This window comes from Brachyspira murdochii DSM 12563 (assembly GCF_000092845.1).
In the GTDB taxonomy this organism is placed as follows: domain Bacteria; phylum Spirochaetota; class Brachyspiria; order Brachyspirales; family Brachyspiraceae; genus Brachyspira; species Brachyspira murdochii.
The window spans coordinates 1,903,157-1,960,827 of the sequence record NC_014150.1; the positions used below are offsets into that span (position 1 = coordinate 1,903,157).

The window sequence follows — 57,671 nt, forward strand, 5'->3', positions numbered from 1 at the left end:
AAAAAAATAATAATGCTTATAAGGCGTATAATTTTATAGGTATATGTTATTCATCTAATGAAGAGTATGATAAGGCAATAGAGTATTTCAATAAGTCTATAGAGATTAATGACAGATATTATAAGGCATATAATAATTTGGCTTTGGCTTATTATAATTTGAAAAATTATGAAAAGGCAATAGAGAATTTTAATAAGTCTATCGATATTTATTCAAATAATGCTGATGCATATAATTGTATAGGTTTATCATATTATCATCTTGGAGAGAAAGAAAAGGCATTAGTTTATTTAAATAAGGCACTTGAGATTAACCCTCTTTACAGCAATGCTTATGAAACATTATTCAGTATATATTTTGATTTTGAAGAATATGATAATGCTATGTATTTTGCAGATAAAATACTAGAATTAAAGCCTGATTCATTTAAATATTATGGCAAATTAATTACTATATGCTTTAATAATAAAAGATATGATAAAGTTATAGAATACTCTGAAAAAATAAATAAGTATAATAATAATGTATATAATATGCTTGCCGAGTCGTATTATCATTTAAAAGATTATGATAATTCAGTTTTTTATTATAATAAATTAATAGAAAGAGAAAAATCATCTTTTTATATTTATAATAATTTGGCTATTCTTTATTATTTGAAAAAAGATTATGATAAACTTGTAAATACATATTTCAGATATATAGATAATTATGATATTAATTGCAAATTAGGTTTTGCAGGATATAATATATTTCTTCTCTCATATACACTTCTTAAAAATAATATTATAAGATACAATGATTTTTTAGATTTGTTTGATAAAATATTTAATAAAAGTATAGAGTTTTACAAAGCTCATAATACTCAAGCTACATTATCATTATATAAAAGTATGGAATATAATACAGACTTATTAAAACTTTTATTTGAAAATAGGGCAGAGTATAAAAATGCTTATGAGGCTTTAGAAAATATTTTAGATGATAATAAATTAAAAGCGATAAAACCATCAATAGAAAAAATAAAATTATACTCATTTGAAAAATCTATTAATAATTTAAACAGAAAAACTATATGCATAGAGTATGAAGCAGAAGATACTGTTATTATTGATAATGTTCATTATGATAAAGTTTATGGAAAGAATGCTAAGTTTATCACAAGAGATGATGATATAAAATACGAGTCTCTGCTTTATATGTTTGCATCAGAAGAAAATAATATTTTGAAAGCTATATTATTAAAATCTCCAAGTATAAAGTCTATATATTTTTCTAATGATTTTGACGATGAAGATATAGAAATAATAAAACGTATAATTAATAATGATAATATAAAGCTATATAAATCAGACAATTAAAAAATTACAGTAAGTCTATTATTGTTGTTTACAAACTTAAAAACTTTTATTGTATTTTTAAAAAGTCATATTTAATATAGTATATAACATCTTCTAATGCTTTATATCATCTAATTCTTTTTACTTAATATTATGGATTTTCATTATCAAAATCTATTTTGGCATATATACCCCCAATTTTATTAAAATTGTTTTATATTATTTTGGCACATTTAGTATAAGTCATTGTGTCTATTTTTTATTCTTATCTTTTATTTTTATCTTTTTTATAATTTCTGAGTCTTCACTAAAGATTTCATTTTTTTAATGTAGTTTGTCAATTACAGCAATAACTGCTATTACTGATAATATTATAATACTTTCCATTAAGATGGTCTTTTAAAGTTTTATTATATTTGTTAAATGTTATGTTAGCCTAACAAGAATGAATGTTATTGTCAATTGTTTTTATAAAAAAAATGCTTACTATTATTTAATTTTAAGGTTAATATTTCCGTATCTTATTAGTAGTATAAAATAATTTTTGTATAGGGAATGATAAAATGAATAAATATATATTACTCTTTTCATTTTTTATTTTAAATATTTTGTATTCTCAGGAAACTAATATATTAAACAGCAGACTTTTTTTTACAGAGAAAGATAAATTAACATCAAAAATGAATATATACACATCTTGGAAAGAAACCTATAAATATTTAAGAGATAACAGATTTAGATTTTATAAAAGAGCTGGAAGGAGTATAACATTAGAGTTCAGATATAAGTATCCAAGTCAGATATTTGTTAATAGCGGCACACCTATAATATTTACTTTTAATGACGGAAGCAGCGTACAATTAACAAATGTGCAGAAAGTTGTTTATAGTCCTTATTTAATGGGGGATAAACAGTATTATGATGTAGAGGTGAGATACAAATTTAATAATGATGATGAGTTTAACAGTTTTGCAAATGCTGCTATAACAAATATACGTTTTAATTTTATTAATCAGTTTTCAGAAGAAGTTTATGATGATATAGGCATTTCATCACTAACTACAAGTAATTGGCAGGTAGTGTTTGAAGCATACAGAGACGGCATAGCAAAGTTAGAAGAGTTAAACAATAATAATGTTACTAATGATTAAAAAAAGCCAACCTAGCTCAGTTGGCAGAGCAGTGCATTCGTAATGCATTGGTCGTGGGTTCGATTCCCATGGTTGGCTCATAGTTTTTTATAACTGTTTAGTAGTAATCTTATCTGTATTATACTTATTTCAAAACTAAATTTCTTAATATTTATACTTTTTTAATTTAATATTTTTTAATTATAGTTGGGCTTTGCCCCAAACCACGCTTCTTTTGCGGCTGTAGGAAGTCCTGTGGGTTGACACAAAGAACCTTATATCCTCGATAAACTTGGATACGCTTCGCAAAAGACGGCATGTTTATATACCAAAATGATAGTTTATACAACATGTAAAACATTTTGTTTGTAATTTTTAAATTAAATAATTTCATACTCAATTTGTCAAGTAGTTTTAAAACAAGTCTATTATTTGATAATTGCCATTTTTTAGAAAAATAATATTATAATTTACTTACGGCTCATACATTATAAAAATTTTTGCTTTTAAGATAAATTCCAATTATAAATTAAATACTATCATATCATTAAAAAATAATTTAGAAATAATTATACTGTTTAATAATTTACAGCAATTTGCACGCCATCAAATCCTGCTCTATAGAATTACTTAAAAACTCTACAAATACATCATATAGTATAGGGTCTAATTTGACATGCTTTTCTACAAAATCTTCTCTCATAATATTAAGAGCTTCCTCTGGAGTAAAAGTTTTACCGCCTCTATATTTACGTGCCGGGTCTATTAGAGCATCATATACATCTATAATTTCAAGCATTTTGGCAGGGAAATATGCAAAAGCCTCGCATTCATCTATAGCTTTAGCATCATATGTCATTATTCTTTTTATTTGGAAATGAGGATCTTTTGCCAATTTTAATTTATATAAATGATCATAAGGTCCGTATCCTAATCCGTAATATTCATGGTGCAAAGCTACAGTTAATATAACTTCAAGAGGATATTCAGAAGTCTGGCTTACAAGAGCATAACTATTAAATAAGTGTTTTTTTATTCTCTCATAATCTCTGCCGTTAGCTCCTTCAAAATAGTCCAAATCTTTAACTTTACCTATATCATGAAGCAAAGCCCCTACAGAATAAAGATTCATCTCTCTCTCTTCTATGATTTTTATTCCTTTATCAATACAGTCTTCAACAGTAGCTAAGTTTTTGCGTATACTGTCTTTACTAAACATAGTTTCAACTTGCTCATAGAATTTTTTATATTTATTAGTGTATGAAGTTCTTATTTTATGTACTAAATGTCTTCTGTTGATAAGGTTGTTATAAAAAGCCATAAAATTCACATATGAGATAAATACCCTGTTGGAGTGCGACATTACTCCTCCGTCAGAATAGTTTCTAAGTTCATCAAAGACTTTTTGTGTTTCTGTATTTTTGGAAAGCATATCTACTATAGTTGTAACTAGATTAGTTGTAGTTTCTGTAATTTCCTGATTTTCTATTTTAGCCTGTTCCTGAGTAATCTCTTCGCCTTTAATTTTTTGTATACTCTCAAACATGGTAACTTTTGCTATTAATCCTACATCATTACCTACATTAACTATTTGCTGTGCTGTATTTTTATTTATTCCGACTTCTTCATTTACTACTATTTTTTTTAGTTCTGTGTTATAGCTTTCTATTGTACTTACTTTTTCCTTGTAAGTCATTTTAGAGATTTCAGATATTCTTTTTCCCATCTCTTTTTCAGATTCTTTAGGAGTCCTAAATATGTAAGGCTGATTTGTTTCAGATTCATTTGAAGAGTTATCAGCCTGAGTTATAGATTTGAACTCTTCTATAAATACTGAAAAGTTTTTTGGGATATATAGTTTTAGGTTATTATATTTTTCATTATCTATGATAAGGCTTAATTGTTCGGTTGGAAATGGAATAATTTTTTTTTCTTTATCTACTCTAAATAGGGGGATATTATGTGATACTAGCTGATCTTTGATTGTTTTTAATTCTTTAACGGTTAAAATATCGTATTTGGTAGTTAAGTCATTACTCATTCTTTAGATTTCCTAAAACAAAAATATACGCGTATCATTATATAATATTTTTGTAAAAAAGGAAATAATAAAAATCTACTTTTTTATTTTAACACCTTTGCATGGTCGATTAAATTTTCCAGCTATTAAATTACCATTTTTATCGATGTATTCTTTCCAGTATGGAAAAGTTTTGCATTGTTTTGGTTTGGCGTCATTTATTGTGCATTTATTATTTTCGTCTAAGAAACAGCAGGATTTTCCTTCATCGACTTTTATATAATATCCGTAATATTCTTCATATTCTAAATATTTGTTTATAAATACAGGAGGAGATATTTTTAAGAAGTCTGAAGCTTGTATTATATCATCATCATTAAAAAATACATATCCTTTTTCTTTGCAGCATATTCCGCAGCCTGTACATGAGAATTCTAATACTGCATTTTTATTTTTAGCGAATCTTTTCATAATAGTTGTTAAATATTTTTATTATTTGTTTTATTTATTATATTTTGATTTTTATTTACTGATAATAGAATTTGCCTGAGATTTTATAGAATTTGCGAGATTTTGCTTTCCGATTTTTGTGTACATTTCAGATACCTTTATATAATCATCATACAGCAATTTCTTTTCATTATCATTCATATCCTCAACTTTTTTTTTTCCCCCTTTGGGGATTTTTATATCTCTATTAAAAACTATATTATCAGGATTATTTATTATATCTTCATTAAGTACAAATATTGAAGGCCATCTTCTTTCATCTCCAAGCTCGGAGGCTGCAATAGATGAAAGAGTATCAGTCCATTTAGTTTTATAAGTGTCAGTATTATATGATAATCTTGTATTCTGATTGTTATTATTAGCCGCGGCATTAGTATTAGCTGCAGGAGGGTTAGGAGGAGGAGTCGGCGGTGTAGGCGGAGTTATTTCCGGTTCTTTAGGAGGAGTTGGTGCTGTATTAGTTTGAGCAGCTGTATTATTAGTCTGCGGTCTTGCTGTATTAGTTTGAGCAGCTGTATTATTAGTCTGCGGTCTTACTGTATTAGTTTGAGCAGCTGTATTATTAGTCTGCGGTATTACTGTGTTAGTTTGAGCAGCTGTATTATTAGTCTGCGGTCTTACTGTATTAGTTTGAGCAGCTGTATTATTAGTCTGCGGTCTTACTGTGTTAGTTTGAGCAGCTGTATTATTAGTCTGCGGTCTTACTGTGTTAGTTTGAGCAGCTGTATTATTAGTCTGCGGTCTTGCTGTATTAGTTTGAGCAGCTGCATTGTTAGTCTGCGGTCTTGCTGTATTAGTTAAAGTATTAACTGCATTATTTGTTTGAGTAATATCATTAGTTGGCGATATAGTTTCATTAGTAACTATTTCATAGAAATCATCATCAAGCTCATTATTTTTTCCAGAGAAGAACTGTACGCCTAAGAACGATAATCCTAATATTATGATTATAATTCCTACTATAGCCGCAATTTTATTTGATTTTTTATTTTCATCTATAGAATGTGCTGGAGCAACATAAGGCTCTGCAGGTTTTTTCTCTATTTCAGGCAATGCAGAAGTTTTTAATTCATCTTCAGTTTCTATTATTTTTATATCTTTTTCTTTTAATTCCTGTAATTTTTTAGATTCATCTTCATTGTTTTCAGTTTCATTTGAATTATAATTTTGATAATTTTCAACAGCATCATTTTCATCAATAGTAGGTGCTGTTTGTATTGCCTTATCTATTTCATGCTGTTCATATACTGATTTTTTTATTTCTTCATCATTATTTGAAGGTATAATTACAGGTCTTTTGAATATATCGCTTTTACTGTATGTAGGTTTGTCATTTATTTTAACTTCTTCAGTTTTATTTTCTAATTCTTTCTCTTCAGTTGTTTCTTCAACTGCTTTCTCTTCAGATTTAGTTAAATTATTTTCTTCTGCATGTTCATCTATTTTTTCCGGTTCTTCTTCTTTCTCAAATCTTGTAAAAGAGTATGAAGAGCTGTAGTTATGCATTATAGCTGATGAATTAGTTTCTGTAATCTCTTCTTTTTCCTCTAACTCTTTTACTTCATCTTTATTTTCTGTTTCTGAAACTTCTTTTTCTTCTTCAGCGGGCTCTTCTTTATTTATTTCATCATCTGATGTTTTTTCAGTATTTATATTTACCTCTTCTTCGCTTTTTTCTTTTTCATCTTCTTTTTTATCAAGAAAGTCAATACTATCTTGATTATATTTTATTTCGTTTATATCATTTTCTTTTGTTTCATTATCTTTTATGCTGCTTATACTTTGAGCTGCCAATACGCTTGTTATTATAGGCTTTGAAACGTTTAATTCAGAAGATGAATTATTTTTTAATTCTGCATTGATTTCAGCATCATCATCAACAACAGCTAAACGTTTTTTCACAGCAACAGGTCTTGATACATTTTTTGATTTTGCTTTTATAGCCTCTTTTAATAGAGTTATTGATTCTCTTTCTGTCTTAGTTTCACTGTTTTCAGTTTTTATAGTTTCTAATTTTCTTACTGGACTTGATGTTTTAAATGCTGTTTTTCTATCCGCTTTAGCTTCTTTTATAAGTTCTTTTAAATCTTTTCTCTCTTCTTTTTTTTCTTCGTCTTTTTTTATTAGAGACTCTCTTGAAGATATTTTATTTTCAGATGCATCAGAAACTTTATCATCTTTTTTATCAAAAATACTATCTATTTTTTTATTTGTTATTTCTTCTTTGTTTTTTTGTAAATCTATGGCTTTACTTTCTTCTTTTAGAGTTGTTTCAGCTGCAATTTTTTTAGAAGCAGTTTTTTTAACAGCTGTAGTATCTTTAACTTCTTCATCAGCTGTTTTTTTAGCTGCAGTAGTCTTTCTAGCAGTAGTTTTTTTAGCAGCTGTAGTATCTTTAACTTCTTCATCAGCTGTTTTTTTGGCTGCAGTAGTCTTTCTAGCAGTAGTTTTTTTAACAGCTGTAGTATCTTTAACTTCTTCATCAGCTGTTTTTTTAGCTGCGGCAGTTTTTCTAGACGTAGTTTTCTTTACTGTTGCCGCTGTATCTTTAACTTCTTCATCAGCTGTCTTTTTGGTTGCAGCAGTCTTTTTAGTTTTCTTTACTGTTTCTTTGCTTTCTTCTTTTTTGTTTGTAGTAGTTTTTTTTGTTGCCATATTTTTACTCTGTAATATTTTGTTTATTTTTAATTAATAGATTTCTTATAGTATTCATTGTTTTATCATCAAAAATGTTTTCTGTTATATTTCCTGTTTTTAAGGAGTCTATAAGATAATTATTTAAGTTAATGTCTTTGTTTAGATTATATTTTTTTGCTATATATACGCTATTGCACATAGAAAGTATTATTCTTAATTGATTTCCGTTAGAAGAATACTTGTCTATAAGTTTCTGCGGGTCATCTATACCTAAACAACTTAAATTATAACAAACTTTGAAAAAAAGTTTATCTACAGCCTGCTTAACCTGAGCTTCTTTTTTATTTTTTTTGTTTACAGTGTAAAGTATTGAAAAATCCCTTACTTCAAAATTGCATACAGTGGCAAAAAACTTTTCCTGATGCGGCATAAGGTAATGATGGCTTTTCATTTTGGATTCTACTCTTGTAATAAAACCTTTTTCTTCTAAAGTATCCAAAGATTTTACTATAGTAGCATTTCCGCCTATACCAGCTTCATTTAATATTTGAGAATGAGTAGTTTTAGCGATGCCTAACTCATAATCATAATTTGCTACCAATGTTCTGTATACTTCTTTAGCAGACAGAGGCAGTTTTTTCCAAGTGTTGTTTTCTGTTATAGATTTTGGAATAAATGAACACATTGAGGCTATAGATAAGAATGTTTCTTTATCTATATTTTTTAGCTGAGCTTTATTAATAATATCTAATATGTTTTCCAAAATCGTACTCCAATCTTACAGACTTATATAATATATCTAATTTAATATAAAATCAAGTTATTAAAAATATATTTTACTACTACATTATCTTTATCGGATTTTAGAGATGTAAATTTATTTTTAAGTATTTTTATAAATTATTATGGGGAATTATTTACGGAAGTTTTTATTTTTTATATATATTATTTTTTAGTTTTGTATTTTTTTATATTTTCAATTATTTTTTATTTTTATTATCTTTTTTAGCTCTCTTAATAATTATTTTCTTATGAGTTTTTGTGTTTTAGGTGATTTTTCAGCTTTGATTTTTGTTTTTTAAGCGAAATTTTCTTTTTGAATTAGATCTTTTTATGATTTTTTTATTAAAATTTTTGTCTATTTGCTGATTTTAATTGAATTTTTATTGTTTTTTATTGAATTATGGAGAAAAAAATTCCGGATTTTAAGCAGAAAGTTCAAAAAATTTCCGTTTTTTTTGATTTTTTCAGCTGAATTTTTGGTTTTTTTGATGTTTTTTAGGTCTTAAATTATTAAAAAACGCCCTGTTTTGATTTGGCAGCTGTTAAAAATGTATTATATGTATAATAAAACTGGTTTTTGGTTAAAAAATATAGATTTTTTGTTAAAAACACGCTTTTAACCTATTGTGTTTTTTGGGTCCTATGCTATAATAATAAAACAGTTGATGAGAAACAAAAAACAAAACATCGGCTGACACAAACAAAAACAAAAGTTCTTTGAAATATGGATAGCAGAAGCAATTTAAGAAAAACAAAACACAACTGGTGTAAACGAACTTAAGTTAAGTTCTATGACCCAACGGTTACAATTTGTAACATTTCTTTAAGTAAGTAAATCACTATTCAGTAGAATAGTAAAATAAAGAATCATTTCAGATTCACAAAAAGTGAGTATGGAGAGTTTGATTCTGGCTCAGAGCGAACGTTGGCGATGCGTCTTAAGCATGCAAGTCGAGCGGGCTTATTCGGGCAACTGGATAAGTTAGCGGCGAACTGGTGAGTAACACGTAGGTAATCTGCCGTAGAGTGGGGGATAACCCATGGAAACATGGACTAATACCGCATATACTCTTGCTACACAAGTAGAGTAGAGGAAAGGAGCGATCCGCTTTACGATGAGCCTGCGGCCTATTAGCCTGTTGGTGGGGTAACGGCCTACCAAAGCTACGATAGGTAGCCGACCTGAGAGGGTGACCGGCCACATTGGGACTGAGATACGGCCCAGACTCCTACGGGAGGCAGCAGCTGAGAATCTTCCACAATGGACGAAAGTCTGATGGAGCGACATCGCGTGAGGGATGAAGGCCTTCGGGTTGTAAACCTCGGAAATTATCGAAGAATGAGTGACAGTAGATAATGTAAGCCTCGGCTAACTACGTGCCAGCAGCCGCGGTAATACGTAGGAGGCAAACGTTGCTCGGATTTACTGGGCGTAAAGGGTGAGTAGGCGGACTTATAAGTCTAAGGTGAAAGACCGAAGCTCAACTTCGGGAACGCCTCGGATACTGTGAGTCTTGGATATTGTAGGGGATGATGGAATTCTCGGTGTAGCGGTGGAATGCGCAGATATCGAGAGGAACACCTATAGCGAAGGCAGTCATCTGGGCATTTATCGACGCTGAATCACGAAAGCTAGGGGAGCAAACAGGCTTAGATACCCTGGTAGTCCTAGCCGTAAACGTTGTACACTAGGTGCTTCTATTTAAATAGGAGTGCCGTAGCTAACGTCTTAAGTGTACCGCCTGAGGAGTATGCCCGCAAGGGTGAAACTCAAAGAAATTGACGGGTCCCCGCACAAGTGGTGGAGCATGTGGTTTAATTCGATGATACGCGAAAAACCTTACCTGGGTTTGAATTGTAAGATCAATGATTTAGAGATAAGTCAGACCGCAAGGAGATTTTACATAGGTGCTACATGGCTGTCGTCAGCTCGTGTCGTGAGATGTTGGGTTAAGTCCCGCAACGAGCGCAACCCTCACCCTTTGTTGCTACCGAGTAATGTCGGGCACTCTTAGGGGACTGCCTACGTTCAAGTAGGAGGAAGGTGGGGATGATGTCAAGCCCTCATGGCCCTTATGTCCAGGGCTACACACGTGCTACAATGGCAAGTACAAAGAGAAGCGAGACCGCGAGGTGGAGCAAAACTCAAAAAAGTTGCCTCAGTTCGGATTGGAGTCTGAAACTCGACTCCATGAAGTTGGAATCACTAGTAATCGTAGATCAGAACGCTACGGTGAATACGTTCCCGGGGATTGTACACACCGCCCGTCACGCCATCGGAGTTGGTTTTACCTGAAGTCGTTAGCCTAACCGCAAGGGGGGCGGCGCCGAAGGTGGGACTGATGATGAGGGTGAAGTCGTAACAAGGCAGCCGTACCGGAAGGTGTGGCTGGATCACCTCCTTTATTCGGAGATTGTCCGACTTAAATCTTACTGCTATTCATATTTGAAAGAATTTTTCCATATTATATTTTTTATACCTCGTTAATAAACTAGCCTTCAAGGCTGGTTTTTTTGTGTCTTTTTTTGTATTGATTATTTTAATGAAAGGAATATTTATGTATCAGGATTTTAATAAAGCCGAATTAAAAGATTTAGGAAACGGACTTAAAAGAAAAATATTAGCCTATTCTCAAAATCTTATGACTGTTTATATGGAATTTGATGAAGGTGCTTTAGCTGATGTTCATGCTCATAATAGTCATGAACAAATTACTTATATTATAGACGGAGAGTTTTTATTTAATGTAAATGGCGAAGAGTATTTATGTAAGGCTGGAGATAGTCTTCACTTTGCCAAGAATATGACGCATGGGTGTAAATGTATTAAAAATGGCAGATTATTAGATACTTTTACTCCAGAAAGAGAAGATTTTTTTGAATAATTAATTATGGATATAAGTAAGGCACTAATATATTATTCTAAACAACTAGAAAAAATTAATAATGATTATAAGGTTTCTTATATTGAGGTATCTGCTATAATAATGCATACTCTTAATATATCTAAAACTAAATTAATATCAGAAGCTATAAGAGAGTTAAAGGAGGGGGAGATAAAGCAAATAGAAAGTTTTATAGAAAGAAGATTAAACTACGAACCTTTAGCATATATAACAAATAAAAAAGAGTTTTACGGTTTTGATTTTTATGTTGATAGTAATGTGCTTATACCAAGACCAGAAACTGAAGAGATTATTGATTTAGTGCTTGATTATACAAAAGATAAAGATAATATTTCTATATGTGATGTATGTTCCGGAAGCGGAAATATTGCTGTTACATTAAAAAAACTATTTATAGAGCAAAATAAAAATATTGATATTACGGCTATTGAAATAAGTAATGGGGCAGCAGAAATTACAAATAAAAATGCTTTTAATATATTAGGCGATGAAAAATTTATAAATATAATAAATGCTGATGCCCTAAAATATATACCAGAAAAAAAATTTGATATAATAGTTTCAAATGCCCCATATGTTCCTTTAAAAGATAAAGATTCTCTTCAAAAAGATTTAGATTTTGAGCCTTTTAATGCCTTGTATTCAGGAGATGACGGACTTGATTTTTATAGGGCTTTTTTAAATATTATAGATATATATTTAAAAGATAATGGGGCATTCTTTTTTGAGATAGGTTATAATCAGGCGTATTCTTTGATTGATATATGCAGTAATTTAAATATAAATAATACTGAAGTAAAGAAAGATTTAAACGGTAAGGATAGATTTTTAGTATGCTATGATCTTTAATAAAGTTTAAGTTAAAATATGAATTTTTTTAATTTAAAATTTTTTCTCTAAAAAAGCCGTATATAAAAAGTTAATTATAAAATAAGTACAATAATAAAAAAAATTAAAAACTATAAAAATAATTGCATAATAGTTAATTTGAATTATAATTGAAGCATTAAAAAAGTTAAAATATTTTTTAATAATAAATTAGAGAGAGTTGTTAATGAAATTATTTGTTAGTGATTATGATATGACTATATATATACAAGAAAAAATAGATAAAACTGTTTTCGATGCCATATCTAAATGGAGAGAGGCTGGAAATATATTTGCAATTGCAACTGGAAGAAATAAATTTTCTATATTTGAGCATATTGACAGACATTCTCTTACATTTGATTACCTTATAGCAAACAACGGGGCTTTGATATTCAATGATAAAAGGGAAACTATATTCAAAGACACTATAGATGAAGATACGGCATATGAAGTTATAAGATTTCTGCATAATACTTTTGGAGGTACTGTAGAGATAGCTAATGATGATTATATTATATCTGTACAATCAAAAGACGGAAATGATATACTCCCTTTTAGAGTAGATAAAAAAATAAATATTAATGAATTATATACTATAAAAAATATTATACAGATAAATAAAATGACTTCTGATATTAAGGCTACAGAAAATGTTGCAAATACCGTCAATAAAGAATTTTCTTCTTCTCTTATTGCTTATGGTAATATAAGAACAGTTGATATAGTAAAAAATACAGTTAATAAAGCTAATGGGGTAGAGTTTTTATATAATTTTTTGAAAGCTGATAAAAATATAAGTAAAATTTTAACAGCTGGAGATTCTAATAATGATATAGAGATGATAAAAAAGTATGACGGCTATGTTCAGATTAATGCAAGAGAAAATGTAAAAGCTATAAGTTCTAAATATTTTAATTTTATTTCGGATATTATTTATAAAGAATTGGGATTATAAATTTTATAAGTAATACATAAGTAACAGAAGTTAATAATATGATTAAAAAATAATTATATTTTTAGATGATTTAATTAGAATTGTTTTAAAAGTAGCTGACAATATTATATATGAAATTTTAGTAATTTATAAATTAAATATTTAAACTGCAAAAATTCAGTTCTTTTCATGCCTATAATAACAGAGCAAGGCTTACAGTGTATGGTTATCATATCTAACTGTATTTCTTTCGTAAAATAACTTTGGTTATACATGGTGCGTGCTTTGCAGTAAATAAAAAATTATAAAATATTAAATTAAAAATTTATAAATTGAGTTTTGAAAGAAGTCTGATTATTACAGATTATTTTTAATATAAAAAATAGGTTCAGTAAATATAAAGCATCTACTGAACCTACAGAAATATTATCTGTCATTATATCCATTAGGGTGATTTTTATGCCAATTCCAAGCAGTCTCTACTATAGTTTCTAATGAGGCTATAGTAGGAGTCCAGCCCAAAACTTCTTTTGCCCTCTCACTGCTTGCTATAAGTTCTGATGAATCTCCTGCTCTTCTAGGGCAAACTTCTGCAGGTATAGGGTGTCCTGTTACTTTTCTAGCTACTTCAATAACTTCTTTTACGCTAAATCCGTTTCCGTTTCCTAAATTGCATGAAACACTTTTACCGCCGTTTTTTAGATAATTCATAGCGGCAATATGTGCTAAAGCCAAATCGCATACATGTATATAATCTCTCAAACAAGTACCATCTCTTGTAGGGTAATCATCACCGAATATTTTTATTGCTTCCCTTTTTCCCAAAGGAACTTGAAGTATTAATGGTATTAAGTGTGATTCAGGTTTATGATCCTCTCCAATATGTCCGTCTGGATGAGCCCCTGAGGCATTAAAATATCTTAAAGCAACATAGTTAAAATCATATGCTTTTGTATACCAAGAAAGTATTTTTTCTAATGCCAATTTACTATCTCCATATGGATTGGTAGGTTCTTTTCGAGAGTCCTCTTCTAAAGGTATTTTTTCCGGCTCTCCGTAAACTGCTGCTGTAGAAGAGAATATAAAGTTTTTTACTTTAGCTTTAAGCATAGCATTGAGAAGATTTATAGAATTAGATACATTATTCTGGTAGTATTTAGCAGGATTTTGTACACTTTCTCCTACTTCTATATAAGCACATAAATGCATAACAGAATCTATATCATGGCTTTTAAAAATTTTATCAAGCAAATCACTGTCGCCTATATTTCCCTGATAAAAATTCTTACATTCTTTTATAGCTTCTTTATGTCCGTATTCTAATGAATCTATTATAACAGTTTCTATATTTTGTTTTAAAAGTTCACAAACAACATGCGAGCCAATATAACCAGCTCCTCCGCATACTAAAACAGCCATATTTATACTCCAATTTTTATTTATTTTTATATAAGTATAATTCAACTTATAAAAAAGTCAAAGAATTATTTTATCTTTCAAAACTATTTTTATGATAGTTGAAAATTTAGCATTTAAATTTTATAGCTTATTTCTATTATTTAATAATAAGTTTATATATCACATTTTTTCTAAAATTTTTAATTTTTACAATTTTTTGCTCATCTCTCTGCTCCACTGTAGGACAGTTTAAAAAATAAGCGGTATGTATTCGTATAAAAACAAAATATAATTTTTTTTATAAATTACAATTGATTAGCTATGTGCTAAAATAATGAATTAAAAAGCATATAAAACATTATATTTATAATTTTGAAATTATGCCTATAACTAATATTATCAAATATTTTTATTGAAATCTTTTAAAAGGCATATTCTCTATAGCACCCTCAGAACCTATAGTTTCATTAAGTTCTCCGTTTATAAGAAATATAACATTATCTATACCTTCAAACTGAGTAGCAGTATATACAAATTGATAAATCTGTACCATAGTTCCTTCGCTTCCCAAAGGATTAAACTCAAAGTTTTCATTAAAGTTTAAATATACAGTATTACCTTCTATAAATATATCAAGTAGTTCTGTACCTTTAGGTATACAGCTTATAATATTTCTGTTATTTTCTTCATCTGTAGCACCAATAAGAAGTTCGTTTATTGCATCTTTTATAGATGACCTATTGCTGAATTTTCTGCTTCTGAATATTAATGTTATAGCTCCAGTTCTTTCACTATACTCTACTAAATATATACCTTCATCACTGTTCTGTTTTAAATCTCTCTCTAAAGAAGCCCTCTCTACAGTATTATTTGCCTTTTTAATATTATAATTATTAATGTCATTTTTAGCTTTTCTTATTATCTCTTCTTTAATGCTATTTTGGCTATTGTTTTCTTTACTAATAGCTTCTTTTATAATATTTTCATCTTTAATAACATTATCTTTTTTTATATTCTCTTCTCTTTTGATAATATTATTATTATTTGGATTAACCATATCATTTATCACTCTGTTATAATCAATATTAGGTTTATCTAAAGAATTAGTCATTGTATATATTGAAGAACGAATAATATCTTTTCTATCTTGTGCGTTCATATCATAAGAATTATTTTCTTCTCTTTTTAAAGTATTGTTTAATGATGTTCTATGATTATTAACAGTATCATTATTTTGTTCTATATTTTTATTTGCTTCGATATTATTATTTTTCAAATATACATCAGAACTTTTATATTGATTAGTATTATTATAGCTTTGAGGCGGTCTGCTTGAAAAAGTAGTAGAAGATGCAGGCTTCATAGTAGTAGTTTCTCTTTTCACATTTTCTTTAGGTTTTAGAATATCATCAAATATACTTTTAGGTGTATTAGTATTTGTTTCAGTTTTTTTATTTTCTGTATGATAATTGTCTGCATAAGAAGAATTATTTACAGCAGCAGAATTATTATTACTCATCATATTATTTCTTTTTGAAGACGGATTATTATTATTTCTGCTTTCTAAAATCATTTGCTCTAAATAATTATGGTTTTTATCAGTATCTGAAGTATTATTATTATTGTTTGAAACAATTATATTATTTTCATTATTTGTATACTCTTCTGTATTATTATGATTATCTTCTCTAAATAATACAGAATCATGATTATTTCCATAGTCTACATATCCGCTGTCATAAAAAATAGAGTTACTTACTCCGCTGTTATTAAAAAAAGGAAGAAGAGATTCTCTAGTTATTATATTTGAATTTGTAAAATTATAGTCATTTGTTAATGTATCTAAAGCAGCCTCTATTTTAGAATTAGTTTCATAAGTCATTACAGATAAAGTTTCATTAGTATTTGCTTTAATGAAGAAATTAAATAAAGGTATATTATTTAAAAAGCTCATTTTATCGGTATCTTCTGACATGCCGTCACTTTCCAAAGCTAAAGCTTCTCTATGATTAATAGAGAAAAAATCTTTTATTGCTATATCCACCATAGGAGAATATTTTTTAAAAGCAGTAAAAATGATAGCTGCAATAATAATAAAAAGAACTGATATAATCAAAGGCTTTTTTAGATTTATCTCCTTACTTTCATTACGTATTTGTCTTGTATATGATATACCTTTAGATTTGGCTTTAAGCTGCTCGTATCTTGGCACTTTATTACTCCATAGTATAATATGTATCGTTTTCATTATCGATAAAAAGCCAAATGCTATTAGGATTTTATTTATATTAGATAACAGAGTTATTTTTTATTATTGAATATTTAAGTAAAAAAATCTTTTATTATTTTAAAGAATATAATATTTTAAATACGGATTAAATATTTAGTAAAAAATAAAGCTGTTTTTTATGCCATCGAAATGTAAACTTATGCCTATGATTTAGTAAAATAGCTTTCTATATCATTAAGATATATAAATTTCAAAGATTCTTTTTACTTATTTTTTTAAATCTTTAAAGTTCAAAGCTGTAAATGATTTTTTATCTACCTTTAGAGTTTTACCTATTACTTTTTTATAGTCCTTTGCTGATATTCCAACACAAGGTCTTAAAGTGATAATATCTTTTTCAGTTATTATTTCACCTTTAAGCATAGCATGATTTAAATAAACACCTCTTTTAGCATATACTAGTTCTTTTTTTTCCTGCTTGCTTAGTACATGTTCTTTTTTAAGTGCAGAGTTTCCTCCAAGCATAGTTAAAGTATTGTCTATAGATTTTATAAGTGTATTCATATTATCAGTATCTAAACTTATAATATGATCTCCTTCTTTTTTTTCTGGTGTTATAGTAAAATGTTTTTCTATTATTTTAGCTCCGAGAGTTACTGCAATAATAGGGGCTTCTATTCCTATTGTATGGTCCGAGTATCCTATTATAGAGTTTTTAAATATTTTATTCATTACTGATATTCTGTTTAATCGTGCATTTTCCATAGGAGTTGGGTATTCTACAGAACAGTGAAGCAATGCTGTTTCATTATTTTTTAATATTTTTAGAGCTTCTTTTATGTCTTTATTAAGAGCAAGTCCTGTAGAAAGTATTACTGGCTTTTTTGTTTTAGCTGCTGCTTCAAGAAGAGGAATATTATCTATATCGCATGAGGCTATTTTTATTACAGGTATATCATAATAATTTATATCATTAATAGATTCCACAGAAAAAGGAGTGGTTATAAACATTATTTTATTTTTCTTAGCTTCTTTTATAAGAGGTTCGTACCATTCTTTTTTTAATACTATATTATCAACACCATCAAGGGCATTATCATTAAGTTTTAATGCTTTGGTATATTCTTTAGGGGCAAATAATGTTTTTTGAGTGAAACTCTGAAACTTTACAGCATCAGCTCCAGATTTGGCGGCTTCCTGAACTAATTTTAATGCCGATTTCAAATCTCCTTCATGATTGCATCCTGCTTCAGCTATTACAAAATAGCCTTTTTTATTTATCAAGTCTTTTAATTTAATCATAATTACATATACCTCTTCCTAGTAAAATGATATACCATCATGTTTATATTATCGAAATAGATATATAATTATTTATAATATTTTATTTTTTGAATATATTAAGAGATGTTTAGTAATTGTAGATTTTTGATTTATTAAAGGAGATATAAGAGTGTTAAAAAAAAATGAGCTGGTGATGGGACTTGAACCCGCAACCGGCTGATTACAAATCAGCTGCTCTGCCAATTGAGCTACACCAGCGAAGTGATTATTATTATACTACAACTATAAAAAAAGTCAAGTATAAAACATAATTTTTTTCTTATTTATTCTTCTCTATCCTTTAAGCCTTCTACCATATCTAGTTTATTAATATAATGCGTACTCATAAGTGCTACCAAAAATATTACAGCTATAAGCAGTATTATAGCAAGTAAGTAGCTTGAACTGTATACATGAGGCACAAAAGAGAATAACTTGCTTGAGAATGGTTTTTTTACAAGATAAAGTATTCCGTATCCTGCAGCTATTCCCAAAGGTATGGCAACTATTACTTGCGTGATAGTTTCTTTTAATGAAGCTATCATAATTTCTTTTGTCGTATATCCCATAACTTTAAGAAGCGTAAACTCATATCTTCTTGTAGCAAGAGTAATAACACCCACACCATAAAGTGAAGTTGCACCAAGTAAGAATGCTATAAATATAAGTATCTGTACAAGTAAATATATTGTTGCTATTTGATTTTTATAGGCTTCATATTCATCATTTCTAAAACTATAATACGAAACTTCTTTACTATTATCTAATATATCTTTTATTTCTTCTTTGGAAGTATTGGTTTCAGTAGTTAAGAATAAAGTGTTATAAACATCTTGAACTTCAAATGTTTCTTCAGCAAAATCTTTATCCATATAAATATAGAACATACCCTGCTGTTCTACAAATTTACTAACCTTTACTCTTCTTGAAATACTGTTTCCAAGTGTATACAGTTCTATTCCTATATAGTCATTTTCTTTTACTTTTAATTTGTCTGCTAAATATTTGGGAATCATTACAGAATCTTCTTTATTTTCATTATTTGGTATATCAAGAGAAGAAAAACTGTCTTTATATATCAAAGTAGGTATGTATAAACTTTCTGCATCTTCTCTGAAAGCGGGATAAAGTCTTGACTGATAAATAGCAGCCTTATCAAAATATTTTATGCTTTTATTTGTAAGAATATCAGAATTATCTTCCCATTTTGTAGGGCTTATAGTGGCAGTAATATCGTATAATGCAAACTTTTCGTATAAAGTATATAAAAAGTAGTCAAAAGAGTTATTAAATCCTTGAGCAAATATAGTCATACTAATTGCAGCAAACATTCCCCAAAGAGAGGCCAAATATCTAGTTTTGCTTCTTGAGGCATTTTTTATAGCATATCTTGTATTGAAAGAAAGTTTATTCCATATTTTGAATCTTTCTATAAAAGTTTTTCCGGCACCTTTAGGAGGCTCCCCTCTCATTGACTGAGCAGGGTTGAGTTTTAATATTGAAACAGCAGCTAAAAGATTAGAGAATATACATACAAACAATATAATTAAAGCAGATATTATCCATAAATCTATATAAATATTGTATGTAAAATTAGGCATATCAAATATATTTCCAAGTGCATTGAATATAGGAGGAAGGAGGAATTTGCTTGCTATAAATGCTAAAAGTATACCGAAGAATGATACCAAAAAAGAATATTTGATATACATAAACATAATAGAAAAATCGGTAAGCCCTATAGCTTTCATAATACCTATCTGCTTTCTTTCAACAGCAACATTTCTTCTTTGTATAATATATAAAAGCAGTATAGCCATCAAAAGAAGTATAGAAGGACAGATATATGAAAAAGAATCTATTTGAAGAAGTGTCTGTTCATAGTTTACATAATTTACTGACTGTTCTCTGTCTGTAAAGAAGAATATTTTTTGTTTTAATTTAGTTCTTATTAAGTTTTCAGTATTAATTTTATCAGCATTTTCTTTGTATTTTATATAAATTGAATTGTAAGGCACATAATTAAAATGATCTTCGCTTATTTCTATAACTGCGAAATCTTTAGCTTCAGAGGCTGTACTTGCCCCGTCTTTAAAAAGAAATACATAATTAGGATAAGAAACTAAGGCAGCAATGGTAAAAGAGTTTGTTTTATCATTAAAGGTTAATTCTACAGTATCTCCTAGTTTAAGAGAATTAGCATCAGCAAAATTTTTATTAATAGCTATTTCATTAGTTTCTAATTCATATTTTCCTTCATAGATATAAGGCTTATTTATTCTATTTTTTGAACTGTCAGTTCCGTAGATAATAGCATCAATATTATTTATTTTGCCCTGAAATCTATGTCTTGCTTCTGCCTTATCAATACCTTTCATATCTTTTAAGATGTCTATATCATTATCGTCAAACATTCCGAATAATACTAAATCATCTAATGCATTTTCCTCAAAATAATTTTCAGCAGCCAATTTGAAGTCTCTGTATACAGTTTTTACAGCAACAAAGAAAAGTACAGCTAATGTTACTATAAATACTGCTGACATAAATATTGCAAGCTGTTTATGTATTTTTCTAAATAGTAGTTTTGTTTTTATATTAATCATTATTTATTTACCGTTTTTATTTTTACCACTCTATCTCTTCCGGATTTAGAGGTTTTTCTACATCATATTTATCTAATACTTCTCCGCTAAGAATCTTTACTACAGTATCAGCCATCTTAGCTATCTCTTTACTATGGGTAATTAATACTATGCTTGTTCCAAGATTTCTGTTTAAATCTCTTAATATTTTTAAAGCCATAACTCCAGTCTTGTTATCTAATGCCCCGGTAGGCTCATCGCATAATACTACTTTAGGTTTTTTAGCTATAGCACGTGCTATACTCACACGCTGCTGCTCGCCTCCTGATAATTCTGTAGGATAATGTTTAATTCTGTTTTCAAGACCAAGTAATTTTAAAGCCTCCTCGGCATTGCTTCTTGAAAGCCCAGTTATCTCGGTTGAAAACTCTACATTTTCTATAGCAGTTAAATTCGGAAGCAAATTGTAGCTTTGAAATACAAAACCTATATTTTCTCTTCTGAATTTAGCTAATTTTTTATTACTGTAATGAGAAATGTCTTCGCCCAAAAATAATACCTGTCCGCTTGTCGGCTTATCCAAAGCACCTAATATATTAAGCAAAGTACTTTTTCCGGAACCGCTAGGTCCTAGTATGGCAGTAAGTTTTCCCTCTTCTATTGTAAGATTAACAGATTTTAAAGCCTGAGTAGCTCCGCCTCCATGTCCGTATACCTTACTAATTTCTTTTATTTCATAAAGATAACTCATTATACAAAATCCCGTAATAATATTATTTTCTAATTATAACCATTCTTTTTTTTCCATTCATAAACGGCTATATTTACTATTTCTTCAGCACATTCTCTTTTACTCAATATAGGATATGATTTAAATAAACCGTCTTTAAAAAAGATAGTTATTTTATTTGTATCTTTACCTATAGAGTCTTTTATTTTATTTGCCACTATCATATCAGCACCTTTTCTATTCATCTTATCAACAGCATAATTTTTAAGCTCCTCATCATTTTCCGCAGTTTCAGCAGCAAAAGATACTATTAACGTACCTTTTTTCTTTTTTTCTTTAGTTGATGCTAGTATATCAGAATTTTCTATTAAATCTATAGAGTTTATATTTTGTTTTTTTATCTTTTTATCAGAATAAACAGCAGGTCTGAAATCCAAAGGGGCAGCCGCCATTATAAGTATATCAGTATTATCAAGTTCATTAAGTACAGCTTCTTTCAGCTGTTCTGTTGTGTCAATTTTGATTTTTTTATCATTGCCCTTTACATTTAAAGATGTATTTACTTCGCCCTCTATATATACAGAGTTTCCTCCATTATTGTATATTTCTTCATATATAGAAGAACCCATTTTGCCGCTTGAAGTATTGGTTATATATCTTATAGGGTCTATCCACTCTTTGGTAGCACCTGATGTTATAGTAAACTTTATATTTTTATATTTATTATTTTCTTTTGTAATTTTTTTTATTATAGTTTCAAAATCGGCTAATCTTCCCACACCAGTATCATGGCATGCCATATTTCCGCTTTCAGGCTCTATTATATTATAATTAAGTTCTTCTATTAAATATTTAGTGTTTTTTTGAACAGCTTTATTAATCCACATATGGGGATTCATAGCCGGGGCGAAATATTTATCTTTTGTATATGCACATGCTATAGTACTTACAGCATCATCGCATATTCCATTAGCTATTTTTGCTATTATATTTGCATCAGCTGGTGCTATAAGAAATATATCTGTTTCTTTATTTATATTTATATGTCTTAGAACATCATCTTCCTGCCATAGATCGGTTATTACTTTATTCCCGCTCATAGTTTCAAGTGATTTTAACCCCACCATGTTCTGAGCATTTTTAGTAACGGCACAAATAATATCATGACCTTCTTTTTTAAGCATACTTACTAACATTGGGGTTTTGTATGCAGATATTGAACTTGTTATGGCAAGCAAAATTCTCATAGTTTATTAAAAAGTTTTAAACTTTAATATTCCTTATAATAAATTTTAATACTACTAATTATATACTACTATAAATAAAAAAAATAGTCTATATATTTTTTTTATTTTTATTTATCTTTTTGTATAAAAAAGTAAAAAAATATAGTTTTTAAGTATTTAAACTAACATATATTAATGTTTTTATTAATTGGGGTTTAAACCTTATAATATACTAGAATGTAAATTTTTTAATTATATAAATATTTATAGTGTTTTAATTTATATATAAAAATTAAATATCATATTTATTAATAATAATTTTTAATATTAATGAATAAAAAAAATTAATAAATTCATTTTGTCTTATTGACAATAGATATAATTTTGTATACTATTATCTATATAATTTTATAAATATAATTTTGTTTTAAGGATTTTATATAATTAATAAGAAAATATCAGGAAATAAGATTAAATTTAAGGATAATGAATCCTTTATTTCTATATGCGGGATTAATGATAAAAACCTAGAGGTACTTGAAGATAAATTTAATGTTTCAATATACCCAAAGGGAAATGAATTAACCATAGAAGGCGATTCAAATAAAATAGAAGACACTCTTAAAGTTCTTTATATATTAAAAGATCTGTATAATTCATCTAATGAAATAACTATTCAGAAGGTTATAAGTATAGCAGATAATATTGAAAGCGGTAAAGAAAATCAATTAATATCAATGCGTATAAAGCTGCCGTATCTAGGAAGAAATATACAAATGAAAACAATTTCTCAGGGAGAATATTTATATAAAATGCAAAGAAGCGATATTGTATTTGCTTCCGGAGCTGCTGGTACGGGTAAGACATTTTTATCGGTTGCTTATGCTATAAATTTACTTTCTGAGGGAAAAGTAGAGCGTATAATTATAACTAGACCTGTAGTTGAGGCAGGCGAGAGTTTGGGATATTTGCCCGGAGATTTTAAAGAGAAGATATCTCCATATATGCGTCCTGTTTACGATGCTTTGTATAGTCTTTTATCAAGCGATATTATATTAAGATATACTGAAGAAGGAAAAATCGAAGTAGCTCCTTTGGCATATATGAGAGGAAGAACTTTGAGCAAGGCTTTTATAATACTCGATGAAGCACAAAACACCACAGTTTCTCAGATGAAAATGTTTTTAAGCAGAATAGGAGAAAAATCAAAAGCTGTTATAACTGGAGATGTGTCTCAAAGCGATTTACCAAGCAATGTAGAATCTGGTCTTGAGAATGCTTTGAAAATTTTAAAAGGAATAAAGGGAATAAGTTTTCACCATTTTGATAAAAAAGATGTGATAAGACATCATTTAGTTTCTGAGATTTTGGCTGCATATGATAATGCAGGCAAATAAAAATATTTTATTTACGGAAGGTTATTAATTTAATATGAATACAAATAAAAAAATAATGAAATCAGTTATAAATAAAACTCCAAATATAGAAAGAGTTTTTCAATTAGTAATAGCTATAGTATTATATATTTTTACTTTATTTTTGGTTTTTCCCACATATATGCAGAAAGCTGCAGTACCTTCAGTAGGCGATATAGTAAAAGAGCCTCTGATAGTAAAACGCAATGTAAGATACGAAAATAAAGAAGAAACACAAAAACTTGTATATTATGCACAGGCAGCTGTAGCTCCTATATTTGATATGCCCAAAAATATAGAGTATGAAACCATATCCAAAATAAGCAATATGTTTTCATTTATGAGAATATCTCATGATAATAATGTTCCTATTGATGATATGTATAATGAGTTTTTATCGCTTCATAACGAGCCTATAAATAAATCAGTATTTTCAAATGCTGTTGTTAATGAGCTTAATGTAGGATATGAATCTAAAATAATAGAAACTATTAAAGAACTATTCAGTGTAGGAGTCATATCTAGGGGAAATTTAAGTTCGGATACTTTGAATCTTATACTAGATAACGGAGTATTTATATACAGGTATGATGATTATTTAGTAGAAGAAAGAGTTCTTCCAAGAAACAGAGTATTTTTTTTGGAAGATTTAAGAATGGAGCTTCCTTCTATTGTAGGGGCAAAATACAGAAATCTTAATATAAATCATATTAATACAATATCATCTATAGTTAATGCTTTTTTGAGAGATAATCTTATATATAATTCTGTGCGTACAAAAGACAGGATGAATGATGTTGTCTCTTCAATACCTCCGGTTTATAATATGATAAAAAAGGGATTTGTGATTTTAAATGTAGGGGAGAGAGTAACAGAAGAAAAAGCTGAGCTTATAAGAAATCTATTTGGTAATAACTTTGAAAATTATAATGTTTCTATTTTTACAGGTCAGGCTTTATTTATACTTCTGCTTTTTGCTTTTATTGGCTTTATTATACTTAAATACAAAATACCTTTTTATATAAGTTTTAAAAACTATATTCTGTTTTGTATAGAGTATATTGTTATTGTAAGTATTACATATATATTTTATAATCATATATCATATAAATTATTGGATACATATATACCTTTTTATATTTACACATTCATTCCTATGTTTGGTATGATAAACTCATTATTAGGAGCTAGAAGGGGGATATCATCTATAGTTACTTTAGGTATTACGCTTCTTGCTGCAAATATTGCTCAGGCTAATATATTTGAAATATCAGCATTATTTCTTATATCAATATTAGCTTCTATACTGTCAAGGAAAATTAACAGCAGATATGCTCTTTTATGGATAGGTTTTATTATAGGCGTATATTTGAGTTTGATGTCATTAGTGGGAATGCTGCTTAATAATGAAATTAATATCACTTATTTAACTTTTATTTTCTCATTTGTAAGCGGATTTACTCAGGCTATACTTGTAATGATATTTCTTCCTATATGCGAATATATGCTTGAAACAGCTACTATATTCAGACTTCAGGAGCTTTCTGACTTGAATAATCCTCTTCTTAGAAAACTTCAGATGAATGCCCCCGGTACTTATCACCATTCTATCAGCATGGCTAATCTTGTAGAGACTATAGCGGAAGAGATAGGAGAGGATGCAAGGCTTGCATGTGTATCAGCATATTATCATGATATAGGTAAAATGGAAAATCCGCTCTACTATATAGAAAACTCTAATGTCAATGAAAACAGACATAAAAAATTAAAACCTACACTTTCTGCTTCTATAGTAAAGGCTCATGTACGTTTGGGGGTTGAGATAGCTAAAAAATACAGACTTCCTAAAGAGGTTATTGCTGCTATAAAAGAACATCATGGTACAAGTTTGATAAAATATTTTTATGTAGAGGCTTTAAAAGAAAATCCTGATGTTGATATTAATTTATTTACTTATCCCGGACCGCGTCCTCAGTCTAAGATTACAGCTATATTGATGATTCTTGATTCTATAGAGGCAGCAAGCAGAACTCTGGATTCTCCTAAAAGAGAGGATTTGGAAATGCTTATAGAAAATATTGTCGATGATAAAATGGCGCATGGAGAACTTAATGACAGCGGACTTACTTTAAAAGATATAGAAATTATTAAGAGAATATCATTCCAAAAAATTATAGTTTCTTTGCATGAGAGAATAAAATATCCGGAGCTTCCGGAAGAGAAAAATGAAAAGATTCATTTAGAAGAAGATGAAAAGAGTGATAAAGATGTTAAAGATAATAAAAAGCAGAGTTCAAAAGAAAATAAGGATAATACTAAAGAAAGCAGCGATGCTGTAAAAAAAGTAAAAAAAGAAACGGAAAAGATAAAAGATAAAATAAAAGAGAAAATAGCAAAAAAAACTCCTATAAAACATAAAAATGAAAAAGATGAAGTAAAATATAATACAAAAGAAAATAAAGAAAATAAGGATGCTGTAAAAAAATAATGAAAGTTAATGTGTTTAATGAAACAGATTATGATATTAATATAAAATACTATAAATATTTTTTATACAATTCATTAATTGTATCTGAAGTAAAAGGAGACGTCAATCTATTATTTTGTGATGATGAATATATAAAAAAACTTAATAATGACTTTAGAAATAAAAATAAAGCTACTGATGTATTAACATTTCCTATGGGAGATGATGATGAAGGAGGCGATATTGTTATTTCTTATGAGTGGGTAAAAAACAGATACAGCGAAGATAAAATAAAAAAAACTGTATTAAAACTTATTATACATTCTATACTCCATCTTAAGGGCATACATCATAATTACAGTAAAAAATCGCTTATGGAAAATAATGAAAAGATGAAAGAATTATATTATAAGGCAGTAAAAAATATAAAAGATAATAGAAAAAAACATAACTTGTAAGGATATATAAAAAATGTCAATAAAAAAATTAATATCTAAAATAACTAAAAAAAAGGATAATGACACTGAAAAAAATAATTATATAAATTTATCAGCATTAACAGAACCTGAGAGAGAAATCATAATAAATACTATAGAATTAAAATCAAAAAGTGTAAGAGAGATAATGGTGCCAAGAGTAGATGTTATTATGCTTCCTATAGAGTCATCTTATGATAAAGTGATAAAGGCTTTTAATAAAGACAGAAACTCAAGAATACCTATATATAAAGACGGTATAGATGATATAATAGGGGTTTTGTATGTAAAAGATTTGATAGATACCGATGATAAAAACTTTTCTCTCAAAAAGATTCTTCATAAGCCTCTGTTTGTGCCAATATCAATATCTTTAATGGAGCTTTTAAAAAACTTTAGAGAGAAGCAGATTCATATTGCCATGGTAGTAGATGAATACGGCGGTTTTTCTGGAATAGTATCTATGGAAGATGTTCTTGAACAGATTATAGGAGATATTAGAGATGAGTATGATGAAGAAGATGAAGAGGTAAAAAGCAATGATGACGGTACTTATCTTGTAGATGCTAGAGCAAGAATCGATGACTTTAATAAGTACGGCATACTTCCGCCTATACCAGATGATGAGGCAGATACTGTAGGCGGATTTTTATTTTCATATTTGGGAAGGCTTCCTAAAAGAAATGAGGCTATAGAGTATAAGGATTATTCTTTTACTGTTGTAGGAAAAAGCGGAAATATTGTTACTAAAATAAGAATAGAAAAACTTAAAAAAGATAATAAAGATAATGATGAAAAGAATAAAGATAATGAATGATTTTATTTTTTAAATGAAAATATTATAAGTAAAAAATTATTTTATACAAATTTTTAAAATATTTTAGTTTGTATGTTTTTTATTATTTTTTTGACCGCTGGGAGTTGGTATTGATATTCAGTGAAAAAACAGATATTAAAAATAAAAGATAATTTTAATATATAAAATTTAATTGTACAAATTTTTGAGAATCAATTTTCTATAATTTTTTGTTTTTTTTATAATAATAATGTTGTATTAATTTATTTTCAATCTTAAAATAGTTACAAATATAATTCTTATTTCAGGAAGAAAATACTATGTTTAATTTGTATATGTATATATTAATAGTTCCAGTATCTATATTAATAGTAATAGGAGTTATTTTATTTGCAAGAAGTATATCATCATCTAACAGTTATTATAAACCTAAAAATATAAAAAAGAAAATGGATGAACTTCAAAAAAAAATTGAAGCAAATACTAAAGATTATAATTCTATATATGAACTTGCTGTTTTAGAAGAGCAGTATAATTTTATAGAAAAAGCTGTAGAAAAATATCAGAAATTAATGGATTTAAAATACTTTGAAGGAGAAGAGATTAATATATATAAAAAGTTAGAAGGATTATATAAAAAAGTAGAAAATAGAGAAGAAACTATTAAGTGCGTTCTTAAAATAGCACAATTGGAGCCAAGCAATAGTTATTATTCTCTAAAAGCTGCTGTTATACTTGGAAAAGAGGGAGCTTATAAATTAGCATGCGAATATTTTAACAGAGTTCTTAATAATAAAAGCGACTTTGAGATAGAAGAATTAAAAACAGCGGCAATATGTTATTTTATGAATCATGAATATAAAAAAATTATTACTATGCTTGAAGAGCTTCATAAGAGATTAAGCAGAAATATATCAAATATAGAAGAAGATTATGATGATATGACATTAGTTGAAAAAATATTAATATCATTATACATAGCCACCGATGAAATAAATACTGCTAAAAGTTTTGCTGAGTCTATTTTGTCTTTAAGGTCTATAAATACTAACATTAAATATAAATTTTATATAAACAGAATATATTTATACATATTATATAAATCTGATAATACTGATGAGTTTATAGAGCTTTATAATAAACTTTCCACACAGTATAAAATTAATGAAATAAAAAAAGATGAAATAGCTATTATACTTGATTTTGCTTTTTATAACTATTTTATTAAAGATGTTAATAGTGCTATAAGTTATTTTGAGCATATAAGACTTTTTAATGCTCCTGAATTTGATATGTATGATTTAGATGTAATTTTTAAATATTTATTTGAAATTTCAAAAGCTACAGAACAGCTTCAGAAATTAAGAAATAATATGCAGATTGAAGATGATGAAAAATATAAAAATGAAAATTATGAAAAATACATTGATAAGCATTATATAGATATTTGGGAAAATAGTGTAAAGTTATGGGAAAGCAGTTTTAATAATATTGATAGTATACTAGATTTTGCACAACTTGAAAGAACTATGGATATAGAAAAAATATTATTAGAATGCGGTATCAATGAAAATAATGCTTCATCAGAAAATGTTATATTAAAAAAAGTGGATAAAATCTATGACATGACTTTAGCATCTTTTAAGAGTATATGCCAAGATATCATACAAAAAAAACTTATGTATTCTGCTGTACAGGAGTATAATGATCATTTAATAGATTATGATTATGGAGATGAAGTTAATTATTTGGCATTTGCTTCAAATAAAAATAAAAAAGATTTAACGTTAATCTCTTTTAAAAGATGGAAAAATACAGAAGTAGGTGAGCTTATCATAAGAGATTTTATACTTCTTATTAATGAGGCCGGAGCAAAAAATGGAATACTTATACTTCCTGTAGAGCTTACCAGCAGTGCCAGAAGCTATGCTATGCATAATAATAAAATAAAAGTATATACAAGAAATCAGTTCAATTACATGCTTAGAGACAGCAAGGTTTGATTGATAAATTATTCGTATATTTTATAAATAGAACCATACTATTATATAATTAAAAACAGCTTTAATTATTAAAAAAAATTCTAATTCTATTAAAAAATTAATTCTTTTAGTATCATTCTTAAAAATATTTGGGGGTGGGCGGGCGGGCTAATTAGATTTTAAATAAAATTTGTATTATATTTTTTATACGGCATATTTTTATAAAAAAACTTCTCTCTATAAAAAATTATAAAAAAATCGATATTTTAGGCTTATTTTGCCCAAAAAATTTGTTTAACTAATATTTATATATTTTATTTACTTATAACAATTTTGGAGTATAATAATAATGCGTAGTATAAACAGAATGAACGATTATTTTAACCAACTTTAGAAAAATATATAGAAAGCGGTACAAGGCTTTATTTTTATTGCGAATCAAAATACAAGCAGGAAAGAAACTATTTGAGTGATAGTTATTCACACTTGTACCGCATTTCGAGCTTATTAAAATTAAAGAACAATTACTATTGTTTTTCTTTAGAGCATACAACTCCTTAGAAGATAGTATTATACCTCTATCAGCTTTCATATTTTCTTTCCTTCAATGCTTACAAAAGTTTCTCAGGCTTTTGTTTGTGGTGCATCTTTCTATTTGATTCGCATTAACTAATATACACAAAATAATTTTAAAGTCAACAAAAAAACATTTTTTTTAAAAATTTAAAATACTGCTGTAAAGAGTGATTTTTAGTAAAGTATATATAAATGTATACCTAGATGAAAAAGTCCCTAAAAATAAGGCTCTACGCTTCAAATAAAGGCGTTCTAATAAATACTTCAAGCATCGATTTGCATTATATTATCGCAACAGCATTAAAATATTTTTTCTCTCAGCCATTATTCAAAAAATAAAAATCTGCATAAGTCAGTTAGTCAGTTTAAAGTCTTTAAATAATCATTAGGTTAATCTTTAACATGTCTTTAATATATCTTTAAACTCATACAACATCTAAGGGTGTCGCTATACTTAAAGTAAGGGTGTCGCTATACTTAAAGTAAGGGTGTCATCATACTTAAAGTAAGGGTGTCATCATACTTAAAGTAAGGGTGTCATCATACTTCATTTTGAGGGTTTAACCTATATATATGCAGTTTTTTTATACTACACAAATTAATATTTTCTAATATTTTTTATATTCATTAACAGTATTATAATATTTTATTTTAGATATAGCTTACCTCGCAGGCTGTAAGATTTGCAGATTTTACAGCCTATCTTTTAAGCATTTTTAATATCAGTCTCTCTCGGCAGATGATTTATAATGTCATTCATCTTGTTAGTTAAATCTTCAAACATATTTTTTATTGCAAGGACTTCATCGTTTTTAGAATTATAAAAGTCTTTTTTCGTACTATATTCAAACTTAGCAAAAGGGTGATTTTCCATAGCTTCTTTTATCATTCCAGCCAAAACATAAATATATCTTGATACGGTTGTATTAATATTTTGATGGCCAAGCATTTTTGATATAACATAAACATCAGTTCCATTTTCTGCCATGTCAGTTGCAAAACCTCTGCGTAAAGAATGGCATGTAACTTTTATATTTGTCTTTTTTGAAATGCTTGTCATTATATCAGTTAGAGTTTTTGTTTTAAAAATGTCTCCATTTGATTTTATAAATAGCATGCTATGCTGTTTATTTTTCTGTTGCAGTATTTCTTTTCTTAATTTTAAATATTCAATTAATTTATTTTTAATATGATCAGAAAATGAAATAATTCTAGGTTTATCCCCTTTTGTTTTATAAATAGTTATGGTATTATTAGAAAGGTTTATATTTTGTATGTCTATGCAGGCAAGCTCTTTTCTGCGTATGCCTGTATTAGACATCAGCAAAAGTATAAATATATTTCTATCATCTGTAAAACTTCTATTTTTATTTTTAGCTATAGCTTTTGTAATAGATAAAGTTTTATCTGCTTTAATTAAGAGCTGATTTTTCACAATGATTTTTGGAGTTTTAAGCTCATCAAAAATATCAAAAAAAGTTTCTGTACTTATCTTTTTTAATTTAAGTAAATACTTAAAATAATTTTTTACAGCCATAATTCTGCAGTGAATAATATCAGCACTTAATTTTTTATCAGCTTGATAAACTATATAATCTTCAATCAACTTTCTATCTACTTTATTATACCATACGGTAGTATTGTATAATAGTATATCTTTAGACTGTCTATTATTGTAATAAAAATATAAAAAATCATAGAAGTTTTTTAAGGAATGAGCATAAGTCTGTATAGTCGCTTTTGATTTATAGAGTTTTATATATTCAAGATATTTAATGATTAAATTAGAATTATTATTGTCGTATAGTTTTAAGTAATCTAGTGTTTTCATAAGAAACAGCTCCATTTTTTTTATTTATAAAAAGTTTGGTTACGTTTTTTTATAAATAAAAAACAGAGCTGCTTTGATATATAATTATTATCGTATTAAATTAATTTTCATTAAATATTTTTTAGATTTCATTAATAAAAAAATAGAGCGGAGCTTTTTAAGCTTCGCTCATAAAACATTTTATTATAATTTAGGAGAAAAAAATGGTAGATGAATAGTAATATTGATTATTTATTATTTATCGCCTTCAAACTTTGACTGATAACTTTTAAATCCAGCAAGTCCAAGCAAACCACCCATCAAAAATGGAAGAGCTTCACCAAGCCTAACATCTTTAGAAAAAACCAAAAACGCTATACAAACAAGCATAACCGCCGAACCTAATAAGCTGATTAAACGCATACTAGAAAGATGGCCAGTCTTTGAACATAGAAGTAAATCTTTAAAGGTATTAAACATAAATAACCTCTGTAATAATTTTTTAATATAAAAAACTTAAAAATAAAAAATTGGGAGCATCTGCTTGATTTATCAAGCAGATACTTAAAGCGGACAATTTTTTATATATAAAATAAAAAGTAAATCTTTTAATACGTTCATAATGCGTCCTACGAAATTACAGCTATAAAAAACATCACACATCCGTAAGTTAATTTAATAAAATAATATATTGATGTCTTCTCTTTAATGAGAGCTTTTAATCTCTCTTTAAATGTTCCTTCTTTTTCATTCATAAACTTATTATAGTATTTTACTATTCCAATGAAAGTAAAAACTACCATAGCACCTATTAAAAAAATTAATATTAATTTAAACATGTTTACTCCTTAATTTATATTTGTTTAGGCAATATCCAATCTATATTATATGCAGTTCCAGCAGTTCCTCTAAACTCTAAACTGCACATGAAACCATTATTATGATGATAAACAGCTTTTAAGCTGCCTTCATTTGTACTGATATCATATTCTGTATTATCTTCAAAGAAATCAATGATACCGCTGTTTGTATAAAAACTAAAATTACTTTCTCCGCTTGCAAATATTAACTGACCTTTTATTTTATATTTTCCTTCTTCATAAACTATTCCAAAATCTTCGCTTACTTTAGTAGGAGACATTTTATTTATTATTTCATTATTAAATAATACTATTTTGCTGTCTATCAATTTAATATTATCAAAATGTTCATTAGTTACAGCAGTTTCAGAACTTTTTTGCATATTAATATATAAATAATTTTCAAATACTAAAATCATAATGATAAAATTATCTGTCATTATAACAGGTACAATATTTTTAATATCTGCTTCTATCTCTTTTGCTGTTTTTATAATCATTTTAGAACTTGTATTTGCATCTTCATATATTTCTATATTTCCTTTTAAGCTGTAAGAATTATCTGCATTTTTTACTAGAGATAAATTACTGCAGTCTTTTACTTTATTATCAAGAATTGGCGATCCCAAAATGGAGGAGGCTATTTCAAAATTAGAGTTATTAATTCCTAACAATATTATTAAACTGTTAAATTTATCATTTAATATTTCTATAGCATTTTGAAGATTTTTCTCTTTTTCTATTTTTTCAACATCAACATTTTTCTGAGCTGTTAAATTAAAAGAAAGTATTTCATCTTTTTCTATATCAGTATCATCAGTATGCTTTATTTCTAAATAACCCAAAGTCATATTGATATTAGAATATTTCTCTGATAATTCTGTTCCATCAATAACAGATTTTCTTATATAATATTTTATAGGCTTATTTTTATTAGAAGTAATCATATCATTTGCTTCTATATAATAGCTGTCATTTTTATCAGTTTTTATATCAAGATAATTTTCTAGCATAAAAATATTAAAAATAATAAATATTGTATTTCCAACTTTTGACTTCGTATTTCCTTGAAATACTATTTTTTCATTTTTATTATTTGCTTTTATGAAAGAAACTGTATCATTAGTACCTTGAATAAATATAAAATCTTGATAATTTCGTATATTATTTACTGATATTTCTATATTAATATTTATAGTATATTCTTTAGCTTCAAAACTACTAGAATCTTGTTTTCCTATAACAAACATAGGACTTCCAAAAACTAAAGCAAAATTATATTTAAGTTTTTCTTCTCCTTCTATAACTATTTCATTATCTGATGCATTTGCATATTGATAAATAAACTGTGATAATTCATTTGTTATATATATAATATCTTTATTTTTTTCTTCACCTTTTTTTTGTATAGATATTATGTTAAAGATAAGATTAGAAGAAGTATTATTATTATTATTATATATTAAAGTACCTTTCAAAACATATTTATCAGTACTCTTTTCTAATACTAGATCATAAACTTCTTCTGCATTATCTATATGAGATAAACTATTTAAATAATAATCAGTTACTAAACTGATATTATAATTATCACTTAGTTGATTTTTTATTGGCGGAAAATCGTATCCGTCTGAAAAATCTAAATTGGCATTATCATTATTAAAAGCTATTTTATCAGCTGATGATGTACTTCCGTTTGTTAAACCATCAACTCTTTCTTTTAATTCTTTTATATTAGAAATAGGAGCTTCGTTAGCTTGTCCTCCTTTTATTTTTTCTATATTTGATATTATTTGATTAATATCTTCTGCATATACAGTTTCTTCACTCTGCCTTGCAGATACTTCTTTATATTCGTTAGGTTTACTTAAAGCCATATAAAACTCCTAAAAACATGGATGTTTTTTATACAGCTGCTACACGGAGGTAAAAGCAGCTGTATACATATTATTTATTTTTTATATAAGTAATAATTCGTTCCTACTTGTATGTTGTACCATAGCTGCCATTCGCCAATCTTTATAATACTTTCTTGGTATCTTCTCATTAAATCTTGCCGATTTGTTACGGACTTGATTATAAATATTTCTGGCGGTGTAGAAAGCGGTACTTTGACATATTTTGTTTTTGTACTGCATGAAGTTAATATCATTAAAATACTTATAAAAATTATTAGATATATTATTAAATGTTTCATGTTCTGTCCTTGTCAGTAATTCTTCATCTATATTTTTTATCATTAAACTAGAATTACTAAAACTATTTTGAAACTTCTCATTTTCTTTAATAAATAATATTTCATTTTGAAGCGTTTGATTATTAAGCTCCAAGCCCTTAATATCTTCCTGATACTGTGCAATCTCTTTTTCTTTTTTATGTATTTCACTGTCTTTAGCAGCTATTAATACTATAAAAATAGAAACTATTAAAACCATTATGACTGCTATAATGATTTTTTTGTTTATTTTTGACAAAAAGCCCGTTATTATTGGTATCATATATACTCCTATTATTATATTTTTTAATCTTTTTTATTTAGTAAAATAAAGAACAGCTTTTATTATTGCTATGCTCAAAAAAGCCTATAAGTAAATCGATAATAAATTATCGATTTGGCTTTTTTTTCGCTTTTTTCTTATTTAGTAAAATAAAAAATAGCTCCAACTATAGTACCTATTGCTGTAAGAAGTCCTGCTATACCCACAACCGCTTTTTGAAACTTATGCAAAGTATCAACAGTAATATTACCTTCTAAACTTTTCTTTATTTCTTTTAATTCATTTTCTTTTTTATCTTTATCTTCTTTCATTTTCTGTAAAAAATCCTGTATCTGATTTTCAAGCTTTTCTATTCTTAAATCTATTTTGATAAAATCTTCTGATAGATTATCTAAATATGTATCATAGCTTTTTATATCATTTCTAAGATTTTTAATTTCTTCTTTTACTTCTTCCATTTTATGAATAAGTCCGTTTCCGTTTTTTGTACCGTCTTCATTAAGACCGACTGTATTTTCTATACGCATTAATCTTTTTTCCAATACAGCAGTTCTGCTTTCTTTTGATGCAGGCATATTAAACTCCAAGTATATTTAATATATTTTTATATCTTTCTTCTCTGTCTTCAAGTCCATTGTATCCGCCGTTAATAAGTTTAGTAACTCCTTTTACATCTCCTTTACGTGCTAGCAAACCGCAGCCTTTTTCTTTCCAAAATAATAATGCAATCTCTATAGCATTATTAGGCTCTTTGGCAAGGTCTGGATTATTAACTAAGTCAGCATTTATTTTTTTACCATAGTTTTTATAATTATTTTTTCCAGTAAGCTGTATTATTCCTCTTCCTCTATATTTATAGCCTTCGTTTTCAGCATTACCTAAACGACCGCCATAAACAAAGTTGCCAATAGCCTCAGCTCCCTGAATACATAACTTTTTAGCATTTTCCAAACTTCCAACCCTTTTTTTGAAAACTTCAAAAAGCCTTTGAGGTGCATATCTGAAGCTCTCTTCAAGTCTTTTATAATCATTGCTTTCATGTGTTGTTTGTGCCAAGAACATAGCAGCTTCTTTTATGTTTGTAATGTTATGTTTTTGAAAAGCATTATTTAATGGTAAAAGCCATTTCTTATTTATACCGATTTTATTTAATGTATTTTCATTTAGCATAGATTAAGCCTCTTTATTTTTGTTTTGTAATTCATATACTTTTATATATTCAGTTTTTTGTTTCTCTTTTGCTATTTGGAGTGTTACTTCTCTTTGCTTTAAGACTTTAATCTCTGTTTCTATATTCACTATAGCTTCACTGTATTGATATGATGTATTTTCATGCATTGATATGTTATATCCGTTATGAACTACTTTGCCTTCATGTTCTTTTAATAATGCAAGAACATCATCTTTTAAAGCCTCAATATTTTCTTTATTTTTTTTCTCTTCATTTTTCAGTTTTATATATTTTTCTATTAATGAAGTTTCTTTTTTATTTAATTCTGTTATACTTTCTTTTGCCATGTTTTATCCTTATATCTATATTCATACACTTATATAAAAAAATATAAGGATAATTCATTGCCTAAAGAAAAAATTATAAAATATACGGCATTATCTGTATCATTGAATCCTGAAGTTCTTTCTTTATACTATTTAATTTTTGAGATACATTACTTTGAGACATTTTTAATTTTTCTGCTATTTCTTTTTGTGTATATCCTTTTGCAAGCAGTTCCAGCATTTCCCTTTGGTCTTTTTTTAGTAATGCTATTATTATTCTTTTACTGTCTCTATCTTCTACTTTTGAAAGTCCAAAAGTATATATAACTTTAGAAATATCTGTTTCAAATACATTAAATGTAGCGTCAGAATAAATATCATTGTTATTTTTTTTATTTCTTATTGCTTTTTTCATATCATCACATAACTCTCTGCATTTATCTCTCTTATGACATAAATTGCAGGTATTAGTATTTTTTTTCATTTTTTATCTCCTAAATTATTTATATACTCTGCTATTTTTAAAGCATCATAAGTATTGCAAATATTTTTAATCTTTAATTTTTTCTTAGCCGAATCTATATCATTTTTCAGCTCAATATACTCAGTGTAATTATTGCTGTATGCTATATCTTCTAAAGACATATTATCTATTGTAATAACTCCTAAACTCGTAATCATAATCTACCCCCTATAATTGTCTTAATTTTATAATATTGTCAAATATATTAAGTTTAAGTATTTCACACTTACAAGGCTTTATATAATAACTTCCATCTTCTCTTTTATATTCTATCTCTACTATATCAAATAGCTTTAGAAAATCTAAAGTTTCATAATATTCAAATGTATAATACTCTTTTAATAAATATCTGCTTTTCATTATTTCATTAGATAAGCTCACTGCATCTTCTTTTCTTTTTAATAAAGTTTCAAACTCTTCATGAGCATTTATTCTATGTCTTTTTTTAGCTTCCTCTTCAAAGTCAGTATTTTTGTATGTTGACTTTAATAAATCATATTTAATACTTAAGCTTGATAAATACTCATCACTTTCTACTGTTTTATCAACTCTGCCCATGCAGTACTGTTTTATTTTATATTTAGCTTCATTGCTGCGAAATCTTGTACTGATAAAATCTATTTTATTGTTGTCTATTTCTAATCTTCCTTGTTCTAAAAAAGAAAGTTCTCCTATTAAATCAAGTGTAGTCTTTTTATTATCATTATCAAGAAGAACTGTTATTTCTCTTGAACGTTCTTCTTCAATCTGCCAATTTTCTATATTATAATTTTCTTTTATGTATGCTATGTTTTCATAATCTTCTAAAATCTCACGCATTAAAGTTAAAGATTTATAAGGAGGTATATCTATTTCTGCATATATCTCATATAAATTATCATTAGTATCTGTTATAGAATGTACTTGGTTTTTTCCTCTAAAAATTAACTGTCCTCTTTCTTTATCTAAAGTCCATACTCTTTGCTCTCCGTTTCCGTCTTGATAATCTTTAAACTCTGGAATAAATATCTCCAATTCTCCGCTTATAATAGTACCATTTTCACGTTCTATTATTTCATTTTCACTCTCTGGTGTTTCTATAAAATATATATGAGGTTTTAATTTATTGTCATCAAGCGGATCATTTCTATTAACAATACTTTCTATAGCATTCCTTGAAGTGTCGCATATTTCAAAAACTACTTCAGGAATCAAATCAGGATTTAGTATGCTTGGAGTATAATATTTTATAGGCTTTAATTTTACTGTAATACCATGTCCTGCTGCTAAAGTTCTGCATGTGTCAATAATATCTTCTCCGCTTTGCACATTCTCAGGGAAGTTCTTTAAATCTGAATATTCTTTTTCACTGAAAACATTTTTAGGAAGCTCAGTAGAAAAAGAAGCTCTTATATCAGATGCTGTTATCGTTATAGTTTCTAAAAAAGAATATTCAGGTTTTTGAATAAAACCAGAGAATATAATTTTGGAATCTAAAAAATCACTTCCATCAAATATTTGTCTTACCAAAAATCTATTGCCGTATAAATTAGAAAAATCATCAAAAAGTCCGTCATCATTTCTTAAAGTAACAGACATTTCATTTGTTTGAATAGTATCAAATGCAAGTGAATCGCCTTCTATATCCGCTGTATCTATTTCCTCCACTCTAGGCTCTACATACATATTATTTAATTCAGTAATTAAACTATTATTACTATCAAGCACCGAAGGTGGGCAGGTGTCCCATTCACGTGTGGAGAATAATTTTTTAATATTTATAATAATATTCTTTTTACTGTAAGGAGTTTCAAAGTTATTAAAATGCACGGCTATATAATTAATATTATCTTTTTTATATTGATAATAAGATTTATTCTGTTTATAAAGAGCTTCTAAAGAAAATACTTCTATATATCCTCTGTCATTATCCACACTTACAGAGCCAATATTATATAAATTATATAATTCATCTTCTTGAATATTAAATAATTCATTAAAATAAGAACTGCTGTATAATGAGTATATTTCATTAATACTTGCAGTCCATACACCTCCGAAAGGTGCAAATATTAATCTAGTATCAGGACTAGAAATATCAAGCTCTATAATATTAGCAAAACTCTTAAGCATTTTATAAACCTACTATTTCTGCATATACTCTATAACTGCTGAACCATTTTCGCCATTATTCATTCTTGTTGGATTACCATCCATATATCCGCTAACACCTCCAGATCCTACAATAATTTTAATTTTAGAATAAGCTCCTATCATATCTCTATTTATATCTACTGTAGCAGCTGAACCAGAACCGCCTCCTATTGACCCATTGTTACCTACATTATGTACTATCCCATTACCGCCATTTCCTCCGCTTGCTAAACATTGACTTTTTAAAATACCGCCTTGACCAGGTTTTCCATTATTACCATTTGATCCTTGATATAATTTACCTTGTCCGCTAGATTGACCTGCTAATCCTGAACCTTGAGTTAATCCTGTCATTTTTCCGCCGCCTCCTCCTGTGCAGGTTGTTATTGCTATATCATTTATTAATACTTGAGAATTGCCCCCATTTGTAGCATTATGATAACCATTATCGCCTGTTTCTAATATTGTCATACCAGCACCTCCTCCGCCTGAACATATATGCACAGTAATACTATTAACATCGCTTGGAAAGTCAAACTCATGTTCTCCTGCTCCAAAGCTCACTGTTTTTCTTTTTAATGTCAATCCTTTTCTTTGAAAGTCATTAATATTCCAATATTTCTTTTCAACATATCCGCCTAAACTAGTATCATATTTCATTGATAATCTTAAATATTTTGATGTTACAATATTATTATTATCTTTGACATAAAAACCTCTGTTTTCATAATCATAAGCTGGAAAATCTTCACTTTCTTTACTGCTTCCTGATGCTATTTCTGCTGTTAAATAATCATTATTACTATCTTCATTATCTCTATGAATAACAAGTTTTATATATCTTAAATCTTTATTACTATCAGTTGTATTATCAGATAATTGTATATTTTCAATTGTTTCAAATAATCTGCCTTCAAACTCGCAAATGCTTCCTGCTAAAATGTCAGGCAATTCTCTGTCTGTATCATTCCAATGATTTAATTTTATGCCGTCAAAAGCAGTATGAAGAATACGCATTTTCTGCATAATAATATTCTGCTGTCTATAGCTGTCTAGTAAATTACTTGGATTTTCTTCAGGTTCTTTTATAAGTGTAAAAATATTACTCATGACTAATATACCTCATTATTATACATATCAAAATAATCTATTTCATAAGTTCCATTTTTTGTTATTACTAATGGAATATATTTACTTATTCCTTCATTATTGATTAAATAAAAACCGCCAAGCTCTTCATTATAATAGCAGTCTAAACTGCTTACTATTTGTGCATCTAAGTTTTTACCATTATTAATTAATTTTAATAATATATATTTATTACTGTCATTATTTGTATTGTCTTTCAATATAATATGCTTTTTAGCTTCATATATTGAATAGCAAAACATACATACAGAACCTTTCCGTATAAACGGCATACTGCTTTTATTAGAGAAATCTATTTTTGTACCCTCAAATGCAGTATGCAGAAATCTTGTATGTTTTAATAATTCATTCTGTCTTTTATATCCATCTTCAATAGTAAGAGGTATGCTAGAAGGCTCATAAACAAGTTCAAACATTATTTCACCTCTCTAAATGTAAGCTCTGTAGAATACTGATATAAATCATTCTTTCCTTTCTTAAAAGCTATCTCTTCATTAGTACATACATAAAGTCCAGACTTCATATAATATTTAACTTTAGATGATGTATTATCTTTTATAATAGTTGTATGCTTAGATGTATTTTGATTTTCTATTGTTTTTGTAATAGTGTTTGTTTTACTTGCATATTTAGATAATCCATATTTGCTTATATTATATTTTGCTGTTTCTATTTCTGATTCTAAAATCTCATCAGGACTTATTGTTTCTTCTATCCATACTTGAAGTACAAAAGGTTCAAAATTACTAATATCAAAAAAGTTAATGATTTTTTCTCTGTCATCATTAGTCAGATATGGAAAAGATACTTTCCAAGTATCATAGCTTTTAACAGGTAGTTTTCTATAAAAATAATGACCTGTTAAAGAAAAATATTGATTACGAGTATAATTTATAGTATGCGTTTTACTTTTATCATGAGGAGGAAAATCTACTCCTTCACCTATTATTAAATATCCGCATTCAATCATATTGCCATCTTCATCTTTGATAAAAGTTATTTTGACTTTTATAAACTCTACAGCAGCTATATTATGAATAGCTTGTTTATTTATTATATTAATATTATATGTAAGCAGATCATTATTAATATTTGTTATTTCTAATTTTATTTTTTGAGCATTTGTATTAAATACTGCTATTTCATTTATAATGCCGTTTCCTGATAGTGTTAAACTTCCTTCGCTTTCACTTGCAAACTTTCCAACTTCAAGAGTTTGATAATTAAACATATTAGAAATAGGGAAAAAATCATATTCACTAGAGAAAGTATATTCAAAATTATTAAAAATATTATTCCATAATAGCCTCATAATATTCCCCTTTGTGATACTACCTTAACGCCTCGTTTACTTAAATTGAGCATAGTGCTTGCAACTATCTTTCCGTCAAGCATTAAATAAACAGGCTGATTGAATATAGTTTCTGACTGTGTATTTACTTCATATATTCCATCATTATTTTTAGCAGCTTCAAAAATCTGACTTCCTATTTTTGATAGTATTCTATCTTCAAGAGGTATAACCGCTTCATCGTTTGCACCCTCTCCGATTACAGCATTAATTCCTCCGTTTCTTCTCTCTACAAGTCCGCCTTTTGCCAAGTATTTAGGTTCACTCGGTTTAGCTTGAGATAATGTCGCCAAATTAACAGCACCGCCTGCAATAATTCCTGCTAAAGTTGCATAGGCTATTAAAGGCATTGGAAAAGGACCAGCACTCATAGCTGATGCCAATGCACTTATGGCTGCCTGTGCCATAGAAGCTGACGCCTGAACTAAAGACATTTTCCAGCTTTCCATTTGCGAATTATATTCTAGCTTCATCTTATCATTATTATAGTTTTTCTCTACTTCCATCTGCTTAGCTTTGGCTTCTTCTTCTATTTGTATTTTAGCTAGTTCTTTTTGTTTCTCTTCAAGTTCAGCTTTTATTCTCTCCTGCTCATAAAGTCCTAAAGCAACTTTTTGCCTATTCTGTAATTGTTTTATTTCATTTAATAAACTCTGCTTTTGCGAGTCCTCCATTATTCCTATAGCTTCAAGCCTTGCATTTTTTTCTTCTTCTATCGCTTCTAATGCTGCCTCTTTTCTTTCCTCATTTTTTTCTATTTCAAACTCTATAGCCTGTATTTGCATTTCCTGTATAGCAGAATAAAAATCATTTGTATATCCTATAGTGTCATTAAGCATTTGAAGCCAATTCGCACTAAAATAATCTGAAAAACTTTGAGTAGGTGTTTTCCAAAGTTCGCCGAACTTCTCTTTTAATATTTCTACCTGTTCAGTTGTAAGTTCTAATTCATTAGTTATGCTTTCTATTCCGCTTCTTACTATTTCACTTTTCTGTCCCTGCTGTTCAGCTTCGCTTACTTTATCGCCGAACTCTTCAGCAACAGAAACGCCTCTTTCATAAGCGGATATACTATTTTCTATTTCTTTTACTAATTCAGAAAATCTGTCAGTTTTGATACTGTCTAATGCGTAGCCGTAATTATCACTTAAATATTTTATTTGATTAGCATTTAAGTTTAGTACCGTACTCATTTCTGTGAGTATAGCACCTACTTTGTCTTTTTTAGCTTCTAAAGCCTCAGCATCACTGATTTCAGCTCCCATATTACGAAGATTGCTTACTCTGCGATTTTCCTCTGCCTCTGCTTTTTTTAGTAAAGCTAAATAATCTTCATAAGTTTTTGTTTTATCTTTTACAGCATCAGATTTACCTTTTATTGCATTAATGCTCTTTTCATTAGCTTCTTTTTCTTTAGTCTCTAAATCTATTCCATCTCTAGTTAGAGACTGTCTTAAATGCATGCTTTGATTTAAGTCATTTCTTTGTTTTTCTAATGTATTTAATGTATTTTCTACTTCTGATAATTTTTCATAATCAGAACTCTTTAATATCTCATCATTGGCTTGGCTTTCTCCCATACCAGATGCATATAAAGAACTTCTTAAGTTTTCAACAGCAGTATTATATATTTTGCTCTTTTCTTCTAATTCTTTTATTTTTGTTTCTATAGTTTGTATTTGTATACTTTCTTCTGCCGTTCTATAGTCTTCTAACTTCATAGTAGCAGAATCTATATATGTAATTCCGTCTAAAACTACAGTTTTTAAATTAGGATATAGTCTAGTAAGTTTATCAGTTACTTGGTTTAATCTTTCAGTAGCTGCTGCATCTAACTCTTTGGCACTAGCTAGTTTTTGATACTCTTCAAATAAACCTACATCTTTAAAAGAATTATCATTTAATTCTTTTGTGCTGTTAGCTAATTGGTTTGAAGTATCTATTAATGCTTTATATTCCTGATTTAATTTATATGCTTTTACTGCTAAAGCACCAAGTCCTACGGTTAAAGCTGTTATAATACCAACAGGACTTGCAATCATTACTGTATTTAATGCTTTCCAAGCTGTACTTAATCCTTGAATAGAGCTTGCGGCTGTCTTTAATGTAGATACCGCATTTTTAAAATCTTTTATAGTTTTCTTAGCTTCTGTTATTCCTTTTGAAAGTCCTACTATACCTTTTAATGCAGGACCAAAGCCTGCTGCTAAAGCAACAAAGCCTACACTTACTGCCTGCAAAGGTGCTGGCAAGTCGCTGAATGTTTTTATTAAAGATATAATAGTAAGAATCATTTTTTCAGCTATAGGTACTATTTTATCTTGCATAACAGGAAGTAAATCTTCATTAACAACAGGAAGTAAACTATTTCCAAGCTCTACTACTAAAGCACTAAGCTCTGCTTTCATTTTTTCAAACTGTCTTGCTGGACCGTCATCTATTTTTTTGAATGCCTCAGCTGTAGCTCCTGCCGAATTATTCATCTGATCTAAAGCATCTTTAAACTTATCTGCATTCTTTCCAGATAAAGCTAAACCAGCATTTGCTGCCTCAACACTGCTGAACATACTAGAAATATCTTTTCCGCTTTTATCAGCTTTTTCAGCAAGCATTTGAAGAGCTTCCTGTAAAGTTCCTCCTTGCTCTATAAACTCTTTAAAGCTTTTTCCTGCTATTTCTCTAAATGCTATATCTGTAATGCTTCCTTCTTTATTAAGTTCTACTAAAGCCTGACGAATCTGTGTTGTTGCAACAGAAGTAGGAGTTCCTTGTGCAGTCATTACAGCAATAGCAGCTCCTATATCTTCAAACTTCACTCCTAAAGCTGAAGCGGTAGGAATAACATTAAATAAAGATTTTGATAACTGAGTAAAGTCTGTTTTTCCTAGCTTCAGTGTTTGAAACATTATGTCTGAAGCTCTATTAGTATTAAGAACTTCTGTTCCATAAGCATTAGTAACAGAAGTAAGTCCGTCAACTGAAGTTTCTAATTCAGCAACACCTGCAATAGCAGCTTCGCCTGCCGTTTTTAAGAACTCAAATACATTTTCACGTGGAACTCCTGCAGAAAGTGCTTGATAAAGAGCTTTAGTTGTTTCTTCTGGAAGTTTGCCTATTTCTTTACTAAACGCTAAAGTTTCATTTTTTAATTTTTCAAAACCTTCATTGCTTAATTTAGGAAGAAGAGTAAGAACCTCACGCATTCCATTATCAAAATCAGTAGCTTTTTTAGTAGCTAATGCAAAAGCTGTTGTCCCTGCTGCTATTGGCACAGTTAAACTTTTAGTAGCTAAAGAACCGAACTTGTCAAAAGATTTTCCTATTTTATCAAAGCCTTTTTCTAAGTCTGTTGTTTTATCTTTAAGTTTTCCAAATGCCTCAATAGCTTGAGAAGCATCTGCATTAATATATACATTTAATTTACTCATTATTGCTAAACTCAAAAAAGCCTTTGAGAAAATCGATAATAAATTATCGATTTGGCTTTTTTTCGTTTTTTATTCCTTTTTTATTATTGCTAATTATTTACCGTAATAGTTTCTATTTCCCATAAACCTTGTCTTTCTTTTTTTATAGTTTTATTTCCCTGTTTTATTTCAGATGAAGAATTGTTTGATTTAGTTTTCTCTTCTACTTCTATAATATAAGGCAAATTTAAAGAAGCTGTATAATAGAGCAGAAGTCTTTGCAAACTCATCTCCATCATACAGTCTTCTGTCCACCCATAGCTATTAGCTAAATGTGCAAATAACTTTATTAATTCTATTTTTATTAGTTTTCTTTTTTTTTATCCTCATTAGGAGCATCAATTCCTGCTTTATAAAAGCCGTCCATTATCATTCTGAATATTTTTATAAGCTGATCATAATTAAAATCTTCTAATATATCTTCTCGGCAGGTATTTTTATCCTGTCTTTGTATAAGAGGAATTACTATATCTTCTATCACAGTCTGTGAATCAAGAAAACCTTTCTCTGCTATAGACTGGCTATAATCACTTATTTTTAATGCCAAGCCCACAGGTATATCATTAACATTTATCTTGTATTTGCCAAGTTTGGCATAAACTGCTTTTTTATTACTAAACTCTTCTAAATCTACAATTTCTATATCTGCCATATTTCAGATCCTTATATATTTGCATTTATATTTACTTCTATATCTTTTACAATATCTTCACTGCCTGTTTTTTTAGCTGTGATTTTTAATGTAGCTGTACCTTCTGCCTTTCCTGTGATAGTGAAAGTTTTAGTTTCAGCTTCATAGCTCACATCAAAAAACTGCTGGTCTGGAGGCTCTACTGTATGTGTTATCTCGTCAGCATTTAAAGTTAATACTACAGTATCATTTTCATCTGCTCTTATATCTACATTTGGTTTATCACTTTCTAAAGTTAAAGCTTCTGGAACCGCTTGTATATTAATAGATATATCTTTAGTAATATCTTCACTGCCTGCTTTTTTAGCTGTGATTTTTAATGTAGCTGTACCTTCTGCCTTTCCTGTAATAGTGAAAGTTTTAGTTTCAGCTTCATAGCTCACATCAAAAAACTGCTGATCTGGAGGCTCTACTGTATGTGTTATCTCGTCAGCATTTGAAGTTAATGCTACAGTATCATTTCCATCTGCTCTTATATCTACATTTGGTTTATCACTTTCTAAAGTTAATGGAACATTAGGTTCACTTTCTGTATCTGATGTTTCCTCTTCTGTATCTTTTATTTCTTCTTCATCTTTACCTACAGACTGTTCATCTTCATACCATGCAAGCTGCTCTCCGCTTTGCTGACTGCCTGCTAAAGTCGCTGAGAAACTTAATTTCCCTACCAACACATCCTGTGCTTTATCAGAAGGGAAGCTAAACTCTAAGCCGCCTGCTATTGAAGCCTGCGGTAAATATATTCTTAATTCTTTACTCTCAGCATTAGTATTAACTATCATTATGCATTTAGGTTTGATTGTAGAACTTTTTCCTCCTGTTGCCATGCGTACCATTTTAGGCATAGTTCTAGTATATGTAATAATTAAAGTATCTGTGCTAGGAGATATTTTAGTATCTGTAATTTTTATTCCATTAGTTCCTATTTTTTCGTAGCTTGATTCTTCTATGCGAATATTTCCCATAGAGTTTTTCTTTTCTACTTTAGTTATTGTTACTTCGCTTCCGTCTGCATTTCTAAATGGAACTTTTATTTCTTCACCTCTTTTATATGTATCTGATTCTACTATATACTGTTTTGTAACTTCTGTTTTACCATCATAGCTGTCTATATTATCTATACCGCCTCTTGCCTCAGCATAGTTTTTGAAATTAATTTCTAAACTGTCAAGAGTTAATTCCATTTTATGTTCTGTCACTAAAGTAGCTATAGTTCCTGCATTGTCGCTTTCTATATCTGATGTAGTTATAGTTTCTTTTACAGCAACACTGCGTGCTGCTCCTATATTTATAAGTTTATCAAATCTATCTCCTATCAAAACTTTGGCACTTCCGTATCTTATTGTTTTTTTTTCTTGCACACTTGTTTGACTCATAATATCTCCTTATTGTTATTATGCTAGCTTTATATTAATATTTATATAATATTTCTATTATTGTCATTGTCTGATATGCATTATCTATACGAGAATGGCTTTCATTGCTTATATCACAGCCGCATATCTCAATATTATCTATCTTTTTTTTCAAACTATTAAAATACTTACCTATTTTTTTCTGAAGAGTTAATGCATGTTCTAAACTTGTAGAATAAACACTAACTTGATAAATATCTCTTGAATATTCAAACTCATATTTAGGATTTGAACTTTGAAGAGAATAAACTATATAGCTTTTATCATTATCTACATTGCTGTCCTCAACAAAATCCAAATAAACACCTGCCGTTTTTTTATCTTCTTGAGTAAGACTTTTTAATAATTGATAAATTACTCTATGCATATTTATAAACTCTATTTATTATTAGCTTTTTGTATTACTATATTCAAAGCACTTTTGACTGCCTCTTCTATATTCTCTCTGTTTGATTCAAATAGAGGTATTAACAAAGGCACTTCATTTTTATATTTATTTCCATATTCATTAAAAAAAGCATAATACCTATCGCCTTGCTCTTTATACCATTTTATTTTATTTTTCTCAGGTGCTGTGCCTCTTTTTCCGCTAATTGTAGTAATCTTAACATTGCTTTCAGTATTACTCTTTTTGTTTATTCTTGTTTCTTTTACAGTAAAATATTTATCAAAAGTCCAGCCTCTGCTTTTTGCTTTTGCATTAGCTTCTTTTGCTATTCTTCTAGCTTCTTTTAATGAGGCTTTTTTTACTTCATTCTTAAAATCAATTCCTAACTCTTCTAAAGTTTTCCTGAACTCATCAAACCCTGTAAGAGTTACTTTATTTTTTTCAGACATATTACTCTCTATTGTCAGCTTTTTTATTATTTACTAATTTCTTTATTGTAAATATGCATTCTATATTTTTATATGAAACATTCTCCATATTAATGACTTCATAGATATCATTTTCACGGTTTATTTTGGCCATCATTCCTTTGGTATCAAACTCTTTGAAATAATGAGTATGTACTTTCAAAGTTCTTGTTAAATCTTTTCTTTTACCCTGCTGTATATCTTTATATGTTATATCTTCAATAGAGCATTTTACTTTTCTTAATTCTATTAATTCATTACTTCCTGTTCCGTTTCCATTATCTATATACTTTGTTCTATAAAAAGTTATAGTATGAATTAATTTTCCAACTTTCATTATTGTTATATTCGCCTCGCCTAATAAAAGCGAATAAGTAAACTTATTCGCTGGCTTGGCTCATCTCCTATAGAGTAAACTTTTCCCTTGCAATGGCCAATAATCTATGAACACCTTTCAAAGCAACTTCCTCACTTTGACTGGCTTCTCCTGTTTTGCTTTCAAAATAATGAGCAGCAAGTCCAAGAATAGCATACCTAACTTCAGGAGGACAATCGGCTCTTTTGTATTCTATTTCATTAGCTTTATTACAATAGCCGATTGCACTGTCTAAAGTCAGATGCAGTATATCATCATCATAGTCAATGCCTTCTAAGTTTAGAAACTTTTTGAACTCTGACAAAGTAACTACTTTATTATCTTCGCTCGCTACAAGCCCCGACAATCCCGAGTGATTAGTATCACTCGGCGGGCTTTCCGCTTGCTTTTCTTCGTCATCATCACCTTCTTCGACTACTTTTCTGACATCAATGTCTATACTATTAATATCTTCAGTATCACTGCTCATATATAAAAGCCTTATTAAAAATTATTAAGCTGCATACGCTTGATCATTTGGAAGTAATCTTACAAATGCTGATTTTTGAATAGGGGCACCGTCTCCCCAATATCCTACTTGGAAACCTACCTGATTTGTTTTGCTGTATAACTCATGCAAAACTTGAAGTTCCATAGACAAGCTGTCAAAAATCCAATAATATTTTAAGTTTGCTAAGAACCCAAAATATTTTGTAGCTTCCAGCTTATCTTCTATAAAGTCATTTTGCACAACTGGTATACCAAGTAAAATACTAGGCTGTCCCGCTATTAAACTTTCCTGCCAAATAGGACGGTCCTGCTTATCTTTTAATTTTCTTAAAGCAGCAACTGCTTTTTTATTAAGCATCCATACCGCTCCGTTTTGATATCCGCCTTTCAATCCGCTTACTGCATCTACTAAACCATCATAAGTTATAGCAGCACTTGCAGTTCCTACTTTTATATCTCTGTCAGTTGGAATAGCTGCTGTATTATCTGAAGTTTGAGCAAATATACCTAGAGGTTTATCCTGTCCATTTCCATATAAATAATTATGCTCTAATGTAGAAGCCAATTTATATACTATTCTCTCCTCAACTAAACCTTGAATATCTATGTTGCTTTGCTTTATTAATCTTTTACTAAGTTTAACTAACTTAGTTAATTGATTAGCCTTCATTTCTCTTTTTCCAAAAGACATATTTGTATCTTCTGTAACTTCTGCGATTTCTGCTGTCCAATCAAGATCATTTAAATCACTGTCAAGTGTAGGTATTCCTATGCTTGCATATCCGTTCATAGCAGGAATGATATTTGCTCTTTTTCTTATCTGTACTGCATCATCTAAGTCTTTTATAATTTGCTTTACTAGATACTGAGGTGCTATAGTATATCCGCCGCCTTCGGCAACGCCTGCCTGAAGTGTTTCTCTTATTTCTTTATCATTGCCTGATCTAAACCATCTGTCAACTTTAGCTCTTAATTCAGCTTCGTTATCATCAGCAGATGAATTGTCCAAATTATCAGCTAAATTTCTTTTATTCATAGAAGATTTAGTTTGAAGTGATAGAAGTTTATCATTTCTCTCTATTTCCTTATTTCTATTTTCTATATTCTTCATTAAAGTATCTATATCATTATCTAGTTTTGATATATCTTCTTTTTTATTTTCTCTCTCTTCAATACTCATAGCAGAATATGCTTGTCTTTTTTGCATAAGTTCATCAATAGATTGTAAATCTAAAGCATTTTCATTTTTTAGTTTTTCTATTAAAGCTCTCAATTCTTCTGGTGACATAATTTGATACTCCTTATTATTATTTATTTTTTATTTTTAGATATTTTATTTTTTGTTCATATTCTTTATTTCTATAATCAAAATCATCATTCTCTATAGGTATAGATTTATCAGGCGGTTTTGCCGATAGGCACCTACTCGGTGGAATATATACATCTTCATTTTTATGCCTAACATTCGTTTGAGGATAAGCTGGAAATGTTACTAATGATATTTCATGCAAAGTGATTTCTTCTACTTCACGTATAGGCATTCCGTATTCTTTTAATGTTTCTTTATCATCAATCCAATTATCTCTCACTACTTTGAATCCGAAAGACATCTGCTTTATATCGCCTCTGTCCACGCTTTCTTTCAAATCTCTTGCCCAAGTAGTATTTGGCATAGAAACTTCAAAATATAACCCTTTTTCATCTTCTCTTAAAATTAATGTGCCAGAACTCTTTCTGCCTAGAACATATCTTGTATCATGTCCCCATAAACATACTTGATCATTTTCTAATAATGATTTAGTGAAAGCTCCTCTGTTTATACGCTCTCTAAATAAATCTCCATAGAGAGGCTCACTTAAAGAATTATATACAATAGCATAGCCTCTTAATTTAAGAGGCTCACCTTCTGTGTCTGTACTTTTTTGAATATTAATATCTATACTTCTAATTTCATTATTACTTGCTGGCATCTTTATATTCCTCTTCTAATTTTTTATTTTCATTATTATTTATATTAAAGTCTTGATTGCTCTCATTTTCTGAAGTTTCATAAACTGTTTTTATTGGTCTTATTTGCTGAGAAACGAAATACTCATCTCCGTATTCATCATCTACTTCGTTAAGGTTTTCCAGTATCCGCCATTCATTTCTAGTGAGAACACCATTATTTAATTTTATTTGGTTAGCCTGCTGCCTTGTAAGAGTATCGCCTCTCAAAAGTCCGTCTAAATTAAACTCTATATTATATTTTTTTCTTTCTAAATTATTTAATAAATAGCCATTCAATGCTTTTTCTATACGAACGCACCACGGTCTTATTGTGTGCGTTACAAACTCTATACTTTGATGTTCTATATTATTATTTGTACTCCTGCTTAAATCACCAATTAAATGTGGAGGTACACGGAACACTCGGCATATTTCCTCTACTGAAAATCTTCTGCTTTCTAAAAACTGTGCATCTGACAAGTTCATTGTGATAGGGTCTATTTTCATTCCTTCTTCAAGAACAACAATACCTTTTTCCCAAGCATCTCTGAAACTTTCTTTGAGATTTTGTTTGGCTTCTTTGCTTAATTGTTGCGGATGCGAAATAATTGGAACTTTTTTAACACCATTAGAAAAGAAATCTAATGCAAAATTATCCTGATAAAGTCCAGTAGTTATTTGCTTACGCATCATAGCTATTGGACTGTATCCTATCACTCCGTTCCATCCAAGTCCTGCTATATGCATAACTTGAGACGGAGATAAAGTAATTATTTCTCCATCATCTGAATATTCAAACATTTTATTGCCGTTTGAATCTCTATATATTTTAATCTTATTTGAATCTATTAGATAAAGTTCTGTTACTCTGTTGAAATTATCCCTTACTACTTCTACAAAGCCGTTGCCTTGAAGAAGTATTTGAGTGATTAGACTTTCTATAAATGATACTGATGTGCATTCTTCATTAGGAGCGTCATGCAATAATCTATATAAAGAATGATCTTTAGCTTTTATTTTATTATTTCCATTTACTTTATATACAAAAAGCGGTAAAGTAGCTATTGTTTCAGCAATAACTCTCACGCATGCAAATACTGTAGAGAAAGTTAAAGCAGTATTTGGATTGACTGCTGATAAAGTTTTATCATTTTGAATTGATAAAAAATTACTGCTGTCAATATAGCTGAAATCAGGAAACAGCCATTTTTTTATATAATTCCTTATATTTTTTATTACAGACATATATATATAAAAAAAATATAAGGAAATATAAGTTTTATTTTATATTTCCTATTTTTTTAATGTATTTATAGTCATAAATTATTATATTCATTACTATTTAATGAGCATTATTTTTTAATGGAGTCTATTATGCAAAATAAAAATGATAAAAAAAGATATAAAATACAAGCTCCTCCTAATTATTTTAATAAATATTCTATAAAAAAATGGAAAGAACTTGCACCTATCTTTGCCGAAAAAAATATGCTCGGACCTGCTGACATATCAGCTTTTGAGCTTTTATGTCTTCATTACGGCGATGCTATGAATCTTTATGAGGCTATGATTAATGAAGGAGGTTCTATAGCTGGTTATTTATCAGGTAAAAACTCTCAGACTATGGGAGAATATTTAGCTTATCATAAAGCTATAACGGCATATACAAAAATGCTTACCGAGTTTGGTTTAACTCCTGCTTCAAAAAAGAAAGTACCATATCCTGAAACTATAGAAGAGGATGATCCGCTTGAAAAAATGATAAATGGTTAAATAATATAATGTATACCTATGAAGAATATATCAATAAAGTTATAAATAAAGAATTGCCAGTGTGTCAAGCTGCTTTTTTATCTGTAAAAAGGCATTTGGACGATATAGAAAAATCAAAAAATAATGATTATCCTTTTTATTTTGATGATAATGAAGCTAAACGTCCTATCATGTTTATACAATCTTTAGTACATACAAAAGGAGAATGGGCAAATCATAATATTATACTAGAGCCTTGGGAACAGTTTATAATAGCAAGTATATTCGGATGGAGAAGAAAGGAAAATAAACTCAGACGTTACAAAAAAGCATACGTTCAAGTGAGCAGGAAAAATGGAAAAACTACTTTTGCATCTGGCATTGGTAATTATTGTTTTTTCTGCGACAGTCCTGCAGAGGCTGGAGTTGAAATATATTATATAGCTACTAAAAAAGATCAAGCGAAAATTGCATGGAGCGAAAGCGAAAGGCAAATAAGAAAAGCAAAAGCTCTTAATAAAGAAGCGATTACATATAAACAAACTTCTACAATTACAAAGAAAAAAGATACTGCATCAAAATCCAAACCGCTTGGACAGGACAGCAACACTGAAGACGGATTAAATCCTCATTTAGTGATAGTAGATGAGTACCATGCACATCCTGATAATGAACTACTAAATGTTCTTGAATCTGGAATGGGAGCTAGAAGGCAGCCGCTTGTATTTATAATTACTACTGCTGGTTTTGATAAATCTTCAGTGTGTTTTTCTGAATATGAATATGCAAAGCAAATATTAAAAGGTTCATTAAATAATGATGAATACTTTACAATAATATATGAGCCTGACAACATCAATGATATTTGGGTATTTATGTCCGAATATAAAGAAAAATTAAATAAAAATGAAGATGTTTCTAAGCAGGAAGAATTAATAAATAAAATTATTTTTCAAGCTAATCCTAATATAAATGTTTCTGTAAAAGACAGTTATCTCAAATCTAGGCTTTTAGAAGGGCTAGATAAACCTATTCAAAGAACTGATATACTTACAAAAAACTTGAATGTTTGGACACAGGCTAGTGAAGTTTGGATATCTTCTGACAGATGGATTAAATCTTATTCACATCAAAATATAAATATAAATGAATTAAAAGGCAGGAAAGCCTGCATCGGTTTGGATTTAGCAACTACAAGAGATATAGCAGCTTATGTTTTATGTTTTGATTCTATTGATAATGGTCCGTATATACTTCTGCCTCGCTTCTTTATGCCTAAAGAAAATATAAGGCAGCGTTCTAAAGAAGACAGAGTGCCTTATGAATTATGGGCTTCGCAAGGTTTAATTACTTTAACAAGCGGTGATATAATAGATTTTGATGTTATAGAATCCTCAATACTAAATGATGCGAAAGATTTTGAAATTATAGAAATAGCTTATGACCCTTGGAAAGCTATTGAAATAGTAACACACTTAGAAAGTGAGGGCTTCAAAATGGAACAGGTTAGGCAATCTTTTGCAGTCGGCGGTTTATCTGAAGGAACTTCTTTATTTGAAAAAACTATAGATGAACGAAAACTCCTTCATGGTAATAATGCAGTTCTTAATTGGATGATAAGCTGCTGTGAAGTAAAAACGGATGGGAGGGATAATTATTTGCCTGTAAAACCTGACAGAAGAAGATCATATAAAAGAATAGATGGTGTTGTAGCCTCCATTATGGCTCTTCATAGAGTGATTAAAAATCATTTTGAAGATACTAAAAGTATTTATGAAACTGAAGGCGTTTTTACATTATAATAATATCACTAATTTTATAAGTACCCCCTAATAAAAAAATTATCGCCATGCACAAAAGACTCCCCACTCGTTGCACCGATTGAAAGCCTGTAGAGATTTTCCCCACCCCCCGCCAAGCAAATATAAATCACTTATAATTTTGTTAAAGAAAAAAAGTTATTAATTTTAATTGAAAAATAGTTGACATTTTTTCAAGATATGCTATAATATAATTAATCCTAGATAAAAGGAGGAAATAATTATGGAAGTCTTAACTTTCATAGCTACAATTATTGATATAATGACCCTTATCGTAATTGTGGTTAAGCTGATAAAGATTAAAAAATAATTTTTATTAGCTTACGAAAGGGAGCTGAGTTTGCCGACTTGGCTCCTGACTTCCATAGTTATTATTATATATATAATATAGGAGTTGTCAAGATGTTAACAACTATAAATGCAATATTATCTTTAGTATCATTATCACTTAATATAGCAGTTTTAGTTCTTTTATTTAAAAGAGGTAATTAATGGATAATAAAAAAAATACTCATGGTGGTGCTAGAATTGGAGCTGGCAGAAAAAAGAAAGATGATAAGGATAAAAAGCCTAGCTATAGAATATCTTTTAGATTAAATGAAGAAGAAAATAAAATGCTTGAAGAAGCCGCAAAAAAAGAAGGAATGAGCATAGGACAATATGCTAGAAAATGTGCTTTGGAGAAATTTAAAATATAACAAATAAATAATTTATATATATTAGGTGTTGCGATAATAAAGGTTATCGTATTGGAATTCATTATGTATGTAAAAAAAGAAAGTAAATTAATAAAAGTAAATGGAAGATTAATAACAAATTCTTTAGTAGATAAAAGCAATACTTTTTTAGCTTTATGTGAACTTATAAATAATTCTATTCAAGCATCTGCAAATAATATAGAAATAAATATGACATCTGATTCTGAAGGTGAAATGATAAAAGATAGTATAACTTCTTTATCAATAAAAGACGATGGAGAAGGTGTATCTCTTAGTGATTTTCAAAAGAAAATATTAGAAATAGCTACAGACATAAAACCTAAAGGAAAAGGAACAGGAAGATTTTCAGTCTTTCAATTTGGTAAAACTGCTTATTTTGAAACAGTTTCTTATGATAAAATTTTAAATAATTATACAAAGACATCATGTACATTAAATTTAAATGAACTTCAAAATGGATATATAGATAAAGAAGTAGAACTTGAAAGTTATATTTTTAATTCAAAAAAGGATACATATTTTTTTATAGAAGTAAGAGACATATTTACTAAAGATTATGAAAATTATAACAGTAGAAAACATAAAATTTGTGATGCATTAAAAACAGAAAATATAGGTTTATCATTATTTACTATGTATCCTATAGAAATGTTAGATAAAAATATTCAATTTTTTGTAAATGGTATAAAAATTGATACTAAAAACTATCAGTTGGATAGAAACAAATTTGAAAGACAATATAACGATTATTCAATAGAATATGATGTTATAGAACATAAGTCTAAAAAAAAGAAAGAAGAAAAAGTACTTTGTATAAGAACTGAAAATAACAATATAAAAAATATATTAAATTATTTTGATATAGAAATGGATATACCTTATAAAGAAAAATCGGAAGTTAGTTGGCATATATATGTGGATTCTGAATACATAGATAAAAATGTAGAATCATTTGAAAATATAGATTTAAAGGATATGAATATTGATGTAAAAAATTTTTTAAATCAAATAGAAACAGATATCAAAAATTTTTTCTTAAATAATTATGAAGAATATTTTAATTTTAGAGATAAACTAATAAAAAATGATAACTATCCATATAAAAACAATATTAGTTCATCTAAAAGTAAAGAAATAGCATTTATACAAATAGCGTATTCTATAGAAGATAAATATAAATTATTGTCATCTAATAATAAAGATTTGATGAAAATTATTTATCCATTATTAGATGGTTGTTTAGATAATCCAAATTTAAAAAAAATAATTAATAGTATTAATACGCTAAAAAAAGAACACATCAAACAATTTGAAGAATTAATAGATAAAACAGAATTAGATGAAGTTATAACTTTTTCTGATAATGTTGCTAATAAAATGGCATTTTTAGATTTTTTACATGAAATTAATTATAGTGATGATATATCTAAATATATATTAGAACGTAAACAGTTACATAAAGTACTAGAGAAAAATTTATGGATATTTGGAGAACAATATATTTATAGTAGTGCTATAATAGAAAGTGATACTAATTTAGGAAAAAATTTAGAACGATTACGAGCAAATATTATGAAAAATAATTGTGAAGAGTTTGATGAAATAAAATCAGATGATAATATAACAAAAATAACAGATTTATTCTTTTATTCAGACTTTAAATTTAATAAAAAACATGAGGTATTAGTTGTAGAATTAAAGAGACCTAGTGTTAAATTGGGTAATAAAGAAATTGAACAAGTAAAAAGATATGGATCTGAGATATCAAAATCCAGTAGTATAAGTAAACAAAATGTAAATTTTAAAATCATATTAATAGGTTCAAGTATTAATGAAGATGATGCAATATATATAAGCAATAATGAACCATTATATAAAACAGGAAATATTGAAATATGGGTAATGAACTGGGCTGATTTAATAAAAGAAAATAGAGATAAATT

At 28.3% G+C, this 57,671-nt stretch carries 49 protein-coding genes, 2 tRNA genes and 1 rRNA gene (2 of these 52 running past the window's edge); 16 read left to right on the top strand and 36 right to left on the bottom strand.

Going from position 1 to position 57,671, the window contains the following annotated elements:
• From BMUR_RS08290 to BMUR_RS08300, 3 genes are all read left to right on the top strand, one after another.
• Nucleotides 1-1,361, top strand: partial view of a tetratricopeptide repeat protein gene (locus BMUR_RS08290; protein WP_013114154.1) — the 3' portion only. The gene continues 916 nt to the left of window position 1, outside the view; only the last 1,361 of its 2,277 coding nucleotides appear in the window; its start codon lies beyond the left edge, outside the window; its stop codon occupies nt 1,359-1,361.
• Nucleotides 1,362-1,903: 542 nt separating this feature from the next.
• Nucleotides 1,904-2,491, top strand: coding sequence for a hypothetical protein (locus BMUR_RS08295; RefSeq protein WP_013114155.1), 588 nt, complete (start codon nt 1,904-1,906; stop codon nt 2,489-2,491).
• Nucleotides 2,492-2,496: 5 nt separating this feature from the next.
• A tRNA-Thr gene (locus BMUR_RS08300) sits at nt 2,497-2,569 on the top strand.
• Between the two features lie 487 nt (nt 2,570-3,056).
• Here BMUR_RS08300 and BMUR_RS08305 read toward each other — a convergent pair.
• The 4 genes from BMUR_RS08305 to BMUR_RS08320 form a co-directional block, all read right to left on the bottom strand.
• Nucleotides 3,057-4,511, bottom strand: a complete 1,455-nt coding sequence (locus BMUR_RS08305; RefSeq protein WP_013114156.1) for an HD-GYP domain-containing protein — start codon at nt 4,509-4,511, stop codon at nt 3,057-3,059.
• A gap of 75 nt (nt 4,512-4,586) precedes the next feature.
• Nucleotides 4,587-4,961, bottom strand: coding sequence for a YkgJ family cysteine cluster protein (locus BMUR_RS08310; protein ID WP_013114157.1), 375 nt, complete (start codon nt 4,959-4,961; stop codon nt 4,587-4,589).
• 51 nt (nt 4,962-5,012) lie between these two features.
• Entirely contained in the window at nt 5,013-7,655 is a 2,643-nt protein-coding gene (locus BMUR_RS08315; protein ID WP_013114158.1) for a hypothetical protein, read from the bottom strand.
• 4 nt (nt 7,656-7,659) lie between these two features.
• A complete protein-coding gene (locus BMUR_RS08320) occupies nt 7,660-8,400 on the bottom strand; it encodes a hypothetical protein (protein ID WP_013114159.1) in 741 nt (246 codons plus the stop codon).
• 910 nt (nt 8,401-9,310) lie between these two features.
• Here BMUR_RS08320 and BMUR_RS08325 point away from each other — a divergent pair.
• From BMUR_RS08325 to BMUR_RS08340, 4 genes are all read left to right on the top strand, one after another.
• A 16S ribosomal RNA gene (locus BMUR_RS08325) occupies nt 9,311-10,825 on the top strand.
• A 111-nt stretch (nt 10,826-10,936) separates the two neighbouring features.
• The gene (locus tag BMUR_RS08330; RefSeq protein WP_244833424.1) at nt 10,937-11,305 is read left to right on the top strand and encodes a cupin domain-containing protein; all 369 of its coding nucleotides are present in this window, start codon (nt 10,937-10,939) and stop codon (nt 11,303-11,305) included.
• 6 nt (nt 11,306-11,311) lie between these two features.
• Nucleotides 11,312-12,175, top strand: a complete 864-nt coding sequence (prmC, locus tag BMUR_RS08335) for a peptide chain release factor N(5)-glutamine methyltransferase (protein WP_013114161.1) — start codon at nt 11,312-11,314, stop codon at nt 12,173-12,175.
• Nucleotides 12,176-12,380: 205 nt separating this feature from the next.
• Entirely contained in the window at nt 12,381-13,151 is a 771-nt protein-coding gene (locus BMUR_RS08340) for an HAD family hydrolase (protein ID WP_013114162.1), read from the top strand.
• Nucleotides 13,152-13,556: 405 nt separating this feature from the next.
• Here the strand turns inward: BMUR_RS08340 and galE are convergent, their stop codons facing one another.
• The 7 genes from galE to coaBC all read right to left on the bottom strand — a co-directional run bounded on the left by galE (nt 13,557) and on the right by coaBC (nt 22,643).
• The gene (gene galE / locus BMUR_RS08345) at nt 13,557-14,549 is read right to left on the bottom strand and encodes a UDP-glucose 4-epimerase GalE (protein ID WP_013114163.1); all 993 of its coding nucleotides are present in this window, start codon (nt 14,547-14,549) and stop codon (nt 13,557-13,559) included.
• Nucleotides 14,550-14,937: 388 nt separating this feature from the next.
• On the bottom strand, nt 14,938-16,740 hold the full coding sequence (locus BMUR_RS08350) for a GerMN domain-containing protein (RefSeq protein WP_013114164.1): 1,803 nt from the start codon (nt 16,738-16,740) through the stop codon (nt 14,938-14,940).
• Between the two features lie 285 nt (nt 16,741-17,025).
• Entirely contained in the window at nt 17,026-18,060 is a 1,035-nt protein-coding gene (locus tag BMUR_RS08355; RefSeq protein ID WP_013114165.1) for an N-acetylneuraminate synthase family protein, read from the bottom strand.
• 167 nt (nt 18,061-18,227) lie between these two features.
• A tRNA-Thr gene (locus BMUR_RS08360) sits at nt 18,228-18,300 on the bottom strand.
• 65 nt (nt 18,301-18,365) lie between these two features.
• Nucleotides 18,366-20,687: an ABC transporter permease gene (locus BMUR_RS08365; protein WP_013114166.1), complete on the bottom strand. Its 2,322-nt coding sequence runs from the start codon at nt 20,685-20,687 to the stop codon at nt 18,366-18,368.
• A 22-nt stretch (nt 20,688-20,709) separates the two neighbouring features.
• Nucleotides 20,710-21,417, bottom strand: coding sequence for an ABC transporter ATP-binding protein (locus tag BMUR_RS08370; RefSeq protein ID WP_013114167.1), 708 nt, complete (start codon nt 21,415-21,417; stop codon nt 20,710-20,712).
• Between the two features lie 29 nt (nt 21,418-21,446).
• Nucleotides 21,447-22,643 (bottom strand): bifunctional phosphopantothenoylcysteine decarboxylase/phosphopantothenate--cysteine ligase CoaBC, encoded by a 1,197-nt coding sequence (gene coaBC / locus BMUR_RS08375; RefSeq protein WP_013114168.1) that lies wholly within the window; start codon nt 22,641-22,643, stop codon nt 21,447-21,449.
• Between the two features lie 755 nt (nt 22,644-23,398).
• On the opposite strand from coaBC, the gene BMUR_RS08380 reads away from it, so the two are divergent.
• The 5 genes from BMUR_RS08380 to BMUR_RS08400 all read left to right on the top strand — a co-directional run bounded on the left by BMUR_RS08380 (nt 23,399) and on the right by BMUR_RS08400 (nt 29,779).
• Nucleotides 23,399-24,019 (top strand): PhoH family protein, encoded by a 621-nt coding sequence (locus BMUR_RS08380; RefSeq protein WP_232473693.1) that lies wholly within the window; start codon nt 23,399-23,401, stop codon nt 24,017-24,019.
• 34 nt (nt 24,020-24,053) lie between these two features.
• Nucleotides 24,054-26,525, top strand: coding sequence for an HD family phosphohydrolase (locus BMUR_RS08385; RefSeq protein ID WP_013114170.1), 2,472 nt, complete (start codon nt 24,054-24,056; stop codon nt 26,523-26,525).
• The gene (gene ybeY / locus BMUR_RS08390; RefSeq protein WP_013114171.1) at nt 26,525-26,962 is read left to right on the top strand and encodes an rRNA maturation RNase YbeY; all 438 of its coding nucleotides are present in this window, start codon (nt 26,525-26,527) and stop codon (nt 26,960-26,962) included. The genes BMUR_RS08385 and ybeY overlap by 1 nt, the downstream gene beginning before the upstream one ends.
• Before the next feature lie 13 nt (nt 26,963-26,975).
• A complete protein-coding gene (gene tlyC / locus BMUR_RS08395) occupies nt 26,976-27,797 on the top strand; it encodes a hemolysin C (protein ID WP_013114172.1) in 822 nt (273 codons plus the stop codon).
• 299 nt (nt 27,798-28,096) lie between these two features.
• Nucleotides 28,097-29,779: a restriction endonuclease gene (locus BMUR_RS08400; RefSeq protein WP_013114173.1), complete on the top strand. Its 1,683-nt coding sequence runs from the start codon at nt 28,097-28,099 to the stop codon at nt 29,777-29,779.
• Between the two features lie 1,261 nt (nt 29,780-31,040).
• Here BMUR_RS08400 and BMUR_RS08405 read toward each other — a convergent pair.
• The 25 genes from BMUR_RS08405 to BMUR_RS08525 form a co-directional block, all read right to left on the bottom strand.
• The gene (locus tag BMUR_RS08405; RefSeq protein WP_013114174.1) at nt 31,041-32,165 is read right to left on the bottom strand and encodes a tyrosine-type recombinase/integrase; all 1,125 of its coding nucleotides are present in this window, start codon (nt 32,163-32,165) and stop codon (nt 31,041-31,043) included.
• A gap of 234 nt (nt 32,166-32,399) precedes the next feature.
• Nucleotides 32,400-32,624: a hypothetical protein gene (locus BMUR_RS08410; protein ID WP_013113805.1), complete on the bottom strand. Its 225-nt coding sequence runs from the start codon at nt 32,622-32,624 to the stop codon at nt 32,400-32,402.
• 149 nt (nt 32,625-32,773) lie between these two features.
• Nucleotides 32,774-32,983, bottom strand: a complete 210-nt coding sequence (locus tag BMUR_RS08415) for a hypothetical protein (protein WP_013113806.1) — start codon at nt 32,981-32,983, stop codon at nt 32,774-32,776.
• Between the two features lie 14 nt (nt 32,984-32,997).
• Complete coding sequence (locus tag BMUR_RS08420; RefSeq protein WP_013113807.1) at nt 32,998-34,881, bottom strand: hypothetical protein; 1,884 nt, start codon at nt 34,879-34,881, stop codon at nt 32,998-33,000.
• Nucleotides 34,882-34,962: 81 nt separating this feature from the next.
• A complete protein-coding gene (locus BMUR_RS08425) occupies nt 34,963-35,502 on the bottom strand; it encodes a hypothetical protein (protein ID WP_013113808.1) in 540 nt (179 codons plus the stop codon).
• 137 nt (nt 35,503-35,639) lie between these two features.
• Nucleotides 35,640-36,077: a hypothetical protein gene (locus BMUR_RS08430; protein ID WP_013113809.1), complete on the bottom strand. Its 438-nt coding sequence runs from the start codon at nt 36,075-36,077 to the stop codon at nt 35,640-35,642.
• Nucleotide 36,078: 1 nt separating this feature from the next.
• Nucleotides 36,079-36,672: a glycoside hydrolase family 19 protein gene (locus BMUR_RS08435; RefSeq protein WP_013113810.1), complete on the bottom strand. Its 594-nt coding sequence runs from the start codon at nt 36,670-36,672 to the stop codon at nt 36,079-36,081.
• A gap of 3 nt (nt 36,673-36,675) precedes the next feature.
• The gene (locus tag BMUR_RS08440; RefSeq protein ID WP_013113811.1) at nt 36,676-37,020 is read right to left on the bottom strand and encodes a hypothetical protein; all 345 of its coding nucleotides are present in this window, start codon (nt 37,018-37,020) and stop codon (nt 36,676-36,678) included.
• Nucleotides 37,021-37,093: 73 nt separating this feature from the next.
• Nucleotides 37,094-37,483 (bottom strand): helix-turn-helix transcriptional regulator, encoded by a 390-nt coding sequence (locus BMUR_RS08445; RefSeq protein WP_013113812.1) that lies wholly within the window; start codon nt 37,481-37,483, stop codon nt 37,094-37,096.
• On the bottom strand, nt 37,480-37,680 hold the full coding sequence (locus BMUR_RS08450) for a hypothetical protein (protein ID WP_041749991.1): 201 nt from the start codon (nt 37,678-37,680) through the stop codon (nt 37,480-37,482). Before BMUR_RS08450 ends, BMUR_RS08445 begins: the two co-directional genes overlap by 4 nt.
• A 10-nt stretch (nt 37,681-37,690) precedes the next feature.
• On the bottom strand, nt 37,691-39,634 hold the full coding sequence (locus BMUR_RS08455) for a hypothetical protein (protein WP_013113813.1): 1,944 nt from the start codon (nt 39,632-39,634) through the stop codon (nt 37,691-37,693).
• A gap of 12 nt (nt 39,635-39,646) precedes the next feature.
• Nucleotides 39,647-40,756 (bottom strand): hypothetical protein, encoded by a 1,110-nt coding sequence (locus tag BMUR_RS08460; protein ID WP_041750081.1) that lies wholly within the window; start codon nt 40,754-40,756, stop codon nt 39,647-39,649.
• Nucleotides 40,757-40,767: 11 nt separating this feature from the next.
• Nucleotides 40,768-41,220, bottom strand: coding sequence for a hypothetical protein (locus BMUR_RS08465; RefSeq protein ID WP_013113815.1), 453 nt, complete (start codon nt 41,218-41,220; stop codon nt 40,768-40,770).
• Nucleotides 41,220-42,116, bottom strand: coding sequence for a hypothetical protein (locus BMUR_RS08470; RefSeq protein WP_013113816.1), 897 nt, complete (start codon nt 42,114-42,116; stop codon nt 41,220-41,222). Before BMUR_RS08470 ends, BMUR_RS08465 begins: the two co-directional genes overlap by 1 nt.
• Nucleotides 42,113-45,583, bottom strand: coding sequence for a phage tail tape measure protein (locus BMUR_RS08475; RefSeq protein ID WP_013113817.1), 3,471 nt, complete (start codon nt 45,581-45,583; stop codon nt 42,113-42,115). The genes BMUR_RS08470 and BMUR_RS08475 overlap by 4 nt, the downstream gene beginning before the upstream one ends.
• A gap of 89 nt (nt 45,584-45,672) precedes the next feature.
• Nucleotides 45,673-45,861, bottom strand: a complete 189-nt coding sequence (locus BMUR_RS08480) for a hypothetical protein (RefSeq protein WP_013113818.1) — start codon at nt 45,859-45,861, stop codon at nt 45,673-45,675.
• Between the two features lie 65 nt (nt 45,862-45,926).
• The gene (locus BMUR_RS08485) at nt 45,927-46,274 is read right to left on the bottom strand and encodes a hypothetical protein (RefSeq protein ID WP_013113819.1); all 348 of its coding nucleotides are present in this window, start codon (nt 46,272-46,274) and stop codon (nt 45,927-45,929) included.
• Between the two features lie 11 nt (nt 46,275-46,285).
• Entirely contained in the window at nt 46,286-47,689 is a 1,404-nt protein-coding gene (locus BMUR_RS08490) for a hypothetical protein (RefSeq protein ID WP_013114175.1), read from the bottom strand.
• A 34-nt stretch (nt 47,690-47,723) separates the two neighbouring features.
• Nucleotides 47,724-48,095 (bottom strand): hypothetical protein, encoded by a 372-nt coding sequence (locus BMUR_RS08495; RefSeq protein WP_013114176.1) that lies wholly within the window; start codon nt 48,093-48,095, stop codon nt 47,724-47,726.
• A gap of 11 nt (nt 48,096-48,106) precedes the next feature.
• Nucleotides 48,107-48,565 carry a hypothetical protein gene (locus BMUR_RS08500; RefSeq protein WP_008730217.1) on the bottom strand — a complete coding sequence of 153 codons (459 nt, stop codon included), beginning with the start codon at nt 48,563-48,565 and terminating at the stop codon, nt 48,107-48,109.
• Nucleotide 48,566: 1 nt separating this feature from the next.
• Entirely contained in the window at nt 48,567-48,920 is a 354-nt protein-coding gene (locus tag BMUR_RS08505; protein ID WP_008730219.1) for a phage head completion protein, read from the bottom strand.
• Between the two features lie 67 nt (nt 48,921-48,987).
• Nucleotides 48,988-49,428: a head-tail connector protein gene (locus BMUR_RS08510; RefSeq protein ID WP_013113822.1), complete on the bottom strand. Its 441-nt coding sequence runs from the start codon at nt 49,426-49,428 to the stop codon at nt 48,988-48,990.
• 24 nt (nt 49,429-49,452) lie between these two features.
• Complete coding sequence (locus BMUR_RS08515) at nt 49,453-50,736, bottom strand: phage major capsid protein (RefSeq protein ID WP_013113823.1); 1,284 nt, start codon at nt 50,734-50,736, stop codon at nt 49,453-49,455.
• Nucleotides 50,737-50,755: 19 nt separating this feature from the next.
• The gene (locus BMUR_RS08520) at nt 50,756-51,418 is read right to left on the bottom strand and encodes an HK97 family phage prohead protease (RefSeq protein ID WP_013114177.1); all 663 of its coding nucleotides are present in this window, start codon (nt 51,416-51,418) and stop codon (nt 50,756-50,758) included.
• Nucleotides 51,405-52,682 (bottom strand): phage portal protein, encoded by a 1,278-nt coding sequence (locus BMUR_RS08525; RefSeq protein WP_013113824.1) that lies wholly within the window; start codon nt 52,680-52,682, stop codon nt 51,405-51,407. The genes BMUR_RS08520 and BMUR_RS08525 overlap by 14 nt, the downstream gene beginning before the upstream one ends.
• A gap of 129 nt (nt 52,683-52,811) precedes the next feature.
• Here BMUR_RS08525 and BMUR_RS08530 point away from each other — a divergent pair, with 129 nt between their 5' ends.
• The 4 genes from BMUR_RS08530 to BMUR_RS08545 all read left to right on the top strand — a co-directional run.
• Nucleotides 52,812-53,210, top strand: a complete 399-nt coding sequence (locus BMUR_RS08530) for a P27 family phage terminase small subunit (RefSeq protein ID WP_013113825.1) — start codon at nt 52,812-52,814, stop codon at nt 53,208-53,210.
• A gap of 8 nt (nt 53,211-53,218) precedes the next feature.
• Nucleotides 53,219-54,991, top strand: a complete 1,773-nt coding sequence (locus BMUR_RS08535; RefSeq protein WP_013113826.1) for a terminase large subunit — start codon at nt 53,219-53,221, stop codon at nt 54,989-54,991.
• A gap of 509 nt (nt 54,992-55,500) precedes the next feature.
• Nucleotides 55,501-55,707 carry a DUF6290 family protein gene (locus BMUR_RS08540; protein WP_013113827.1) on the top strand — a complete coding sequence of 69 codons (207 nt, stop codon included), beginning with the start codon at nt 55,501-55,503 and terminating at the stop codon, nt 55,705-55,707.
• Nucleotides 55,708-55,770: 63 nt separating this feature from the next.
• On the top strand, nt 55,771-57,671 hold the 5' portion of the coding sequence (locus BMUR_RS08545) for an ATP-binding protein (RefSeq protein ID WP_013114178.1). 118 nt of this gene lie beyond the right edge of the window; only the first 1,901 of its 2,019 coding nucleotides appear in the window; the start codon lies at nt 55,771-55,773; its stop codon lies off the right edge, out of view.

What these genes read in the sequence shown, in the direction of transcription:
- BMUR_RS08315 (WP_013114158.1), bottom strand. Translation starts at nt 7,655, where the DNA reads ATGGCAACAAAAAAAACTACTACAAACAAAAAAGAAGAAAGCAAAGAA.
- galE (WP_013114163.1), bottom strand. Translation starts at nt 14,549, where the DNA reads ATGGCTGTTTTAGTATGCGGAGGAGCTGGTTATATTGGCTCGCATGTT.
- BMUR_RS08410 (WP_013113805.1), bottom strand. Translation starts at nt 32,624, where the DNA reads ATGTTTAATACCTTTAAAGATTTACTTCTATGTTCAAAGACTGGCCAT.
- tlyC (WP_013114172.1), top strand. Translation starts at nt 26,976, where the DNA reads ATGTCAATAAAAAAATTAATATCTAAAATAACTAAAAAAAAGGATAAT.
- BMUR_RS08530 (WP_013113825.1), top strand. Translation starts at nt 52,812, where the DNA reads ATGCAAAATAAAAATGATAAAAAAAGATATAAAATACAAGCTCCTCCT.
- BMUR_RS08440 (WP_013113811.1), bottom strand. Translation starts at nt 37,020, where the DNA reads ATGGCAAAAGAAAGTATAACAGAATTAAATAAAAAAGAAACTTCATTA.
- BMUR_RS08510 (WP_013113822.1), bottom strand. Translation starts at nt 49,428, where the DNA reads ATGAGCAGTGATACTGAAGATATTAATAGTATAGACATTGATGTCAGA.
- BMUR_RS08365 (WP_013114166.1), bottom strand. Translation starts at nt 20,687, where the DNA reads ATGATTAATATAAAAACAAAACTACTATTTAGAAAAATACATAAACAG.
- BMUR_RS08340 (WP_013114162.1), top strand. Translation starts at nt 12,381, where the DNA reads ATGAAATTATTTGTTAGTGATTATGATATGACTATATATATACAAGAA.
- BMUR_RS08515 (WP_013113823.1), bottom strand. Translation starts at nt 50,736, where the DNA reads ATGTCACCAGAAGAATTGAGAGCTTTAATAGAAAAACTAAAAAATGAA.
- BMUR_RS08430 (WP_013113809.1), bottom strand. Translation starts at nt 36,077, where the DNA reads ATGCCTGCATCAAAAGAAAGCAGAACTGCTGTATTGGAAAAAAGATTA.
- BMUR_RS08485 (WP_013113819.1), bottom strand. Translation starts at nt 46,274, where the DNA reads ATGGCAGATATAGAAATTGTAGATTTAGAAGAGTTTAGTAATAAAAAA.
- BMUR_RS08535 (WP_013113826.1), top strand. Translation starts at nt 53,219, where the DNA reads ATGTATACCTATGAAGAATATATCAATAAAGTTATAAATAAAGAATTG.
- BMUR_RS08405 (WP_013114174.1), bottom strand. Translation starts at nt 32,165, where the DNA reads ATGAAAACACTAGATTACTTAAAACTATACGACAATAATAATTCTAAT.
- BMUR_RS08500 (WP_008730217.1), bottom strand. Translation starts at nt 48,565, where the DNA reads ATGTCTGAAAAAAATAAAGTAACTCTTACAGGGTTTGATGAGTTCAGG.
- BMUR_RS08295 (WP_013114155.1), top strand. Translation starts at nt 1,904, where the DNA reads ATGAATAAATATATATTACTCTTTTCATTTTTTATTTTAAATATTTTG.
- BMUR_RS08520 (WP_013114177.1), bottom strand. Translation starts at nt 51,418, where the DNA reads ATGCCAGCAAGTAATAATGAAATTAGAAGTATAGATATTAATATTCAA.
- BMUR_RS08380 (WP_232473693.1), top strand. Translation starts at nt 23,399, where the DNA reads ATGAAAACAATTTCTCAGGGAGAATATTTATATAAAATGCAAAGAAGC.
- BMUR_RS08400 (WP_013114173.1), top strand. Translation starts at nt 28,097, where the DNA reads ATGTTTAATTTGTATATGTATATATTAATAGTTCCAGTATCTATATTA.
- BMUR_RS08425 (WP_013113808.1), bottom strand. Translation starts at nt 35,502, where the DNA reads ATGATACCAATAATAACGGGCTTTTTGTCAAAAATAAACAAAAAAATC.
- BMUR_RS08385 (WP_013114170.1), top strand. Translation starts at nt 24,054, where the DNA reads ATGAATACAAATAAAAAAATAATGAAATCAGTTATAAATAAAACTCCA.
- BMUR_RS08505 (WP_008730219.1), bottom strand. Translation starts at nt 48,920, where the DNA reads ATGAAAGTTGGAAAATTAATTCATACTATAACTTTTTATAGAACAAAG.
- BMUR_RS08415 (WP_013113806.1), bottom strand. Translation starts at nt 32,983, where the DNA reads ATGTTTAAATTAATATTAATTTTTTTAATAGGTGCTATGGTAGTTTTT.
- BMUR_RS08475 (WP_013113817.1), bottom strand. Translation starts at nt 45,583, where the DNA reads ATGAGTAAATTAAATGTATATATTAATGCAGATGCTTCTCAAGCTATT.
- ybeY (WP_013114171.1), top strand. Translation starts at nt 26,525, where the DNA reads ATGAAAGTTAATGTGTTTAATGAAACAGATTATGATATTAATATAAAA.
- BMUR_RS08435 (WP_013113810.1), bottom strand. Translation starts at nt 36,672, where the DNA reads ATGCTAAATGAAAATACATTAAATAAAATCGGTATAAATAAGAAATGG.
- BMUR_RS08450 (WP_041749991.1), bottom strand. Translation starts at nt 37,680, where the DNA reads ATGATTACGAGTTTAGGAGTTATTACAATAGATAATATGTCTTTAGAA.
- BMUR_RS08470 (WP_013113816.1), bottom strand. Translation starts at nt 42,116, where the DNA reads ATGAGGCTATTATGGAATAATATTTTTAATAATTTTGAATATACTTTC.
- BMUR_RS08495 (WP_013114176.1), bottom strand. Translation starts at nt 48,095, where the DNA reads ATGCATAGAGTAATTTATCAATTATTAAAAAGTCTTACTCAAGAAGAT.
- BMUR_RS08355 (WP_013114165.1), bottom strand. Translation starts at nt 18,060, where the DNA reads ATGATTAAATTAAAAGACTTGATAAATAAAAAAGGCTATTTTGTAATA.
- BMUR_RS08370 (WP_013114167.1), bottom strand. Translation starts at nt 21,417, where the DNA reads ATGAGTTATCTTTATGAAATAAAAGAAATTAGTAAGGTATACGGACAT.
- BMUR_RS08305 (WP_013114156.1), bottom strand. Translation starts at nt 4,511, where the DNA reads ATGAGTAATGACTTAACTACCAAATACGATATTTTAACCGTTAAAGAA.
- coaBC (WP_013114168.1), bottom strand. Translation starts at nt 22,643, where the DNA reads ATGAGAATTTTGCTTGCCATAACAAGTTCAATATCTGCATACAAAACC.
- BMUR_RS08525 (WP_013113824.1), bottom strand. Translation starts at nt 52,682, where the DNA reads ATGTCTGTAATAAAAAATATAAGGAATTATATAAAAAAATGGCTGTTT.
- BMUR_RS08490 (WP_013114175.1), bottom strand. Translation starts at nt 47,689, where the DNA reads ATGAGTCAAACAAGTGTGCAAGAAAAAAAAACAATAAGATACGGAAGT.
- BMUR_RS08540 (WP_013113827.1), top strand. Translation starts at nt 55,501, where the DNA reads ATGGATAATAAAAAAAATACTCATGGTGGTGCTAGAATTGGAGCTGGC.
- BMUR_RS08455 (WP_013113813.1), bottom strand. Translation starts at nt 39,634, where the DNA reads ATGCTTAAGAGTTTTGCTAATATTATAGAGCTTGATATTTCTAGTCCT.
- prmC (WP_013114161.1), top strand. Translation starts at nt 11,312, where the DNA reads ATGGATATAAGTAAGGCACTAATATATTATTCTAAACAACTAGAAAAA.
- BMUR_RS08310 (WP_013114157.1), bottom strand. Translation starts at nt 4,961, where the DNA reads ATGAAAAGATTCGCTAAAAATAAAAATGCAGTATTAGAATTCTCATGT.
- BMUR_RS08480 (WP_013113818.1), bottom strand. Translation starts at nt 45,861, where the DNA reads ATGATGGAGATGAGTTTGCAAAGACTTCTGCTCTATTATACAGCTTCT.
- BMUR_RS08420 (WP_013113807.1), bottom strand. Translation starts at nt 34,881, where the DNA reads ATGGCTTTAAGTAAACCTAACGAATATAAAGAAGTATCTGCAAGGCAG.
- BMUR_RS08465 (WP_013113815.1), bottom strand. Translation starts at nt 41,220, where the DNA reads ATGTTTGAACTTGTTTATGAGCCTTCTAGCATACCTCTTACTATTGAA.
- BMUR_RS08445 (WP_013113812.1), bottom strand. Translation starts at nt 37,483, where the DNA reads ATGAAAAAAAATACTAATACCTGCAATTTATGTCATAAGAGAGATAAA.